54 protein-coding genes and 4 pseudogenes (1 of these 58 cut by a window edge) are annotated in these 57,671 nt (G+C 57.9%); 30 read left to right on the plus strand and 28 right to left on the minus strand.

Annotation, left to right across the window (positions count from 1 at the left end; all coding sequences use genetic code 11):
- The 4 genes in view from AC13RC_RS20565 to AC13RC_RS20580 are tightly spaced (at most 57 nt apart) and all read left to right on the plus strand, a layout consistent with a single transcriptional unit that may run on beyond the window.
- Positions 1-320, plus strand: the final stretch of a protein-coding gene (locus tag AC13RC_RS20565; RefSeq protein ID WP_488558290.1) for an alpha/beta hydrolase. It extends 601 nt beyond the left edge of the window; only the last 320 of its 921 coding nucleotides appear in the window; its start codon lies off the left edge, out of view; it ends in the stop codon at positions 318-320.
- Positions 321-337: 17 nt separating this feature from the next.
- Positions 338-865, plus strand: coding sequence for a dihydrofolate reductase family protein (locus AC13RC_RS20570; RefSeq protein WP_488558291.1), 528 nt, complete (start codon positions 338-340; stop codon positions 863-865).
- Between the two features lie 57 nt (positions 866-922).
- Positions 923-1,228, plus strand: coding sequence for a hypothetical protein (locus AC13RC_RS20575; protein WP_162748810.1), 306 nt, complete (start codon positions 923-925; stop codon positions 1,226-1,228).
- Positions 1,229-1,243: 15 nt separating this feature from the next.
- Positions 1,244-2,158: a sigma-70 family RNA polymerase sigma factor gene (locus tag AC13RC_RS20580; protein ID WP_488558292.1), complete on the plus strand. Its 915-nt coding sequence runs from the start codon at positions 1,244-1,246 to the stop codon at positions 2,156-2,158.
- A gap of 1,114 nt (positions 2,159-3,272) precedes the next feature.
- Here the strand turns inward: AC13RC_RS20580 and AC13RC_RS20585 are convergent.
- A complete protein-coding gene (locus AC13RC_RS20585) occupies positions 3,273-3,500 on the minus strand; it encodes a hypothetical protein (protein ID WP_113352317.1) in 228 nt (75 codons plus the stop codon).
- A 107-nt stretch (positions 3,501-3,607) separates the two neighbouring features.
- Here AC13RC_RS20585 and AC13RC_RS20590 point away from each other — a divergent pair.
- A pseudogene (locus AC13RC_RS20590) lies at positions 3,608-4,219 on the plus strand (DUF4143 domain-containing protein); the annotation flags it as partial.
- 916 nt (positions 4,220-5,135) lie between these two features.
- Here AC13RC_RS20590 and AC13RC_RS20595 read toward each other — a convergent pair.
- Entirely contained in the window at positions 5,136-5,576 is a 441-nt protein-coding gene (locus tag AC13RC_RS20595; protein WP_488558293.1) for a response regulator, read from the minus strand.
- A gap of 469 nt (positions 5,577-6,045) precedes the next feature.
- Here AC13RC_RS20595 and AC13RC_RS20600 point away from each other — a divergent pair, with 469 nt between their 5' ends.
- The 3 genes and pseudogenes from AC13RC_RS20600 to AC13RC_RS20610 all read left to right on the plus strand — a co-directional run.
- Positions 6,046-6,255 carry a cold-shock protein gene (locus AC13RC_RS20600; RefSeq protein ID WP_025662430.1) on the plus strand — a complete coding sequence of 70 codons (210 nt, stop codon included), beginning with the start codon at positions 6,046-6,048 and terminating at the stop codon, positions 6,253-6,255.
- A 287-nt stretch (positions 6,256-6,542) separates the two neighbouring features.
- Positions 6,543-6,818, plus strand: coding sequence for a hypothetical protein (locus AC13RC_RS20605; RefSeq protein WP_488558345.1), 276 nt, complete (start codon positions 6,543-6,545; stop codon positions 6,816-6,818).
- 435 nt (positions 6,819-7,253) lie between these two features.
- Positions 7,254-7,547: pseudogene (locus AC13RC_RS20610) on the plus strand (YkgJ family cysteine cluster protein); the annotation flags it as partial.
- Positions 7,548-8,267: 720 nt separating this feature from the next.
- On the opposite strand, the gene AC13RC_RS20615 reads toward AC13RC_RS20610, so the two are convergent.
- Complete coding sequence (locus AC13RC_RS20615; RefSeq protein WP_183813510.1) at positions 8,268-8,405, minus strand: hypothetical protein; 138 nt, start codon at positions 8,403-8,405, stop codon at positions 8,268-8,270.
- A 1,769-nt stretch (positions 8,406-10,174) separates the two neighbouring features.
- Here AC13RC_RS20615 and AC13RC_RS20620 point away from each other — a divergent pair.
- Positions 10,175-11,269, plus strand: coding sequence for a sensor histidine kinase (locus tag AC13RC_RS20620; RefSeq protein WP_488558346.1), 1,095 nt, complete (start codon positions 10,175-10,177; stop codon positions 11,267-11,269).
- 103 nt (positions 11,270-11,372) lie between these two features.
- Here the strand turns inward: AC13RC_RS20620 and AC13RC_RS20625 are convergent, their stop codons facing one another.
- Positions 11,373-12,383, minus strand: coding sequence for a sensor histidine kinase (locus tag AC13RC_RS20625; protein ID WP_488558294.1), 1,011 nt, complete (start codon positions 12,381-12,383; stop codon positions 11,373-11,375).
- 348 nt (positions 12,384-12,731) lie between these two features.
- Here AC13RC_RS20625 and AC13RC_RS20630 point away from each other — a divergent pair, with 348 nt between their 5' ends.
- Both AC13RC_RS20630 and AC13RC_RS20635 read left to right on the plus strand, forming a co-directional pair.
- Entirely contained in the window at positions 12,732-13,124 is a 393-nt protein-coding gene (locus AC13RC_RS20630) for a response regulator (protein WP_113352249.1), read from the plus strand.
- A gap of 460 nt (positions 13,125-13,584) precedes the next feature.
- Positions 13,585-13,866, plus strand: a complete 282-nt coding sequence (locus tag AC13RC_RS20635; RefSeq protein ID WP_488558347.1) for a DUF982 domain-containing protein — start codon at positions 13,585-13,587, stop codon at positions 13,864-13,866.
- A gap of 63 nt (positions 13,867-13,929) precedes the next feature.
- On the opposite strand, the gene AC13RC_RS20640 is transcribed toward AC13RC_RS20635, so the two are convergent.
- A complete protein-coding gene (locus AC13RC_RS20640) occupies positions 13,930-14,127 on the minus strand; it encodes a hypothetical protein (protein WP_162748807.1) in 198 nt (65 codons plus the stop codon).
- Positions 14,128-14,561: 434 nt separating this feature from the next.
- Between AC13RC_RS20640 and AC13RC_RS20645 the strand changes: the two genes are divergently transcribed.
- The 7 genes from AC13RC_RS20645 (at position 14,562) to AC13RC_RS20675 (ending at position 17,715) form a co-directional block, all read left to right on the plus strand.
- The gene (locus tag AC13RC_RS20645; RefSeq protein WP_113352246.1) at positions 14,562-14,771 is read left to right on the plus strand and encodes a cold-shock protein; all 210 of its coding nucleotides are present in this window, start codon (positions 14,562-14,564) and stop codon (positions 14,769-14,771) included.
- A 104-nt stretch (positions 14,772-14,875) separates the two neighbouring features.
- Positions 14,876-15,163: a cold-shock protein gene (locus AC13RC_RS20650; protein ID WP_488558295.1), complete on the plus strand. Its 288-nt coding sequence runs from the start codon at positions 14,876-14,878 to the stop codon at positions 15,161-15,163.
- A 14-nt stretch (positions 15,164-15,177) separates the two neighbouring features.
- Positions 15,178-15,420, plus strand: a complete 243-nt coding sequence (rpsU, locus tag AC13RC_RS20655) for a 30S ribosomal protein S21 (protein ID WP_113352244.1) — start codon at positions 15,178-15,180, stop codon at positions 15,418-15,420.
- 35 nt (positions 15,421-15,455) lie between these two features.
- Entirely contained in the window at positions 15,456-15,662 is a 207-nt protein-coding gene (locus AC13RC_RS20660; protein WP_113352243.1) for a hypothetical protein, read from the plus strand.
- Between the two features lie 383 nt (positions 15,663-16,045).
- Positions 16,046-16,420: a response regulator gene (locus AC13RC_RS20665; RefSeq protein ID WP_488558296.1), complete on the plus strand. Its 375-nt coding sequence runs from the start codon at positions 16,046-16,048 to the stop codon at positions 16,418-16,420.
- 104 nt (positions 16,421-16,524) lie between these two features.
- A complete protein-coding gene (locus AC13RC_RS20670) occupies positions 16,525-16,980 on the plus strand; it encodes a hypothetical protein (protein ID WP_488558297.1) in 456 nt (151 codons plus the stop codon).
- Positions 16,981-17,304: 324 nt separating this feature from the next.
- Positions 17,305-17,715 (plus strand): low affinity iron permease family protein, encoded by a 411-nt coding sequence (locus tag AC13RC_RS20675; protein ID WP_488558298.1) that lies wholly within the window; start codon positions 17,305-17,307, stop codon positions 17,713-17,715.
- 73 nt (positions 17,716-17,788) lie between these two features.
- Here the strand turns inward: AC13RC_RS20675 and AC13RC_RS20680 are convergent, their stop codons facing one another.
- From AC13RC_RS20680 to AC13RC_RS20705, 6 genes and pseudogenes are all read right to left on the minus strand, one after another.
- Positions 17,789-19,057, minus strand: a complete 1,269-nt coding sequence (locus AC13RC_RS20680; protein ID WP_113352240.1) for a DUF892 family protein — start codon at positions 19,055-19,057, stop codon at positions 17,789-17,791.
- Between the two features lie 242 nt (positions 19,058-19,299).
- On the minus strand, positions 19,300-19,494 hold the full coding sequence (locus AC13RC_RS20685; RefSeq protein WP_113390709.1) for a hypothetical protein: 195 nt from the start codon (positions 19,492-19,494) through the stop codon (positions 19,300-19,302).
- Between the two features lie 147 nt (positions 19,495-19,641).
- Positions 19,642-20,563, minus strand: a pseudogene (gene ligD / locus AC13RC_RS20690) (non-homologous end-joining DNA ligase); the annotation flags it as partial.
- A gap of 129 nt (positions 20,564-20,692) precedes the next feature.
- On the minus strand, positions 20,693-22,162 hold the full coding sequence (locus tag AC13RC_RS20695) for a prolyl oligopeptidase family serine peptidase (protein ID WP_488558299.1): 1,470 nt from the start codon (positions 22,160-22,162) through the stop codon (positions 20,693-20,695).
- 125 nt (positions 22,163-22,287) lie between these two features.
- Positions 22,288-22,512, minus strand: a complete 225-nt coding sequence (locus AC13RC_RS20700) for a hypothetical protein (RefSeq protein WP_488558353.1) — start codon at positions 22,510-22,512, stop codon at positions 22,288-22,290.
- A 232-nt stretch (positions 22,513-22,744) separates the two neighbouring features.
- Positions 22,745-22,966 (minus strand): annotated as a pseudogene (locus AC13RC_RS20705) (hypothetical protein); the annotation flags it as partial.
- A 40-nt stretch (positions 22,967-23,006) separates the two neighbouring features.
- On the opposite strand from AC13RC_RS20705, the gene AC13RC_RS20710 reads away from it, so the two are divergent.
- Both AC13RC_RS20710 and AC13RC_RS20715 read left to right on the plus strand, forming a co-directional pair.
- Entirely contained in the window at positions 23,007-23,663 is a 657-nt protein-coding gene (locus AC13RC_RS20710; RefSeq protein WP_145322882.1) for a TetR/AcrR family transcriptional regulator, read from the plus strand.
- 217 nt (positions 23,664-23,880) lie between these two features.
- Positions 23,881-24,114 (plus strand): hypothetical protein, encoded by a 234-nt coding sequence (locus tag AC13RC_RS20715; RefSeq protein ID WP_113352235.1) that lies wholly within the window; start codon positions 23,881-23,883, stop codon positions 24,112-24,114.
- 412 nt (positions 24,115-24,526) lie between these two features.
- On the opposite strand, the gene AC13RC_RS20720 is transcribed toward AC13RC_RS20715, so the two are convergent.
- Positions 24,527-24,829, minus strand: a complete 303-nt coding sequence (locus AC13RC_RS20720) for a hypothetical protein (RefSeq protein WP_488558300.1) — start codon at positions 24,827-24,829, stop codon at positions 24,527-24,529.
- A gap of 239 nt (positions 24,830-25,068) precedes the next feature.
- Between AC13RC_RS20720 and AC13RC_RS20725 the strand changes: the two genes are divergently transcribed.
- Positions 25,069-26,211, plus strand: coding sequence for a polysaccharide biosynthesis/export family protein (locus AC13RC_RS20725; protein WP_488558301.1), 1,143 nt, complete (start codon positions 25,069-25,071; stop codon positions 26,209-26,211).
- An 11-nt stretch (positions 26,212-26,222) separates the two neighbouring features.
- Here AC13RC_RS20725 and AC13RC_RS20730 read toward each other — a convergent pair whose 3' ends face one another.
- From AC13RC_RS20730 to tssA, 14 genes are all read right to left on the minus strand, one after another.
- Positions 26,223-27,134 (minus strand): protein kinase domain-containing protein, encoded by a 912-nt coding sequence (locus AC13RC_RS20730; RefSeq protein ID WP_488558302.1) that lies wholly within the window; start codon positions 27,132-27,134, stop codon positions 26,223-26,225.
- Positions 27,131-28,510: a type VI secretion system-associated protein TagF gene (gene tagF, locus AC13RC_RS20735; protein WP_488558303.1), complete on the minus strand. Its 1,380-nt coding sequence runs from the start codon at positions 28,508-28,510 to the stop codon at positions 27,131-27,133. The genes AC13RC_RS20730 and tagF overlap by 4 nt, the downstream gene beginning before the upstream one ends.
- A gap of 10 nt (positions 28,511-28,520) precedes the next feature.
- Positions 28,521-32,003 carry a type VI secretion system membrane subunit TssM gene (tssM, locus tag AC13RC_RS20740; protein ID WP_488558304.1) on the minus strand — a complete coding sequence of 1,161 codons (3,483 nt, stop codon included), beginning with the start codon at positions 32,001-32,003 and terminating at the stop codon, positions 28,521-28,523.
- The gene (gene tssL / locus AC13RC_RS20745; RefSeq protein ID WP_488558305.1) at positions 32,000-33,523 is read right to left on the minus strand and encodes a type VI secretion system protein TssL, long form; all 1,524 of its coding nucleotides are present in this window, start codon (positions 33,521-33,523) and stop codon (positions 32,000-32,002) included. The genes tssM and tssL overlap by 4 nt, the downstream gene beginning before the upstream one ends.
- Complete coding sequence (tssK, locus tag AC13RC_RS20750; protein ID WP_113352229.1) at positions 33,520-34,860, minus strand: type VI secretion system baseplate subunit TssK; 1,341 nt, start codon at positions 34,858-34,860, stop codon at positions 33,520-33,522. Before tssK ends, tssL begins: the two co-directional genes overlap by 4 nt.
- Entirely contained in the window at positions 34,857-36,050 is a 1,194-nt protein-coding gene (locus tag AC13RC_RS20755) for an FHA domain-containing protein (RefSeq protein WP_488558306.1), read from the minus strand. Before AC13RC_RS20755 ends, tssK begins: the two co-directional genes overlap by 4 nt.
- Positions 36,040-37,065, minus strand: a complete 1,026-nt coding sequence (tssG, locus tag AC13RC_RS20760) for a type VI secretion system baseplate subunit TssG (protein ID WP_488558307.1) — start codon at positions 37,063-37,065, stop codon at positions 36,040-36,042. Before tssG ends, AC13RC_RS20755 begins: the two co-directional genes overlap by 11 nt.
- A 21-nt stretch (positions 37,066-37,086) precedes the next feature.
- Positions 37,087-38,868: a type VI secretion system baseplate subunit TssF gene (gene tssF, locus AC13RC_RS20765; protein WP_488558308.1), complete on the minus strand. Its 1,782-nt coding sequence runs from the start codon at positions 38,866-38,868 to the stop codon at positions 37,087-37,089.
- Positions 38,861-39,370 (minus strand): type VI secretion system baseplate subunit TssE, encoded by a 510-nt coding sequence (gene tssE / locus AC13RC_RS20770; RefSeq protein ID WP_488558309.1) that lies wholly within the window; start codon positions 39,368-39,370, stop codon positions 38,861-38,863. The genes tssF and tssE overlap by 8 nt, the downstream gene beginning before the upstream one ends.
- Positions 39,363-40,187, minus strand: coding sequence for a type VI secretion system accessory protein TagJ (locus AC13RC_RS20775; protein ID WP_488558310.1), 825 nt, complete (start codon positions 40,185-40,187; stop codon positions 39,363-39,365). Before AC13RC_RS20775 ends, tssE begins: the two co-directional genes overlap by 8 nt.
- Positions 40,184-41,584: a type VI secretion system contractile sheath large subunit gene (gene tssC, locus AC13RC_RS20780; RefSeq protein WP_488558311.1), complete on the minus strand. Its 1,401-nt coding sequence runs from the start codon at positions 41,582-41,584 to the stop codon at positions 40,184-40,186. The genes AC13RC_RS20775 and tssC (AC13RC_RS20780) overlap by 4 nt, the downstream gene beginning before the upstream one ends.
- A gap of 47 nt (positions 41,585-41,631) precedes the next feature.
- Complete coding sequence (tssC, locus tag AC13RC_RS20785; protein ID WP_095437909.1) at positions 41,632-43,110, minus strand: type VI secretion system contractile sheath large subunit; 1,479 nt, start codon at positions 43,108-43,110, stop codon at positions 41,632-41,634.
- 110 nt (positions 43,111-43,220) lie between these two features.
- A complete protein-coding gene (tssB, locus tag AC13RC_RS20790) occupies positions 43,221-43,733 on the minus strand; it encodes a type VI secretion system contractile sheath small subunit (RefSeq protein WP_488558312.1) in 513 nt (170 codons plus the stop codon).
- Positions 43,734-43,837: 104 nt separating this feature from the next.
- Positions 43,838-44,878 (minus strand): type VI secretion system protein TssA, encoded by a 1,041-nt coding sequence (gene tssA, locus AC13RC_RS20795; RefSeq protein WP_488558348.1) that lies wholly within the window; start codon positions 44,876-44,878, stop codon positions 43,838-43,840.
- 229 nt (positions 44,879-45,107) lie between these two features.
- Here tssA and tssH point away from each other — a divergent pair, with 229 nt between their 5' ends.
- The 9 genes from tssH (at position 45,108) to AC13RC_RS20840 (ending at position 56,894) form a co-directional block, all read left to right on the plus strand.
- The gene (tssH, locus tag AC13RC_RS20800; protein WP_488558313.1) at positions 45,108-47,855 is read left to right on the plus strand and encodes a type VI secretion system ATPase TssH; all 2,748 of its coding nucleotides are present in this window, start codon (positions 45,108-45,110) and stop codon (positions 47,853-47,855) included.
- A 65-nt stretch (positions 47,856-47,920) separates the two neighbouring features.
- Positions 47,921-48,397, plus strand: a complete 477-nt coding sequence (locus AC13RC_RS20805; protein ID WP_069613675.1) for an Hcp family type VI secretion system effector — start codon at positions 47,921-47,923, stop codon at positions 48,395-48,397.
- 115 nt (positions 48,398-48,512) lie between these two features.
- Complete coding sequence (locus AC13RC_RS20810) at positions 48,513-49,061, plus strand: hypothetical protein (RefSeq protein ID WP_488558314.1); 549 nt, start codon at positions 48,513-48,515, stop codon at positions 49,059-49,061.
- A gap of 6 nt (positions 49,062-49,067) precedes the next feature.
- Positions 49,068-51,332, plus strand: a complete 2,265-nt coding sequence (tssI, locus tag AC13RC_RS20815) for a type VI secretion system tip protein TssI/VgrG (protein ID WP_488558315.1) — start codon at positions 49,068-49,070, stop codon at positions 51,330-51,332.
- 8 nt (positions 51,333-51,340) lie between these two features.
- On the plus strand, positions 51,341-52,453 hold the full coding sequence (locus tag AC13RC_RS20820; RefSeq protein WP_488558316.1) for a DUF2169 family type VI secretion system accessory protein: 1,113 nt from the start codon (positions 51,341-51,343) through the stop codon (positions 52,451-52,453).
- On the plus strand, positions 52,450-54,117 hold the full coding sequence (locus AC13RC_RS20825; protein WP_488558317.1) for a DUF4150 domain-containing protein: 1,668 nt from the start codon (positions 52,450-52,452) through the stop codon (positions 54,115-54,117). Before AC13RC_RS20820 ends, AC13RC_RS20825 begins: the two co-directional genes overlap by 4 nt.
- The gene (locus tag AC13RC_RS20830; RefSeq protein WP_488558318.1) at positions 54,117-55,181 is read left to right on the plus strand and encodes a hypothetical protein; all 1,065 of its coding nucleotides are present in this window, start codon (positions 54,117-54,119) and stop codon (positions 55,179-55,181) included. Before AC13RC_RS20825 ends, AC13RC_RS20830 begins: the two co-directional genes overlap by 1 nt.
- Before the next feature lie 56 nt (positions 55,182-55,237).
- Positions 55,238-56,311, plus strand: coding sequence for a hypothetical protein (locus tag AC13RC_RS20835; protein ID WP_488558319.1), 1,074 nt, complete (start codon positions 55,238-55,240; stop codon positions 56,309-56,311).
- A 193-nt stretch (positions 56,312-56,504) separates the two neighbouring features.
- Positions 56,505-56,894: a GAD-like domain-containing protein gene (locus AC13RC_RS20840; RefSeq protein WP_488558320.1), complete on the plus strand. Its 390-nt coding sequence runs from the start codon at positions 56,505-56,507 to the stop codon at positions 56,892-56,894.
- A gap of 47 nt (positions 56,895-56,941) precedes the next feature.
- Here AC13RC_RS20840 and AC13RC_RS20845 read toward each other — a convergent pair whose 3' ends face one another.
- Both AC13RC_RS20845 and AC13RC_RS20850 read right to left on the minus strand, forming a co-directional pair.
- Positions 56,942-57,157: a hypothetical protein gene (locus tag AC13RC_RS20845; protein WP_113390690.1), complete on the minus strand. Its 216-nt coding sequence runs from the start codon at positions 57,155-57,157 to the stop codon at positions 56,942-56,944.
- Between the two features lie 13 nt (positions 57,158-57,170).
- Entirely contained in the window at positions 57,171-57,476 is a 306-nt protein-coding gene (locus AC13RC_RS20850) for a ferredoxin reductase domain-containing protein (RefSeq protein WP_488558349.1), read from the minus strand.
- Between the last annotated feature and the right edge of the window lie 195 nt (positions 57,477-57,671).

Below are 57,671 nucleotides of genomic sequence, written 5' to 3' on the forward strand. Positions count from 1 at the left end.
AGTGGCTGGCGTCGAACTTTCTCGGAGACGGCGATCCCCGTGATCCTCTTGCAAGTCCACTCTACGCCGAGCTCAAGGGATTTCCGCCGATCTTCCTCCAGGCCGGAGGCGACGAGGCGTTGGTCGACGAAAGCCGCATGTTCGCCGAAAGGGCAGGGCAGGCAGGTGTCGAAGTCCGACTCGATGTGTTTCCCGACATGCTGCACAGCTTCCAGATGATGGCCGGCCGGGCTCCGGAAGCCGACGACGCCATCCAGCGCCTTGCCGACTGGGTCCAAGCGAAACTGGGCATCGATCCCATGGCAGGTGAAGGCGCCTGACGATGAGAAAACTGATCGTGGAAAGCTTCGTGGCCCTCGACGGCGTAGTCGATTCACCGATGAAATGGGCATCACGATTCTTTGACGAAGAATCGAAGCACCATGCATATCGCCAATTGGCCGACGCCGACTATTTCCTGCTGGGCCGCGTTGCGTATCAGGTATTTTCGGCAAGCTGGCCTTCGATCCAGGGCGACAAATATTTCGACCGCATCAACGGCCTGAAGAAGCTCGTCGCATCCAGGACGCTGCACGAGGTGACGTGGAACGCATCGTTGATCAAAGGCGATGTCGCCGAGACGTTGCACAAGCTCAAGGAGGAGGGCGGAGGGGCGATCGTGAAATACGGCGTCACCCAACTCGACCGTACACTTCTCGAAAGCAGGCTGGTCGACGAATACAAGCTTTGGCTGCTGCCGACGCGCGGAGGCTCGGGCAAACGCGCCTTTGACGATATAGACATGGCGGCGCAGCCCGATTTGGAGCTCACCGATGTTCGTCGGTTCGCGAATGGCGGCGTAATTCTCTCATACGTGCCCCATTAATCGTCACGTGGATTTTGCAAATGAGATGGCAACGCAGCGCCAGAAGGAGAATGCGCGATGAAACAAGTACTAGTGACCTATACGACCAAACCTGAATGGGCCGAGGAGAACGCGCGTCTGGTCAGCGACGTCTTTTCCGAACTTCATGAACGTGCGCCCGGGGGACTTGCTTACCTGGTCCTTCGCCGCGACGATGGAACCTTCCTGCACCTCTTCCGCCAAGAAAACGGAGCGCCGGCCCTTTCCGAACTCGAAGCGTTCCGCACCTTTCAGAAGAATGTCAGCGAGCGGTGTCGCGATCGGCCCGTGGCCACGGGCGTCGCCGTCGTCGGCTCGTATGGCGATGTCTCGAACGTGGATTGAGGTCTGGACCTGCCGATGACGCAACGGATTTCCGGCAATAATGACGAACGCAGTGGCATGGCGAGGGCGATCGAGGCTCTACGCCCAAAGCTTCACCGATATTGCGCGCGTATGGTCGGCTCCGCCATCGATGGCGAGGACGTCGTCCAGGATGTACTTCTCAAAACACTGGAGAGCCCCCCAGGCAGTCAGGTTCGTAGTGTCGAAAACTGGCTGTTTCGCGTCGCGCACAACGTCTCCATCGATTTTCTCCGCCGTCGCCAACGTGAGATGGCCATGCACTCCGAGGAAGAATTGGACATGATTGCCGACCGCTCTTCGTCGGCGGCTGATCGCATGGTGGCGGCCGCTGCCTTGAAGTCCTTTATGTATCTGCCGGTAGCTCAACGGGCATGTACTATCTTGATGGATGTACTCGGCTATTCTCAGCAGGAGATCGTAGATATTACAGGCATGACCATTCCCGCGGTCAAGGCCGCGTTGCATCGGGGAAGGGCCCGGATACGGGAGCTGGCTGATGCCCCTGATGAGGATGTGTCCCCACAACTGAGCCATGTCGAGTTGAGCCGTCTCGCCAAATATGTCGACCACTTCAATGGTCGCAATTTCGATGTGCTGCGTGAAATGCTAGCGGAGGACGTTCGGCTTGATTTCGTTGCCAAGACGAGATTGGATGGCCGTCGTCAGGTCTCTCGGTATTTCCATAACTATAGCGAGCTCCACGATTGGCATTTTGTGCCAGGACTCGTTGACGGACGGCCTGGGCTGCTGGTGTTCGATCTGAACAACGCCATTCCAAAGCCAGCCTATTTTATTTTGCTCGAATGGGTCGGAGATCAGATCAGTTTCATCCGCGATTTCAGGAGCGTCCGATATGTGGCGGAATCAGCCGAGATGATTCCCTTCGGTGCGCCGGGTGGTTCCTCTTGATCGCAGCGGATCAGCGACCCGTAGAAGCGCGAAACGACCCCAAAGTAGCGATTGTCAGGTATCGGTTGCCCCCAACGCCCTCCAGGATCAGATCGTAGGAACCACATTGCTCGGCGACTTCGAGGCCTACCGCAATCTCGTTCGCGCTAAGGCTGCGTAGGAATTCCGCGCTCGTGGCCGCCGTGACGAGACCACGGCTTTTCGGACCGATCGCCTTCTTCTGCAGTGCTACCGCCGCGGAGAGTTGAGGCCGCTTCAGAGCTTACGTCGTCGGAATTCTGGCGAGCCTCGCGGGCACGGCGACACGCTCTGCCAACCACCATCCATACCAGGCCACCATGCGATCACCTGGTCGGAAACCGGATCCTTCCGGGGCCGTCTGTACCACGTCGGACAAATCCCACCCGGGTCGATCGCCACCGGTACCTTCATAGACGGACGAGCAATCTTCGTTGCGGTGCTCAAAGACTTCGCGAGGAGAATTGCCGACTAGCGGGAAATATGCACGCGCGCTGCTCGCCGCTGAGGCCGTACGATGCGCGACCAGGGGCGTTCCCGAAGGCCGCGCCTGGCGGCAAGCTTTTCCCCGGTCTTCACCATCGTGCCGAAAGAATTGCGTGGTCCGGGGTGATAGGCCAATTCCTGCCTTCTCCATTGGCGTGACATTTGCGGCTTTGGTGTGAAAAAGCTCTCTGGCCCCAGGAGCGGTCTGGGAAAGCACCGTGGTTTGATAGGCTTGCAACAACGAGCGCGAATTGAGGTGGTCGGCAAAATGCATCGCCTTTCGTTTGGCTTGCGCAAACCGGCTCCGAGCCTTGCGTCTCGTGTCGGAACCTCAGGCCACGGTAAGGGCTTAACCGCTTTGGATTTCGGAGGTCGAACATGACTCCCGCACGATATTGCGCCATGCGCGACGTCGCTTGGACTTGGTCTGTAATCGACGTCAATACCGGCCAAGTTGTAGCTTACAGTAACGTTGTTCTTGCTGGGCTCAGCGAAGGTGTTGCCGAGGATATGGCGCAGCTACTCAACTTGGAATATACGGACAACGACGCTGATACCCTCGCATCTCCAAGGCCTCGTAAGATATAGGGCAGGCAGGCGCGCACCCAGGTTAGCCTTTCAGATTGGTTGCGGCCGTCATCCCCATTTCGAAGAGTTTTTCTTGATCGTGGACGCCCTGCTGATAAAGTTTGATTATGAAGGCTGCAATGTCCTCAGCCTTTCCGTCTTCGCGGCTGATTGCCAGTTCGGTGAGAATGGCATCAAATGCGCGTTGACAGGTGCCGAGCGCATCTGGATCCAGAGACACGTCTCTGGTGCGAGAGTATCTGTTGACCACCGTGCGCCATCTCCTGAACATACGCTTCAGAAATTGCTAGGAAGCTAGAGCTTTCTCGACCCGATCGCAAGCTGTTCATACGACGCTGGCCTCTGGCGGAGCATTAGGGACGGCTGGTCAACTACTCGCAGTTCAGCTCCAGCATCAATGTCTGCCATAAGACGGGACAGCGCTATGTGGCACTGTTGGAGCAGGTCTACCTCGTTTCGACATTGCAGCCTTGGTACACAAACACGCTGAAGCGGATCGCCAAGACGCCGAAGCTGCATTTTCTCGATGCCGGCCTTCTCGCCGCGGCGCGCGGGTTGACGTTCGATCGGACAAAGGCGGACCGCAGCGTATTCGGCGCGCTTCTGGAAAGCTTCGTGTTTGCCGAAATCCTGAAGCTCTCGGATGCGTCCGACTTACGCCTGACGCCATATCATTTTCGCGATCAACAGATGCATGAGGTGGACATCGTCCTGGAACGCGACGATGGCATGATCGTGGGAATCGAGGTTAAGCGGTCAGCGACGGTGAAGTCCAGTGACTTCGCCGGACCGCGGACCTTGGCCGAAGCGTGCAAGGACCGGTTTGCCTACGGTGTGGTGCTATACGACAGCACCGATTTCATGCCCTTCGGTGACAGGTTGGCCGCAACGAGCCGCAGGTTCGAATCTCTTCACGAGCATAAGCCTATCGCCGCACCTCGTGCTGGCCATAGAGCGATTTCAGTTTAGCCCGCTGGGGACTCGACATGTTTTGAGGGAAGTCGCTCCACGCCCAGAACATCGCAATCCTTTCCAGCTGACTCGGGTTAACAAATCCGTATTGAAATAAGCCGACTAGTCCGACAGCAAAACCTTCCCGGCTGTAGTCGGTGTCATCGAACCAGCTTTGTGCCGTAACGACGTCGAATATTCGATTTAGGATTTCAATTTCCCTTTGCGATAGTTTACCCAGCGCGAGACGTTTCAACCTTTCCATGATGGTTCCCGCGGCGAGCCTGTTCGAAGATCGATGCCCGCTCTGGATGAGCCCTCCGCTTGTCCTCGATGGGTGATGGCGGTTCTGTTTGGCGACGCCATCTAACGGACAGTTTGAAGGCGATGGGGCCGATCTCGCTCGATCCGCAGCGCTTTTAGGAGCGCCGCCGTTTCCAGCCGGCCAGCGACATCACCGCATGTGATCGGTCGAAAGACCGTTTGGGTTTTCTCGCTGATCGGACACTTGAATTTATGTGGACGACTGGCCATCGTCACGACCAAAGGTGTAGCGTGGAAAAGCCAACGCTCAGTATGGCAGCCGTAATAGCTAACAAGACGCTGGTTTGCACGAGCGCGGATAGCGACCGCCGCAACACGGTCGAAAAAAGAACATCAGTCATTTTAGCTCCTTTATTATAATTATTTTCTAAGGAAATTCCACAATAGCACGTTTCTTGAAATATTATCATAATATTTTTATTTATTTAATTTAGCGACAGCTTGCTGATCTGGCGGCATTCTTTGCGAGAGTTCCAAAGAGTTTCCATCGGCGTACCGAGGGTTCCGGTCCGAAACTTGACGCTTCAGGATCGCCGTTATGATCGGCGGCACCTAGTCCTCGCTTCGAAGCTCCTGATTGTTCTCAACCGCGATCCTTGATGCTAGCAACCTATGGGCCGACCGCGCTCATGGCGGCCTCGTTAAGAAGCGTGGTCAGTGCTGTGACGAGCTGAGCATGGACAAAAGGCTTTTGAAGAAGAACGCTGCCGGGAACGCCCTGGGCTGCCCAGTTCTTGGAGCTGTCGCCAGTCATATATATCACCGGCATGAGGGGCTGCAATTCCCGAGCCCGCCGAGCCAAATCCCAACCGTCTGTCTCTCCTGGCATCTTTATATCGGTTATCAAGGCGCGAAAGCGAGCCGAGTCCTGCTCCAAAGCGAGAATAGCCTCGTCCGCGTTCGATAGGGCGAGATTCTCAAAGCCGGCATCCCTCACGACATCTTCGAGATCCGCTTTTATAAGGAATTCATCCTCAGCGATAAGAACAAGCAGCTCGCGCCCGTCTCCGCTGATGATTTTCTGGGATTTCTTGGGGGAATCATCGACCATGAGCCAGTCCCGCATTATGCAGGCGGGAGCTCTTAGCCCCCAGCCGCCAGCGCCCACGGATTTGTCTGCTGGCGATGTGAAGAACATAGCGCGTCGCCATCATATGTCCACCCGCGCGTCTTCACAGGTCGTGAGGAATGGGACAGGGCTAGCAAGCAGCGAGCTGTTCTATTAAATCTTACGCCATTAACTCGTTGATGATCGGTGCGGCGAGCGATCGTCTGGTACCGAGTGGCTTGACATGGTCGGATACAACCGACAGGGGTAATGTGCATCTACCAAAAACTAAACGTTGACCGTGCACCCTTAACTCCGTATAGATGCGATATCGATCTTTTGCTTGCCGAGCTTTGTCTACCGCACGATTGGCACCGTGCTCTAAACGAACTTCTCTTTCAAAAATAGTCGGTTTTTACCTGCGTGGCATCCGCTCCGCAGTTCCTCGCTCTATGCTTTGAAAGGGTTCATCATGACCACTGGCACAGTAAAATGGTTCAATTCCACCAAGGGCTTCGGCTTCATTCAACCTGACAATGGCGGTGCTGACGCCTTCGTTCACATCTCGGCAGTCGAGCGCGCCGGGATGCGCGAACTCGTCGAAGGCCAGAAGATCGGCTTCGAGCTCGAGCGCGACATGAAGTCGGGCAAGATGTCGGCCACCAATCTGCAGGCTGCTTAATTGATATCTGCTTCCCTTTGACCACGGATGTACTGGCATTGCCGGAAGCACGCGATCATTTGAGGCCAGGCAGTTCGCCTGGCCTTTATCATTTAGGCCCATTGCCGACATAGAGGATCTTAATGACAGAGACGTACAGTAAATCTCGCCAGCAGGCGGAGATCGCCTTCGGTAATGTCCAGACAGAGTTCTTTGCCAGGAACAACGCGATGGAGGAGCTCCAGTCGGCAGCGCACGCACGCAATGCCAAGACTTTGCGCTTCGAGACTCATGCTTTAGGAGCGACCGTGACCACTGATACAAAAGAGCTGCAGGCGATCAACACGGCCTGGCAAATCGCGATCCAGGAGATTCTGCGGATGGTCATCCGTGACATGTACCGCACCGAAGGTGAAGCAGCGTTCAACACGCACATCAAACGCATCGAAGAAGCGGCCGTCGACAGCATCTATACGGATCTAAGGCTCCGCGGCACCGACGAATGGACGGAAGTGCTGGTCAAGGAACGAGCCAGTAACTTCGTGACGGCCCTTCTGACCTCCTTCACCTACGACCGGGCTTGATGAGGCGGCGCTAAATGGCTTCGGCTTTTTGATATTCGAGGAGAAAAAAATTATATCGACAGACCAAGAGAGATCGCTTCTAAGTTCCAAAGAAAAAGTCGAGGCCAACTCACGAGCCATTTTAGCATCCCTGACGCCGTCTCAGGTGCAAGCCCTGAAGCTCGCAAGAAATGGCGACCTGCATTCTGCGGATGGCAGGTCTTGGACTCATCTTAACGCCGCCGTCACCTACACAAGGTCGGATCGATTTGAAGAGCGTCCGAACAAAGTAAAGTCGGCCACGGCAACAACCGTTGAGCGGCTTACGAAACTTGACCTGCTCAGGGTTCTCGATGGAATGGATGGGGAAGCACATCCGCCACGCACGATCACGATGGCGGGAAAGCTCTGGCTTCTCAAGCACAAGTGACCCAGATAAATTCGCCCTACGAACTGATGGCAAGCGTACCATCTACCGCTGAGATCGACTGTCAGACCTGCGGAGCATGCTGCTCTTTTTCATCCGAATGGCCAAGGTTCACGACGGAAGCCGACGATGACCTGGCTTTGATACCCCATCACTATGTCGAAGCTGATCTGCGCGGCATGCGTTGCGAGGATTCGCGATGTTCGGCACTGTCGGGGGAGGTCGGGATCAACACTTCCTGTCTCGTGTACGAGGTGCGGCCAGACGTTTGTCGCGCTTGTGTTCCAGGTGACGAAGCATGCACGATAGCGCGCGCCAAATTCCGTTTCTCGCGTATGGTGGAAGACCCCCTGGTGCCCGTATGCGCGGCGGAACTGGCTCAAGCTCTCGTGGCCAACGCCAAGCGTGACAGTGGTGGTGTGCCTCATCGGAAAACAATGGGCTGCGGGCTCTCTAGGCCGTGGTAGCCGATCCGTTCAGAAGGCCTGACTTCATCAGCCGAAAAGCTAGGACGCTGCCTTTTTCATTTAATCCGCCGAGAAAGCGGATAATGTGGCGCGTCGTAAAGCGCCCGGATCTGATTGTGGTCGAAACGCGCCTCGTTTACTTCCAACGGAGGGCCTCGCTGCTGCGCGCCAGACATGTCATCGATCGCGAAGCGGAGCGCCTCGGCGGCCGTTTCGAAACGCCTATCACGAAGTCTGTTGTGTCCGCTATCGCTTTGCCCGCATATAGTACGGCTCCGTCCGTGGAGTCGAATCAGATCACATCGTTTTGCTCGGGGTTCGGTATGAGGGGTGACCTTCTGCCCGCGCGGTGTCGCGGATTTCGCGCTCGGTCTCTCGAAGCTCGCGCCTACGCCGCTGCATCCTCTTTCGAAGCTTCAGGAGCTTTTCGGCATTTGATCCTGCTTCGGCGCAGGGCGCGCGAAAGAGCTGTTCCGCGGATTGTCTAGGGGTATGATTTGTCATCCGTTCCTCGAATAATGAGTGCGATAGCGTGCCCGCTCGTGGTGGTATCGGCGTGGTGGCGCGCCGGCCTTGCTACTTCTTGTTCAGATTTCCCGGGTTGCCGCTTGCGAGCTTAACCTGGGCGCCAGATGGGGCTGGTGCCGCCACTGGTGTTTTGTCTTTCTTGGGCTTGCGGATCTCTCGGTTGCTGCGCATTTGGCCTTTGGCCATGGGTTTCTCCTTGGACTCCCGGTAAGTGTCGGCGCTGTTTGACTGCTCAGATTTGGTTCGGCTTTTCTTGTGACGCCGCCCTGCTACCGCGGGAGGACGTACTGCCCCGGTGGGCCGTCGGCGCGTGGGTTTCCCCAATGGTGCCGAAATCGGGAAATACCGTCATAGGCGCTAAAGGTAGGCTGTGCTGTATGCATCGGTCAACGGCAGTTTCCAGGAGCGCGCAAGGATGCGCGTACTCACGATATCCGGACGTACTCGTTCGAATCAGGTTTCGTGAAACGCATACCGAATATTCGTTGGAAGACATCGCATCCTCCTTTTTTTGGTAAGGCCGCCATTGAGACGGCGATTCCTAGGACACAGCTATCGACGTCCGCGACGCGCCTGTCTCGCCGTTTGGGCAGGCTCTGGTCATTTCCCGACTATTGCAAACGGAACTTCCCGCATGCAAGACCGCTGGGCTTGATATAAGCGCGATCAAAAACCGAGATCGATTATTTGAGAGGAGATCCAACGGGAGCACAGGGCTCTGGAACGACATCACAAGCAATGGTCGATATCCTGTATATACGCTCAATTTTTGATTTTACAATGGATACTGCGGAAATTGACGGCGCGCACCAAAGCCATGCGCTGTTCCCAGACCAGAAATGGTCGCCGCTCGGAAGGAATTGTCATTCCAAAGGTCGCTTAATGTAGCGCTCCTGTGCCTCGATTAAAGAAGGCTCGATTTGCGCTATAAGCTCACGCGCTTCACCAGGCGATGGTCTTCTCCTCAAGGGATGGTCGCGGTCGACACGGCGGCAGCTTTTCGGCAGCCGCCGTTTCCGAAAGATCATCTCGGCGAGAGCAGGCGGCAGCCCGCAAGCCCCGGCGCACGAAATAGCCTCAATCGACTGCGATCATGCTCCCCTCAGCATCGCTCTCAGCTCGATCGGAGGAAACAGCTATGCACGCTCAAGATCCTATCATTCCAGGGCCGCGACACACTCATAAGACAAGCGCGGAAGCGATAGGCCCCCCCGACTTAGCAACCTCCGATGAGGCATCCAGACAAGCTTACGAGCATGGAGGGGAGGCTGGCATGCGAGATACGCACGATGAAGAAAATCCATACCCAGAGGGGTGTGTGCTCGCGAGAGCTTTTGAGCACGGCTATCTCGATGGTCAAAAGGCGCGTCGATAGCGACGATTTATAAAACCAGCATCGCAAGTGCCTGATCTGAACGATCGCGCCTTCATCCCCATCGTTTAGATGAGACTTTGAACGGATAGCCTTGCGGGCAGGTACTGTTATCTTGGCTATCTTTCGGGGCGCCATGGAGGCTGCTTACGAGCCAAATGTTCCGTGATGAGCCAGAGACCAGTCGATTTGGGGGTGAGAATAAGAATAGTCCGAAATCGATGGGATGGAAGGCTCCCGGTCCGCCGGTGCTAGAATGGCATCGGCTAGGATGGACAAACCTGCGGCGTTCGAATGTGAGCTGAACCAGAAAACTCCCGAGCGTTCGTGTAGGTCCTTCAGGAGGCATTCAGCCCTGAATCCTGGCTTACGGTTGAAAAGATCACGCCAGGACATATCTTCAAAAGAGAATCGTACACCGTCGAGGCATTAAACCGACGGCATTTATTTTCGATTCATCGTACAGCGCGGTGGTTACGGCGCTGTCTTGGTTTTCCAAGTCCAACCTGCTTCCATTCCGAGCCGGTCGGCGCGCGGCACGCGGCTTTCAAAGTAAGGCCACTGCCGACGGAGGAGCGTGAATATGGAACGAGAGACAAATGCACCTGCGGGTTCGCCCTTCACCACCGACGAACGGAAGAAGGTGTCGTCGGTTTTGGCGATCAACAGCACGTTCGCTAAGCACCCCGGGATTTCAGCCCTTTCCGCCGAAGCTTGGCTCGCCGCAATTGTTGAAAATTCCGACGATGCAATCGTAAGCAAGACGATCAATGGAGTTATCACGAGTTGGAACAGAAGCGCCGAACGCCTTTTCGGATTTTCCGCCGCGGAGGCGGTGGGACGACACATCAGTATCATCATTCCAGATGACCGCCTGCATGAAGAAGACACTATCATAGATCACATTCGCAACGGCAGACGGATCGAACATTTCGAGACGGTGAGACAGCATAAGAACGGAACGTTGCTGGATATTTCGCTCACAATTTCGCCCGTCCGGGACAAGGAGGGCGTAATTGTCGGCGCTTCGAAGATCGCGCGCGATATTTCGGAGCGAAAGCGCATGGCGGAACGACAGCGGCTGATGCTGCGGGAGATGCATCATCGCATCAAAAATCTATTCGCCATCGTCAGTGCGTTGATTTCCGTCAGCGAACGGTCCGCCGAAACGGCAGGTTCATCTCTCGCCGACGATTTGCGCGCGCGGGTCGCGGCATTGGCCGCCGCTCAGAACTTTGTGTTGAGAGAATCCGAAGGTGGCTCTGGCGAGGATGCTTCAACAAGTCTTCTTGGTCTCATTGACGCGATCTTGTCGGCTCATCAGGACAAGGAGGGCGCTCGAATCGTTGTGAAAGGACAAGACGTTCGCGTGAACAACGCGATGCTCACGTCGTTTGCCCTGCTTCTGCACGAATTCGCTACGAACGCGATCAAATATGGTTCACTTTCGGTAAACCGGGGGCGCGTCGAAATCGAGGTTACTTGCAACGATAGCATCGTGCTGACGTGGACAGAAGTCGGTGGACCGCCCCCGCGCGTTTCCGAAGGCTCGGCGGGCTTCGGATCGGAGCTTGAGCGCATGACAATCGCGTCATTGAAGGGATGGATCCATCGAGAATGGCGTTCCGATGGGCTGCGCATCGTTGTTGAAATTCCTGATCGCCCTTCGAACGGTTAGCTGCAAATGCTGCCTGGCCGGAGTTTGGCAACGATAACCCGGCGTGAGTAGGAGCTGGGAAACCATCTTAAGAGCGGTCGGATCGTATTCCGCGACTCGGTCCTCAACCAAGCGACTGTAGCGGCATCCTCAAGCTAATGCGCAAGCCGTCCGACATCCAGTCTCGGGTGATCGAACCCTTGAGCGCTTTCAGTGCGACATTTTCCAATTGTGAGCCGAAACCGATCGTTCCGCTCGGCCCCTGAAGAGGGGGGCCGCCGGTTTCCGCCCAATACAAATCGAGGCCATCTTCGTCCCGAACCTCGACATTGACCTGGCCTTCCGGTGACGATAGCGCGCCGTACTTTATCGAATTCGTGACCAGTTCGTGAAGAACCAACGCGATCGATGTGAGCGCAACAGCCCCGACGGCAATGTCATTGCCCTTGACGATGATGCGCCCGCTCTCGGAGTCCTGGTGGGCCGCGAAAATGGCTTGAATGAGGGCAAAGAGGCTCGCCGAACCGCCGGATGGCGCCACACCGCCGTTGCCCAAAACGAGATTGTGGGCGGCGGACAGTGCTCTGATGCGCGCGCGCAGGTCATCGGCAAGCTCGCCAGCGTTCGTGGTTGTTCGTTCGCTCAAGGATACGAGCGAATGCACAATAGCGAAGAGGTTCTTCACCCTGTGGTTCATCTCGCGCAAAAGAAGATCTTGCCTCTCAATCAACCGCTTCCGCTCCGATATGTCCCTCACGATCTTGGAGGCGCCGACAATTACACCATCCTTGTCCCGGACGGGTGAAATCGTCAGCGAAATCTCAACAAGCGTCCCATCTTTGCGGCGCCTCACCGTCTCATAATGCTCAATCCGCTTGCCGGCCCGAATCGAGGCGATGATGGCCGCTTCCTCGTCCAGTCGATCGGGTGGCACGATAATGGTGATGGGAAGTCCGATTGCGTCGGCGGCGAGGAAACCGAACAACCGCTCGGCGCTCTTATTCCAACTCGTGATGACGCCGTCGACGGATTTGCTGATGATGGCGTCTTCGGAGCTTTCGACGATAGCGGCAAGCCAAGCGTCAGCCGATAGGGGCAGGGCGTGCGAATGAGCATCTTTGCGTTCCTGTGACAATTGCTTCTCCTGTCTCTTGCGCTGTCGCAGATTGCGAGAATCAATTCGCCTTTCCGTTCTCTCCGATGGACCGCCTTTCAACTCCTTGGATCGATCGGAGCAACCGCAGCAGTTTTTCCACTGTATAATGAATACTAGGCCGAGAAGTTTCAATGTTGATGATGTCTCTGGCGGCCGCGCCGGTGGAGTCTCCGGCTGGCGTGGCGATGATCCATTTTGAATGCGCAACCCAATAGCGTAGCACCCGGAACTTTTCTATTGATGAGATGTTGTTACGCCCAAAAGCGCCGTCACCTGCCGGACCAATGATGTCCGGCAAGCCGCACAACGAGCCTCGCTGGGACCTCCATGCAAATTCTAGTGGTTGAAGATGAAGCCCTGATCGCCCTTGATATGGAATACGTCCTGCGCTCGTCAGGCTATGACGTCGCAGGGCCGGTCGACAATCGCGAGGATGCGTCCCGGATGGGAGCCAACGTCGATATCGCCCTTGTCGATGTTCATCTCAGCGATGGTAAGACAGGTCCGTTACTAGCAGCAGATCTTGCTCAGGTGCACGGTGTCACGGTTATATTCGCAACAGCCAATCCGGAAATCGTCGCCGCCGATCCTCACGCCATCGGGGTGCTTGTGAAGCCTGTCTTTGCTTCCGATCTCCTTAACACCATAGAGTATGCCGTCGCCCTTCGCAACGGTGTGCCCGCCGCTGCGCCCGCCTGTCTGATACGGCATCGGCCATAGCCTTCTTGTCGCCGACCTCCGGCGAGGTCGACGCTTAGCCAGCCTAGGAACAAGCCGAAACATAGCCTGCCTGCCGGCTTAACCTGAGGAGAAAAGGTGATGCGCAATCAAATTCTCATGCCTCCAGCTGGCCTCAGCTTGACGCCCGCGAGACCGTATTCGCATCGGGCGGGGAGTAACAGGATTTTCGGATTTGGAAGCCTCCGCAGAGGTAGTCAGAAAGACTTGTGAGCGCGGAGACGACGCAGGCATGCGCTACATGGAGGATGAAGAGAACCCATATCCGGAAGGAAGCACACTCACCAAGGTCTTCGAGCATGGTTATCTTCATGGTCAAAAGGCGCGGCGACAGGACATGCTCGCCAGCTTGAACGGTCGGACCTTGAGACGTCAGAGAATTCCTTGAGATTCTTCGTCATGATTCATGGTATTCACGAGCGCCGCAGAGATTTTCTCCGCGATGCCGAGGAGGAAGCCGGTGGGCGCCGTCATCAATGTGGGATTTTCACTTATTTGGGAGACGCCAGTCCTCATTCACAGGGATGGCTTTTGTACCAGGGCCATAAACGGTCCAAGAGAGGCGCTGCGGTATCTGCAGAATGAGTTTGAGCGACATTCGGGCCCACGTTATTGGAACGCGGTATATTCCTGCCAGACCGCCCTTCGCTATCGCTCCGCTCCTGAAATTGCTCGCGAGTCTTTTATCTCCGCCTGTGACAATGCCAGGATCGATGCTAGCTAGGCCGGCTCCGTATGCGGCTTTCATTTAGATGCCGCGAAAGGTGTGCCGAAATGATGAGCGATCTTACGTCCGACCGCTGATAATGCGGCGCGCCGCATCTTTTTCGTTGAGAATAGCACAGAAGATGCGCGCCTCCTTCTCCGGCAACTTGTCGAGCTCCCAAGTCGTGGGCTTGGCCGTTTTGCCGGTAAACACATCATAGACGGTCCAGGAGAAGTCCGGCTCCTGGCGGAGGGCATATCGTTTGGTCGTTCGTGCCATCGCATCTTCGTGAAGGATGGCAACGGCCGAATTGGTCTTCGCGTTCATCGATCACGGCGACAATACCATGTCGAAGTGGAAAAGTCCGCGGCCCTGAGATTGAGCCAAATAAACCGCATTGAAGCGGTTGCCCCCTGCTACTTTCTTGATGGTGGCTAGAAGCCGCGCTTGGTCCTGACTTGTCATCATGGTGAAACTGTGGGAATGGCCTGTGCAGGCGCCTCCATCTGCGGAAATCATTTGCCTGCTTCCTGATTATTATTTTCCGCCATGACTTGTCATATCGGAAATAGAGCCTATGTTAGCCCTATCGACCATTGCTTGTGACGTCGCTCAAGAGCCTCGTGCTCTTCCTCGGATTCCCTCTCAACTAATCGATCTCATCCCGCAAGGTATCGCGGGAACAACAACGATTGCTTCGAAAGGAAATCGTTATGAACACTGGCACCGTTAAGTGGTTCAATTCCGCAAAAGGCTTCGGTTTTATTCAACCCGATAATGGCAGCACGGATGTTTTCGTGCATATTTCCGCCGTTGAACGCGCTGGAATGAACTCCCTCAATGATGGTCAGAAGATCCGCTACGACATCGTGCAGGACCGAAAGTCCGGCAAGAGCTCGGCCGACAATCTTCAGGCTGCTTGACATTGTCATTCTCTCTTGCTGACCACGGATGTACTGGCGGCGAATCTGAATGATGCTGAGAGGTCGGGGTAACGCCCGGCCTTTTATTTTTCCTGGAGAGGGACATGCAAAACCGGCAGTACCGGGTCGGCGACACCATCCTGTTGAAACGCGGTGTTCTTGGACCTTCAGGGCCATCGGGGCGCGGTCGAATTGTCTGCCGTCTGCCCGACTCCCAGGGCAGCGTGCAGTATCGCGTACGGTTGGATTCCGAGAATTTCGAACGGCGGATCCTTCAAATGGACATTGATGTCGCCGCATCGCCACCCTCGCTGCTGGAGAAGAGTTCCCCGCGAGAAGGAAAGCCGTCCAACTGGCTCAATTCACACGCGATTCGTATCAAGAAAAGCTAATCGAAGGAGCAATCTTGCTAGTAGATGTAAGGGACAACAACGTCGATCAGGCGCTTCGCGTTTTGAAGAAGAAGATGCAGCGCGAGGGCCTGTTTCGGGAAATGAAAGCGCGCCGCGCCTATGAAAAGCCGTCAGAAAAACGCGCCCGCGAGAAATCCGAGGCGATCCGCCGGAGCCGCAAGCTCGCCCGCAAGCAGGCCCAGCGCGAGGGGCTGCTTTCCGTCCGCAAGAAGAAAGCGGTCGCAAGTTCACGCTAACCGATTCTTTTCGCCGTCCCTCGTTAGGAGATGTCATGACCGTGACAAAAGAGAAGTTTTTCAAGCTGGCAAGGGTTTCGCCTCAGGATAAGATATCCGCGACCGATTTAGCGGCGAGGGAAATTACCGCTGCTGAAACCGCCAACCGCGAGAAAAAGACGGAAAAACTCCGTGCGCTCCGCCTGGCCCAGCCTGTCGTGGAACCCGTCAAGCAGTCGAAAAAGCGGCAAAAATTAGCTTAAACCTGCTTCCGCCGCTTCATTCAGACTCATGGGAACTGCGTACATGATCGCGCCGTGGCCCCACCGCTCCCCTTGGCGCGTGAGCCTATCGTGCCGCTCGGCATGATGTTCCACGAGCTGGCAACGAATGCGTTGACATACGGCGCGTTATCCGTTCCAGTCGACGCGTTGCATGTCGAATGATCGCTTGAGGAAGAGGCTGGGGCCGCTCGGATTTCTCATGCCTGTGGCGTGAAACGGGTGGCCCTGAGGTCGTGCCGCCAAAGCGGAGAGGATACGGCACCGGATCAATCGAAGGGATCTGTCGGCATCTCGGCGGAACGGTGGAACTTAACTTCAATCCAAAGGTTTGGCAGCCACTATCAAGCTCCCTGGAGATTCTAATGAGCGAACCTGAACGATGCGAGGTCGCGCACAGGATCGTTCTTGTGGTCGAGGACGAGTTCTTCATCGCGATGGAGCTGGAAAGCGTGCTGACCGGAGGGGGATTTGACGTTTTGGGTCCGGCGAGCTCGGTTGGGAAAGCCCTCGATCTGCTGAAGGGGCAGCGTCCGGATGCCGCCGTGCTGGACGTCACTCTCAATGGCGAGAAGGTCACGCCTGTCGCTCTCCTTTTAAGGTCCTGGGGCGTGCCGTTCGTCCTCGCCAGCGCGAGCGATGCGGCCGAACTTGCCCGGCATGATGTTTTCGCCAAGGTGCCCAATCTGGGGAAACCCACCGACATGAAACGCCTTGTCGAGGTTGTTCGGTCGCTTTGAGGTTCCGCTGGAGGATCGATAATCGCCGCCTTGTGCGGACGGTGGGATTGCCGCCGGGTGGAACCGACGACAGCGCGGGAAGTTTCCCCTTGAAGGAGACTGCCATGACTGAGAAAAAGAAGATCGTTGAAGTGAAGGTGAGGACCGACGAGGGCGAAGCGGTGCCGATGGGCATCATGAACGCCCGCCAAGCGACCAAACTTTCGGAGGGTCTTGATGTCGTGGTCTCCCCCTCGGATGGCGAGGCAGGTGCCGGCGATCATGAAGAGCTGAAACCTGTGGTCAGTCATGGCGCTGCGAATCCTGTGTTTCCGTCACCAACCGCCAACACAGAGGCTGACCGCGCCAAGGAAGCGCGGACCGTCGTGCGCGATGCTTTGGACAGTCTGGTTGCATCGGCGAATGAAGCGGGCTGGAGCACGCGCGAAATCGTTGTCGCGATCCTCGAGGCAGGAAGGTTCCTCGAAAAAGCAAATGCCGCCGATCCAGATCCCGCCGAAGATCCGGCCATCAGCGATATCACACGCGAGCAGATTGGTCACGGGGAGCAATATGACTAGAGGATCGGCTAACGCTCGCCTGTGCGATTCTGGATCAACTCTTGATAGAGTAGTTTGAACATCCGCGGCTGACAATCACTCGCGATACTTTACTTCGTTTGCGCAACGAAATGAAAGCTTCAGCCGCGTCGAAGCTCAGCGTCTCGGAAATATAGGGGAAGCGACGCATAGCGAAGTTATTAGGAGGCACGTTCATTGGTAACGACAATGATTTGGCTCTCCCCGCGGCCGATCGCCACCGATCGGATATGTGTATTTTGGTCGGCCATTGGAACGTACGTGATGTCATTCGCGTTATTGCTTGCCGGATAACGCGAGGTCAATATGAGCAAAAGCACTGCATCGAATTTCTTTTCCCAATTCGCGACAACGATTGCCGACTGGTCTGGTCGTCCAGCAACTTTCGTGCTCGCCGTAATACTTGTTCCGGCTTGGGCAATTACTGGCCCGATTTTTAACTATTCGGAGACGTGGCAGTTGGTGATCAACACTGGAACGACCATCATCACTTTCCTGATGGTCTTTGTTCTCCAGAACTCGCAAAACCGCGACGGAAAGGCACTTCAAGCTAAGCTCGATGAGTTGATCTTGACGTCACAGGCCCAGAACAAATTCGTAGGCATCGAGAAGCTTGACGAAGAATCCTTGCGGAGGATGAGCAAAACGCTGGCCGAAGAAGCTGACTGTATCGAAGAAGTCGCCGACGGAAAGACGAACGCGCGTCAACCGGTGTGATCTGTTGCTTTTCTCAACCTGGACGTTGAAAGCGATCATCGACGGAATCACTCCGCCGATGATCGATCCCATCCTATCGAATATTGGCCGGCATTCTTGCCGCCGACATCAGTGGCTGCGCGACCTGGTCAAGTAGTTGGCCGGCATTTTGTTCCTCTCCCAGTGATAACGTCAACAATTGGGCAATGCGCGGCTGAGCGAGCTGAAGGGCGAGGTTGCGGGCCGCGGTATAGGCGGCGATCTCGTAGTGCTCGACGCGCAGGGCGGCGCCAATAAGCGCAAGATCCGCCGGCGCGTCGTCCTTCTTTTTTCCCTCCGACATCACTTCCTCACCCTCTTCCACTAATCCCATCATCCCCTTGCAGGGCTTCGCCCTTGCGGATGATCCCAGGATGCGCAGACATTCGTTCAGGCGCTCCACCTGAGTTTCGGTCTCGGCCAGATGTTTTTCCAACAGAGTCTGCAGCTGTACTGAGCGTGCACTCTTCTGCATTTTGGGAAGCGCCTTCACCAACTGCTTCTCCGCATGCAAGAGATCTCGTAGTTCATCGAGAAGCACGGCTTCAATCGCCTCTGATGCTTCTGGCGGGGCGCTGCGGGCCGCGATTTTCGTGGCTTTGTCCGGGGCGCCTCTCAAGTCTTGAAAGGCCGGAGCTTCGACAAACTTCCACGGCTCGCCCTCGTTCCAGGGGCCGCGCGTGTCTACCTCGCCAAGATCGCCTTCCCCGGTCGAATCGTTGAAGAACTGATCAACCAGCCCGGCCGTGGGCGCAATCCTGCCGACGCTGAGCGGCGGCTTTCCCATGCTTTCGAGCGCAAGCTGGAATGCCCGCATGTGAGTGATTTCCCTGGTCATCAAGAATTGAAGAGCGTCCTTCGTTCCGGGATCGCGACAAAAATCGATCAGGCGCTCGTAGACGATCTTGGCGCGCGCTTCCGCGGCAATATTGCTTCGGAGGTCGACGTCGAGTTCGCCGGTGATCTTCAGATAATCGGCTGTCCACGGATTACCCATCGAGTTAAACAGGTTCACGCCACCACCTCCAGCGATAGCGATCAGAGGATCGGCTTCGGCTTCTTCGCGCACTGACTTCAGTGGCTTGAGGTGCATTCTTGCGAGCGTACCGACAATTTCAAGGTGGCTGAGCTCCTCGGTGCCGATGTCCATCAACAGGTCCTTGCGACCAGCGTCTTCGCAGTTAAGTCCTTGGATCGAGTACTGCATCGCTGCGGCCAGTTCGCCGTTTGCCCCTCCAAACTGCTCCAGCAGCATGTTTCCGAACTTCGGGTCCGGTTCGTCCACACGAACGGTATACATAAGCTTCTTGACATGATGATACACGGGGGGCGTCCTCCTTGGTTACCGCGCTCGAACACCAGCGGCTGAGGTTTGTTCCGGCTCTCATCAAAAATGGCTGGCCAATCAACCAGGCGAAAGCAATCCGCGCGAACCTCTCTTGGCCGCTAGGTTTAATTCCGCCCATGTTCGTTGACCGAACTCAGAAATAATTGTCGGTAAGCATGCCAGGTATGAGAGCCCGGGAAAAACGACTGGAAGTCACTATTTTGAGCGATTGAGAGTCTTTAGCCCGTTAGGTCGTGGTCGATCTCTCCCGGGCGAAATTCACACGGATAGATGAGTGCCCGCTCGACATCGGCTTTGCTCAAGAGTTTTTCGATGACGCCGATGGCTGAATTGTGGGTAGCGACCACCTCCGGCTTCGCGATCGTAAAGATCACCGTAACGTTGTACTCCTGAACGAGATGGTCCGCCACCATGGGGCCGCTTCTCCCGTCGCTCAAATGGACATCGATCAGAGCTATATCGGCAATTGCACCGAGGGCCTGCGCTTCATTGAAGCTTCTTGCGAGCCCGACAAGGGCATAACCGAGCGATGATATCGTATGCTCAAGATCCGCCGCGAGCTAGGAGGCGTGACGCAGGTTGCCGTCATCCGTCGATCCGCGAAACTCGGCGATGAGGGTCGGCTATACGAAGGCCAGGTTCTTTCCCTTGAGCGGCACGGCAAGTCGGCTAGTTTTCAGGGTGTCGAGTGTCTTCCTGAGGTAGGCGGCATCCTTAGCATCGAAGCCCGTTCCCACCCACCGACATAGATCCAGTCGCGTCCCTTGTGGCCGGCAACAAGAAGGCTTCCGATGCCCTCGCGGGCGGAGGCTGATTGCTCATAGCCGACGATCATTAAGCTTTTGCTTTGCACACATTTGATCTTTATCCAGTCCCCGGTTCGCCCGCAGCGATAGGGTCGATCCCAGTGTTTCGCGATCATACGCTCGAGCACCCTCGAACAGGCCTTGGCGAGAAGTGCCGCGCCATCGCCCTCGAATTCTTCGGAGAGCTGTATTGCGCCTGCGGCGCCATCGAGAGAATCCTCAGGCAGATGCCGGCGGACGGAAAGTTCCATTCCCGTGAGATCATGGCCGTTGAAATAAAGCGGATCGAAGGCAAAAATGACCGCTTCCGCCGGGGCTCGCTTGCCGCCGCGTCCGACGAGCGAGCGCTGCAACGCCCCAAAGTCCGAGTGCCCCTTGTTATCGAACACAATAGCCTCGCCATCGAGAATGGCGGTGTCGACATCCAGTTTCCGCGCGGAATTGGTGATAGCTGGAAAGTGATGGGTCCAATCGTGGCCTCCGCGTGTAATGACGCGCATACGTTTCCGCTCAATATGGACACATGGGCGATAGCCGTTTCACTTTAAACGCCCAGTCAGGGCCTTCCGGCGGATCCGTCTTCAAGAGAGCGAGACACGGCTCGATACGGTCCGACATTTAGCCAAAGGGAAGATTTGGGCTGGGCAGGGTCACGGCGTTGGGCGGGCTTCGACCGGGCGACCCAGGCGAGCCGTGTTGCAGGGCAACTCGGTCATGAGCGATCTTAAAAGTGAGTCTGGAAAACGGTCACTTTTTATTCATCGGGCATGAGTTTCGCGTTCGGCTCGGCCTTGTGTCGCGAAGCCTACGACTTCACCTGTCTAAACAGCCAATCTCTAGCAGCGTTGATGTAGAAAAACTTCCGCGCGGAACCCATGTGGTCGACACCCTTGAATGTGAGAAATGTAATGTTGCTGTCCTCATTCAGGTAACCGTTGATCTGATTGCTCAGTACTTTCTGATTATTGACAGGGAATATAAGTGCTGGATCGAGCTGCTCGGCTGGCCGAGTTACTTTGGCACCCGCGTTTCTCCATACTGGCACGCACTTCTCGTTCCAGGGTGTCGCCTTGTTGTCCTCGGTACCCGTGATAATCAGGACCTTCTGCTTGGCAAGCGCGACAACATCGCTAGGTCGCTGCTGGCCAGCGATTATGAGCCCGGCTGCAAAAGTCTCTGGATGTTTTGCCATCAGCCAGAGGGAACTCATCGCGCCCATCGACCATCCGGTGCAGTAGACCCTCTTTGGGTCGATCTTCAGCACCTTGTCTCTCCGGTCGTCTAAATTCGGGTTGCCGTAGTTCCATGTGTTGCTCAGCAGAGACTCGACCAGCCGATACGTATTTTCAACGTCGCAAGTGTGCTCCCAATAGTCGTTCATCGTGGTGCGCTCGTAGCGCGGCGTGATAACCACGCATTCATGTTTGTCTTGCTCCTCCGGTAAGGTCCATATGCTCGCGATGCACTGTTCAGTCAGCGTCTGAGCGCATGTGCCGTCGTAGCTCGTTCCCGAATGGGTGATAGCGAGGAGGAGAGGGTAGGCTTTGTTCTCGCCGCCTTTTTCCAGGAACGACTTCGGCAGATAGATACTATATTCGAGCCAAGCGGAACGCGTATCGTCCCACCACCAATGGTTCTGCTCCCAGGCGTCGACGCCGCGGATCACGACGCTGTTTCCGCGCCGGCCGGCATTGGTCCATACAGTTCCGGTTGCGGCGTAGACCGACCCGCCCACTGTTCTGACGTTCTTGGCCTGTGTCAGCGCGACCTTGTCGCTGTCTGCGGTTGGAAGGCTGAGGTCTGGGTTATGCTCGAATTCGGTGATAACGTACCGGCCGGCAACACTCTTTTGGTCAGGACGCAGCGCCGGCTCTGCATTGGTATAGATGGTGGCGATCGCCCTTGGTTTGGCGGGGGCGGTCGTAGCGTTTTTGTCGGGTTCCCGCGGCATTCCCGGGAAAAATCCTTCGGCGGCCGGGAAGACAGCAGTAGCGTATGTGTCAGTCGTCAAACTGGCTGAATCGATATCGACGTCATATTCAACCGCAATTCCATAAACCTGTTCGCCACCACCGGTGACTTCGCAGAGTGCATAAATGTTCCGAAGACCTGGACCCTTGTGGCTATTTGATCTCCCGAAGTCGTCTGGTGCGGCCGCCGCGAAGCCGTTTCCAACCTCTGCGCGGGCCTCCCTGCCTCCGAGACCTATTACGGAGGCGGCGCCGGCCAAGGCCGTCCCAATTGCAACAAAATCCCGTCTCGATAGATTGGCCATGAGAGTCTCCTCTTGATGTCAGGCTGGAGCGTCTTGGGAAACGCGGGCCGAGTTGTCGGTTTCGATGACATAGAAATAGATGAGCATGCCCACGAAAATCGCTCCCGTGAGAAGCGTGCTGGGGATCAGGTCGACTTTGTGGGCAAGCGCATCGCCCGCGCCTGGCCGCCAATGCGAATAAGGGCTAGTGTCGTCCAGTAGGGTATTGCCTCGCTTAGTTTGCCGTCCTGCCTCCAAAGGGTCGTTGCAAGCGCGACCAGGGCAAAGAGCACGACGGCGGTACCGATCGGCGTGAAACCAAGTCTGAATGATACTGCGTCTCCGCCGATCGTGCCCAGTACACCCGCCAACCATTGTAATCCAGTACATCGGGTTGACGCCTACCCACGTAGCTCCCGAACGCAGCCAATAGGCTCGATAAAGAAGCACGCTCACAACATAGAAACCTAGGACAACAGCCGCGGATATAGAGAAATCGATCTTGTGGTCGTGGAATGCGTCGCCGATAGTCGGAGCGCCGGTGCGAATTATGATGATTGCGGCCCAGAAGAAGAGCGCTGTTTTCCGGGGGCTCGCATGCTCGGCCATGAATACCAGAAGCAGAGCGCCGATGATCCAGGGAAGCCCGGTCACATGCCCAAGGCCAAGACCGTCGGACATAACATCCCCGGTGTTGGTTCCGAAGGTACTGGCTGGCACCAGCGTAAGCCAGTATCGGGCGTTAAGTTTGGGCAGTGTATGCATGACAGGCGCCGTCTCTTCGTCTGGACAACAGTGCAATTTATAGGTACTTGTAGGTACCATAATTATGGCGAACGTTCGACGGGTAACGAGGAGAGGCTTCTTGAGCGATGGCACCGACCAGCCTCCAACTCGTAAGAAACGAGGTCGCCCGCCAACGATGGCGCCAGAGGCGCGTCGCGCTCTCGTTGTCGATGCGGCCTACACGGTTTTTCTAGAAAACGGCTTTGCGGGGACGACCACCGAGATGGTCGCGTCCAAAGCGAGCATATCGAAGCGATCCATCTATGAGCACTTCGCGGGCAAGATCGAGCTGTTCGGGGCAGTAGTGTTGAACAACCGCCATCTGCTCATCGATCTGCCACGCCCATCCGACGAAGGCCTTCCGATGATCGACAAGCTTGTGAAGGTGTTCCGCCTCGATTTGGACAGCCGACGCGACCAGGAACGGGAAGCGCTGCTGAACCTCATCTTACGAGAGTCCGTCCTCTTTCCCGAGTTGGCGGACTATCTTTACGGGCAAAACATACTCCGGACGCGTGAAGACCTAATCGAATGGCTGGAGGCCGAGCGTGATCGTGGTGCCATAGAGCTGAATGATGTTGTGCTGTGCGCCGGCATGCTGATGGACATCGCCTTTGGAGCGCTGCTGCCCAGAAGGCGACAACAGGGCGACGAAGCAAGAGACCAGCGGAAGCAGGAGATTCGTCAGCGCTTTCAGATATTTCTCAGAGGCATCGCGCATTACGCCGAGCGCTAAGTGGGCTTACCGGCGATGACCGCTACGGAATGATCGGTAATAGGCTGGGAAGGGTCGGCATTATAGCCTAATCACGCGGGACGTGGTCAGACTGTTTTCGGCGTGGGATATCCGACGACGTGGCCGTGACGCCGGCGCGTCGAGCAACCTACTTGCACGATCTCAAAACGTCCTATTATATTCAACAGGCTGGTCTGCTCGATCTGGGAGACAAGGGATGATCCCACTGACGAAATTGAAGCCGAGCGCTTTCTATTGGGCGACGCGGAAAGACGATCGGGAGGAGGGAGCACAGATTGTTCAAGTGTCCACAATATTTGGTGAGGACCCAGAATATTGGACCGTTGCTTGTCTGGGCTCGGACGAGCATCGCATGCCTGCAGATTTCGAATTCATTGTCAGGATTGTTCCACCGGGTTCCAAACTCGCGATTGATTTGGCCGCGCAGTGATTACATTCGCATCTCTTTCGCCAGCCGCGACTTAGATCTCTTAGCCGCCGCGCGCATTTTTCCCAGCCCAACTCCCGGACCTTGTTTCCGGGGTTTTTTATATCGATAATAAACCTCCACCTGCGGCGGAGGGCTGGACGAGTTCTACACGGTAGTTGAGAGACCTCCTGCTTGAACCGCTGGGGTGGCCCAGACTTCGAACAAGGAGGTTTTATGGATGAGCAGACGCTCTCGCATGCGCTGCTTTCCCAGATCGGCACTAATCATGCTGTACACCATCGAATGGAAGAAGGTCGGGGTTTATCAACTATTATGAATCCTTCACCTTCATTCCGAATGTGCGAGGTGAGATCGGAAAGTGGCAAGAAAAAAATGACGCTGCACGGCAACATTGCCTCCTTCCGGAGCATCTTCATTCGAGATCGATACGCGCATCATCGTGTTCTCCCATATCGATGATAAAGGACATTATCATGCATTTCAGGGAGCTGGTGAACGGCCAAATGGTCGTGCGTTCGAATCTCATCATCTCCTTCAGCCGCAAAAAGCGATCGGCCAACGACATCTCTTGGTAGCAGGCGCTCTCAAGACCATAATGCGGGAAGGCGGGAATGATCAGTACTTCAGAGGTTGTGAATACACGCACGGCCATATTTGCCCGATTGGAAAATCCAATCGCGTAAACGGTTGGGCTGCCCGTCTCCTTGATCGACACATCGCATGATTTTCGAAATTCAATTCGCTCTGATGATTCGTATTTCAGGCGCTAAGCGGCCCGAATGAGGCTGTTCAGAGAGCCATCAAAGAGGTGCTGAACTCCTATTCGGTTGCCATTTGGACACAATGGTAAACAACCGAACTGTCACAATTCACTATTTGTTAGGTCCGGATATTGCCTCCCGCCTTCTGGTTGATATTTCTGCCTTGCTTCTAACATCCGAAGGAGATTCCGGAATGCGGAAATGGGCGGCGATTTTACCCGTGGTTGCACTCAGCGCCTGCGCGGGACCATCCGATGGACCGAGCGCCCTCAATATTCGCAACGCAAGGATGCCCGATACCCAGCGGAAGATTCCGGTCGTGCCGCTCTCGGAGGCTCCGATGGGTGCGCAGATCGTCGCATCGTCCCATGCGTACACGGATCAGGGATTGGCAAGCCTACGCTCGGGCGGCGTTTCGGATGCACGCCTGCGGCCGGGCGACGTGTTCGACGTAACGGTGCTGGATACCGGCGAGGACGGATTGCTGTCCGCCACCCAAAGCAAGTCCCTCAATCTCGGCCGCTTCACCGTCGATTCTCGCGGTTTCGTCACCATGCCATACGTCGGCAAGCAGCGCGTCATCGATTCCACGCCGGAAGGCCTGCAGTCGAAGATCGTCACCGCCCTCAAAGGCTCCTCGGTCAATCCTCAGGCTGTCGTGACGGTCGTCGACAAGCCGTCCAGCGCCGTAACAGTCGATGGCAAGGTGCGCTCCGCCGGCCGCTTCCCGTTGACAGCCCGTGGGGAGCGCGTGCTTGACGTTCTTGCGCTCGCCGGCGGCGCATCGTCCGCGCCGGCCAACACGACGGTGACGCTGACGCGCGGTTCGCAAAGAGCAAGCGCGCCTCTGGATCGCATCCTTCAGGATAGCAAGCAGAACGTGCGCCTCCTGCCTGGCGATCAGCTGTTCGTCAGTGGCTCTTTGCAGACGTTCACGGCGCTCGGCGCCTTCAAGAGCGTCGGCGAGTTCCCACTTGAGCCTGGCCAGACCACCTTGGCGCAGGCGCTCGCCCGTGCCGGCGGCCTGCTCGATGACCGCGCGGACTCCCGCAACTTCTATCTTTTCCGAAACCAGAAGAGCTACTCGCAGGTTGCGTCGGGCGCAGCCAAGAGTTCCAGCGCTCCGGCCGTTGTTTCGGTCAAGCCGGTCATCTACAGCGTCAATCTCAAGCAAGTCTCGAATTTCGTGCTGATGCAGCAGTTCAAGATGCAGGATGGCGACACGATCTTCGCCAGCAATGCGGACACGGTCGATTTTGCCAAGCTGTTGACCGTCTATCAGAAGAGCGCGCCGACAGCTGCGGCCCCGCTTCCAGGTAGTTCCTCCTCGAATTGACAGGGCTGAAACTAGATCGCCTCTATCAAGGCAAGGGCCGCCATAGCGTTTGGCGGCCTTTGGGAAGGCGCCGGGTCCGCCAGATGTCGGGCAGCGGCCTTGATTTGAGCGATTGATTCCTGGGCCTCGTCACAATGGTCCAGAAGCAGGTTGATGACGCATCCGGCCGAGTAAAGATCGGCGCTGATCTGCATGGCGGTATCGCCTGAAATCTCCGGCGCTGTGAAGCCAGGCGTCATCGCTTTGGCGATGTCGAGATCGCTGTATCGGCTTCCACATTCTACCGTTGTCCCGAAATCGGCGATTTTCAGCTGATTGAGATCACCATCTTGAAGCAGAAGATTGGCCGGCGAAATATCTCCGTGGACATAACCGGCGTGATGGATCGCGCTCAGTCCGGCGAGCATGGACTTCGCCGCGGCCCTGACATCCGCCTCCGACAGGGAAACTTCCGCCAATCGTTGAGACAAGGATGGCCCAATCCATTCCATAATGAGCGCCGGTCGCCCATCGGGCAGGCGGATGGCACACTGAGTAGTGGCAAGGTCGTTGCAGCGTAGCGACATGCCGATGCTCGCTTCCCGCAGCAGCAAGGCCTTGGCGGTTGCCTCATTCATCCGATCCGGCGGGATCGTTTTCATGGCATGAAAGGTGCCGAGATCGCGATGGCGCAACCGCCTGATTTCGGTCCGGTCGTTGCGGTGTACAATTGCTTCGACAAGAAAGGTATTTCCGATCATAGCCGTTTCACCCTCGGGAAGGGATGGCAGGCGTCGGTCCAATGCATCGCGCAATCGATCGATCAGAAGATCGCGCATCATCTTCGGTCGCTCGACATTGCCATCATGGGTGAGGAGATGCAGCAGCTCAGCAAAGCTGGCCGCGATCCTTTTAATGCCCTCGTCGTTGGTATCGCCACTCATGTCGCGCCGATGACAATTGCGCTGACATTTTCGCGGCAATTGGCGATGAGTGCTTCCTGGATCAGCGCCTCGGCCGCTTGTTCCAGCGGCGTCTCGATCAGGATTTCCGCGATGACGCGATCGGTCAGCGTGCGCGAAAGCGGACCGCTTGCAAGCAGGAGCCTGTCGCCGCGTTGAAGCTGGTCGCCAACGGTTTCCGAGACGAATTGATCCTTCAGCCCCAGAGCTCGGCCAAGTGTGCGCCGCAATCCTATGTCGATATGGTCATGGGTCAACAGCCGCATCATCCCGTCGCGAAGCAGATAGCAACGTGCATCTCCCGCCCATATCGCCACAAACTCGCCATCTAGCAAGGTCGCGGTCACGACGCTGGCGACGGGAGGCTCGCGTTCGGCGGTGGCAGCCTTGGCGCGTAGGATCGCATGGGCATGGTTGAGCTTGCTCTTGATATCCTGTACCAGCGGCTGCAGCGCTTCACGCTGCGAAATACCGGTAAGGATTCCCGTCGTTATTCTTGCCGCCTCGATGGCACTGATGCCATCGCCGACACCATCCGCTATCGCGAAGATATGCGGTGCGGCGCTTATAAGAAGCGCATCGGCATTCAATGAGAGACGCGTTCCGGCATGGCTGGCATGGCTGTACGCTATCGCAAAATCTGACGATTCAGTCTTCGCCGTTTGCGGCGCTTCGATTGCGGCAGCAGAGTATATATCCGGCTCGACGCTGACAGGGGTTTTCGGGGCTTCTACCGTGACGAGGTTGACGAAATCCTGTGCGGTGGGAGCGGCCGCGGTGCGGAACCCTTTGCCCTGGCGCGTGCCGGGATTGATACGCCACCAAAGCGAGCCCGGTGCGGGAGCATTGCTCATTGCGGCGGACTGCATCACGCTTGAGTGCTTGTCGATGAATGGCGGGCGAAGCCGCTTGATGCCCTCGACGAAACGGCTCATCGCGAAATCGGCCTTGTCGGAGGTCTCCGCCAGGGCTTCGGCAGCGGTAAACCAGCTATCGTCTTCGCACAGATCACGCAGCTGTCCGGAAAAGCGCTGCAATTGAGCGGCGATAATCAGAGGAAAACTTCGGCCGACGCGGTCACGGCTGGGCAGAAGGACGCCTGCGACAGCAGACGGCCCCCAGACGCCCTTGCCGACGACGAAGCGCCAGGCGGTCGTCGCATGAAACAGCCGGCGCCAATCCGATCCCAATGTCGCTTCCAGTGCGATCAGGCCATTGTGAACCCATTGGTCGAGTTCGCTCTGGAGACGCGAGCCGAGCGCGGCGGAAACGAAATCTCCATGCGTCGGCAATTTTCCGAAAAAGCCGACCGCATCTGCTTGCATCAGCGATTGGGTGCGGGCGAGCGGCTCGTTCATCGGCGGACCGTCAGAATTGCGCCGGGCAGCTGAAATCGGACAATGCCTGCAGCCGGAAGGGATTAAGCACCGAGCCGAATTGGACGTCGAATTCCGCCGTCTGGCCCTTGTCCTCAAATCGAGCCCGGAAAAGATCGGGGGCCTGGACCGTCACCTTGGCGGCATCGAACAGGCGGAAGGGCGACCAGTCGCCGGTCTGTGTGATGGCCGGTTGCAGATCTCCCGGGAAAAATCTGACATTGGACTGGTTCACTGCGCCAGCGGGTGGCCAGGTTATGGATTTTGGCACTATTTGTCCGTGATTATAAAGGACATGCTCGCCGACGATATCAACCATCACTGAATTGGCATTGTCCGACAACGAAACGGGCTTGATATTGATTGATATCGAGGGTTTCTCACTGCCGGCCGGAAAGAAGGCATGCTCGATCTTGCTGGCATTTTCGAACTGCGCGATTGCCTGGCTCGGAATGCTGTCGCCGCCGAAAGTACCACGCCAGCCCCAAGGCTGAGCGCTCGTGTCGACAAATGCATCCAGCCGGTTCTTGAAGAAAGACTGGAACAGGCCTTGCGGTCCGAACAATCGGATGAAGTCCGCCATGGCGATGTCCTGGCTGGATTTCCGGTCGAACGGATAGCGACCGGTTACGATGCGGGCGCAGAGATCGGCGCCTTCCGCAGCCCATAGATCGTTGATGCGGGCGCGGGCCGTCTTGACCGCCAGCGAGCCGATATCTGCGGCAACCGCCACCATCCATGCATCGGCCGGCGCCGGCAGCCCGCGGGCCTGCTGCAGCAAGTCCTGATTGGCATTGGCGAGTTGGCCGCCGGCGTCGAAGACACGTGCCACTTCCGCCGTCGAGTTCGCTGCGCGCGACAATTGGCCGTAGATATTCTGGAGGATCGGCTGGAGACTTTGGATCTGGGAGCGCGGCTTATCGTTGCCATTGGCGTTGCCGTCCTGGGATGCCGGTTGCGCATTGACGGCATTCGCCTCGAGCGCGGCCCGCAACGGACCGTAAGGATCGGGCGCGCTGACCGCGCCTGTGGTGGCGGCTGTCAGCGCCACGTCCGGCACGTCGTCGAGCGAGGCAATCTCGGCACTTACGTGAGGGCGCAGGTCGGTGGCGGCTGCTATGGATTTCAGCGCCATCTCCACTGGGCTTGGATTGGCCGCCAGGATGCGCGCCGTCTCGGTCGCATCGGCAAGATTGCTCGATGGGCGCACCTGAAGATCGGCCAGCAACGAAGACCATTGCTGCTGGAATGCGTCGAAATAGAGCTGCAGCGTCGCCTGGGAAATCGCGTCCGTGGTCATTGTCGAAGGAGCCGCGCCGCCGTCACCGCGGACCCATTGTTCCTTGAGCGCTTCGGAGGCTGCGGTCGCGACCATCGGCAGCACCACGTCACGATAACCTTTGCCCGTGAAAATTCCCGGAATGCCCTCCCGCAGCGCTGTCTTGGATTTGCGCTGGAAAATCTGGGCTCCGAGCGGCCCCAATGCGTCGGTAGGGAGCCAGGCATCAAGCTGGCGAGCCTGCCGGGAATGGATGAGGATATCATAGGCTCGGGCCGCAAGACTTTGCGAGTGGATCGTTTCCCGTGCCTTGGCAATCAGGGCATTGTCCAGCTCGATCGCGGGCAGGCTGCCCGCTGCCATGGCCTCTGCGTGAGCAGCCAGCGCCTTGCGCGTGGCCGAGCGTCCTTCGCCGGGGTAAAGTGCAGCAAACATGTCTTCCGATTGCTGCGCGACGAAATCCCTGTCGGACGGCCCCAATCCACCCAGCATGCCATACAACTTCAAAGCATCGAAGGTCTTCTGAACATCCGATGTCTGCTTGAGCTCGTTTTGAAGTGCCACGAGCATACGAGGCAGAAGCAGCGCGTTCAAGGCGCGCTGATAGGCTCCGCGCTGGCGGCTGGCGATCTTGTCACCTTGGTCCAGGCCGAAACTGGTCGGCCAGACGCGCGCCTCATCGAAGCCGCTGTTGACCGCACGCAGATTGTCGAGCGCCGGCAGGACCCGCAGAAAATCCGCGTCGGTGACATCGCGCACCTGAATACCGCTTGCGAGCTTCTCGTAATTGTCGATCCGCCGCTCTGCTGCCGCGATCGCGCGCGAGTTCTGAAAGTAGGTTGCCGTCCAGCCGGTGAAGACGATCGCAAGCGCGACGGCCGCCGCGCCATAAGCGATCCGTCTGATCATGGCTTGCCGGCCCGAAAGGCGCCTGTCGCGGGCGACCAGCGACGCCTCGCCGAAGATGACCTCCTTGAACAGACGCGACAGGAAATAGCTGCGTCGCGTGCGCGGAGTGTCCGTCACGCGGCTCTGCGTGCCCGAAGCAAAATAGACGCCGCGAACGAGAGGGGATTCGATGAGGCTGGAGGATGCACAGAGCTCGGTCAACAGCTCCTGCAGGCGCTCTCCCAATGAGGCAAGCTCCGCAGGAAAGCGGAAGATGCGACCGCGAACCTCGATATTCGGCTCCTGCTGCAGGCGTTCGATCAGCATGGCATCCACGCGCTGCTGCAGCAGCGCGAACTCTTCCATGAAACGCTCGGGCAGGTTCTCGCCCTTATAGCTTTCATCGAGATCGAAGGTCGTGCCCCAGACCTGCTCACGATCGGTTTTGGCAAGACCGTCGAAGAATTCGACAAAGCCGGTCAGAAGATCGGCCTTCGTCAGGACGACGTAGACGGGTACGCGCGCATGCAGGAACTCGTCGAGCTCCGACAGGCGTTTGCGAATGGAACGCACCTCTTCGAGCTGTGCCTCATGATCGCGGCTGAGAAGGTCGCCGATCGAGAGCGTGACGAGCGCGCCGTTGATCGGCTGCGAGCGGCGGTACTTGCGCAACAGCCCGAGAAAGCCTTCCCATCCGGCCTTGGACGCACCGTTCAGATCATCCTGCGTGGTATAGCGGCCAGCGGTGTCGATCAGGATCGCCTCGTCGGCGAACCACCAATTGCAGTTGCGGGTGCCGCCGGCGCCCTGCACGGAATTGCTGCCCATGGCATCGCCGAGCGGGAACTTCAACCCCGAATTGGTCAGCGCCGTCGTCTTTCCCGATCCCGGCGCGCCGAAGATGACATACCAGGGCAGTTCGTAGATATAGCCGAAACGCTTCTTGCTGATACGGCGCAGAAGCAGCAGGGCTTCCTTCAGGCGGCTATGGATTTCGCCGACTTCCGCCTGCTGGCTGGCGGCATCGTCGGCAATACCTTCCACGAGCGCCTTGTCCCTTTTGCGCGCGCGCATGGTCGTCACCAGCATGTAGATCAGCCAACCCGCTACGATCACGCCGATCGCGATCATCCGGGCGGTGCTGCTCGACAGCGGCTTGAAAGCACCATAGCCGGCCATGGAACCGTAGAACCAGATGACGACGCAGATCGCCACGACCCAGATCAGCGAGATGAAGCGCTGACCGAGAAGACCGGCATAGGCCGAGACATAGGAGCGAAGCGTGTAAAACGCGCCAAGCGGATTCATCGAACTCCTCCCGTCGTCGCGGATGTAGCCGGTGCATTAGCGCTCGGCGTTTGTGGTGTTGCCTGCGGATTGAGGGCTGCATCGCCAAGACGTTGTGTTGGGTCGGTCAGCACCAGGATCTCCGTCCGGCGGTTGGCTTCGCGGCCTTCCGCCGTGTCGTTGCTTGCGAGCGGATCGCTGTCGGCGCGCCCTTCCGTGAGAATGGCCTCCTTGCCGGTATAGGCGGCAAGAATATCGCCGACGGCGCGGGCGCGAGCCTCGGAAAGATGCCAGTTCGACGGGAACTGCGCCGTGCGGATCGGCACATTGTCGGTATAGCCGACGACGACGGCACGGAATTTTTCCGAAGCCAACGCTCCGCCGATGCGCTGGAGGAGATCGCGGAATTTAGCGCTGACTTCGGCGCTGCCCGTGTCGAACAGGCCGGAATTGTTGATGCGCACCAGTAGCCTGCCATTGGAATTCGACAGCGTGACCAGTTTGCGGTCGACTTCTGGCTGCAGGAAAGCGAGCAGATTGTCGAGCGGCGTCGGCTGCGGCTTGACCTGCGGCGGTATTTCCGGCTGCTTCTTCGCGGGAGGGGGCGTCTGTGCGACTTCTTTCGGCTTCGGCGCGTCGATCAGAACGCTCGGCGTATCGCGTGGCGGCAGGTTGGCCAGGCGCTCGAATGTGGCGTCGGAGGCGTTGTTGAGCGAAAGCGTGAAGAACATGTAGCCGAGCGCGAACAGAAGCGCGAGGACGGAAAGGATCGTCCAAAGCGCGACAGCCGTGCGCAGCGGCTTGTGGCGCGCCGAAACGCCGCGCCAGTGCGGCGACAGCTCGCGTTCGAAAACACCATACTGACCAAGCAACGTCTTGTAGAGACTGTCGCGGATACGCCCGAGTTCCAGCGATCCGCGCGGCGAAACGCGCGTGCGGCCTTCGAAGGCGAGCGACAGGCAGAGATAGATGAGAAGCAGCAGGTCCTTGTTGGTGCCCGGGCTCTGCTGGAAATGGTCCAGGAGATCGAAAACCCGGTCGCCGCCGGTCACGTCCATGTGGAAGGTCGAGACGAGGCCGGATCGCGCCCAGCCGGCGCGTACGCCCCAAGGCTTGCTCAGAACCACGTCGTCAATGGTCGCGCAGATGACATAATGCGCCGCGCGTGCTCGTTCCGGGCTGATGCGCGCACCCGCGAGATCGCGCTCATAGCGCCCAACCGCATCGATCGTCACCTGCCTGAGCTCGGCAATGTCGGGCTGTTCCTCGGTGTTGCGCAGGCTGTGAGCGAGATTGAGCAATGGTGCGGCCGAGCGCACGATGGTTGGAACATCATCACCGCCAAAGCGAAAGCCGCGGATCAGCGCATCGACGGACCAGCCGCCGGCTGCATTGCCCGATTTGTCGTTCGGCTGCTTATCCAGCTCCTCGTCGAGAATATCGGCCACCTTGCGGGCTGCTTCGTTCTTGCGCGCGCCGTCCTCCGTCAGCTCGATGATCGTCGGCAGTTCGTGCCAGGGTGTTGAGCGTGGTGTGTTCATTCTCTGAGAGCCCACAGTTCCATCTCCAGACCAGGGAAGTCGCCCGCGAGATGCAGCGCGATCGCGCCGGAGGTATCAAGCTGTTTCCAAAGCGGATTCTTCGTATCGAGTTCGAAGTAGATCGTGCCGGACCGGTATGGCAGCTGCCGCGGCAGCACGGGAAGGGGCCTGACGGGAATGCCGGGTAGTGCGACATTGACAAGTTCGGCGATCCGCTCCACAGGGCCGATCTTGATCTGCGCGGGCAGCTTGCGTCTGACATCCTCGGCCGACATCTCGGCGCGAACGGCAAGCACAAAGCCCGCATCCTTGAGCAGCGAGCGGTCGTTGATGGTGCCGACGCGCACGTCGTGACGCCGTTCGATAAGTTCGATCGCAACGGCGGCCTGCTCGAGCACCGCGGAAAGCGAGGCGCGCAGATCGTTGAACACAGCGGCAAACGTCGCCTTCAGATCGTCATGGCGATAGGGCGGAAAATCGGTCGCCCGCTTGCGATCGGTTGTGAAGGTGGCGAGTTCGCCGGCTAGCTGGATGCATTCCTCGTAGAAGATGATCGGATGCATCCGCGAAGCATTCGCCGCGATATGCCGCAGCATCGGATCGGCACGATTGAGAATATGCAGCAGAAAATAATCGCCGACCTCGGCGGTTCCACGCACCGTCGGGTCACCAATGCGCTCGGCGATCGCTTCAGCGCGATGCCGCACGATTCCGAGCAATTCGGTAATGAGCTCATTCAAACGCGCTTCGGCCGCGCAATTCAGCGACGGGGCGATATAATCCGGATCGAGAATGACCGAACGGTCGGAGCGAACCTCGATGATGCGTGCAAGGCCGATCAAGTCGTATCCAGCGAGTTCGTCGCCGGTCTTCAGGTAGCGCAGGTTCAGGCGGCCGACATCGATCGGCGCCATGAAGTCGGTTTCCACATTCGCATCCGGCGCCTCATATTGCGAGGCTGTTATGCGCACGCTGTTGCGCATGGCGCTGCCGTTCATGGCGACGTCGGCTCTTCCAGGCTGACGGCTGGGCAGGGCCAGATAGACGATAGCGTTCTTCGTTGAATCGTCGAGTTCCAAGGGGGGCGGCAGATCCGCATCAACAGGCGCTTCGAAGGGCGTGCCATCGGGCAGGATGCCGCGCAGGTTCGACAAAGCAAACTGGCCGATCGCGAGCGCGCTGCGATCGATGCCGATCTCGGCGATGCCCCAGGGGTAAGGTGCGAGCCCCCGCGCGGTCGTTCGGACCAACCTCTCCGTCCAGCGGTCGGCTTGCTGGAAATGCTGCACGCGAAGGAACATACCCTCGCTCCAAGCCACGCGATTTTCGTTCTTCATCGGGTGTTGCCCGTCCTCTCTGCCAAACTGGCGGTATCGTCTTCGTCGCGGCCATGGGCGTGGGCGCTGAACGCCTCGGCCAGCAGGTCGCGGACCGAGATGCTTCTGCCGCCTCTTTCGAACTGCGCGCGGTAAGCCTTCCAGTAATCGCCGTTGCCGCGCCAAAGAGCCTTGCGCTGGGAGGCATCGACATGCGCCTCGATCATGCGGGGCTCGAACATCCGATTGGCTTCGCGAACAAGGTTTTCAAGACCGGCGTTAAGCGTGGATTGCCTCGAAATGAGCGATCGAAGGCGGTCGGCCAATTGCTCCGTCCGTTCGCGACTGAACAATGACGTGGACGCACCGGCCCGGCTGTCCTCAATTCCGAAGATGGAGGCTTCGTCGTCGAGTGTCTGCTCCAGCGTCGAAACGAGCGCTTCGAGCTGCCGCAGCGGATCGAATTGCAGCGCAAAACTCGCATCGTCTAGGCCTTGATCCGTATTGTCGGCGGCGCGCATATCATTGGCCGGAATGATCGTCTTTGCAGATTCGACCGTCTCAGAACCGGAATCGCGGGCAACGGCAACGGAGACATGGGTTGCCGCGCCATGTTCCAGCTGGCTGCCCAGCTCGAAGTCCGAATTCCAATCATCCGGAAGTATCGGTTTGATGCCGTTGACATCGGGCGGGCCGTTCCAGCCGATGTCGACATTCCTACTTGGCGACTTGCCATTTTTCGACGATTGCGCCAGCGCGGCGATCCAGTCGTCGCCATTGCGCTGCCCGAGTACGCCGGTTGCCGTGCCGCCGCCGGGCGCAATATCGGCAAGGATCGACGAGATCGTCAACCTTTCGTCGCTGAGGCGCAGATCCGCTGTCGGATCGTCGATCTCGCGATCAGCTTCCCCAGTAATGACGACGGTGAACGCGACGTCGCCGAATGCGATTTTGGATTTATCCGTAAGTCTCGCCGTCTCGCCTTCGAAAATGGTCGCGCCGTCCACACGAGTGCCATTGGCGCTCTGGTCCCGCACGAAAAAGCCGGCGCGATCGCGTTCGATCGCGCAATGAATTTTCGAAATCAGCCGCTTTGGATCGGAAACCTGCCAATCGCAATCGGGCGATCGGCCGAGCGTGCGTTTGCCCCGCTCGAAGAACCACCCCTTGCTGGAACCTTCTCCGGCTGTCTGCCGCAGTTCAAGCCGCATGGAGGCCTCCGTGATCGGATTGGCGCTTCACCTTGCGTGGCTCGGCGACAATGGCATCGCCACTGTCTCTATCCGCCGCCGCGACGCGCGCCCAGCTATTCCATCCGAGCCTCGGCGGATCATCGACGTCGCCAAGCCTGCAAAATGGGATGTGTTCCTTCTTCAGAACCACCTGAATGTCAAAATCGAGCGACGGATCCACATAAAGGCGCGTCAGGGCAAACAGCGCATTTATATGGGCGCTGCCCGGAGAAAGAGACCGGTAATCCTCATAATCGACCGGGCCGATCACGACGCGGAAACTGCCGCCGAAATCGTGGACTGCCGCGCCCGCGGTCGAGTTCACGCCAAGCTGCACATCCTGCGGCTGCCCCATGCGGCTGCGCTCGCCCTCGGGAATGGAAAGCCATCTGCCTTTGAATAATTCGATCGCAATCGGCAGGCCGCTGAACTCCTGCAGCATGGCCTGCAGATTGACCGCATTGCGGTTTCTGGCCGAAAAAAATCCGGAAAATCGGAGGATCAGTTCGTCATCGGGGCGGACCTGCTCCCTCAGCCGGGCGGTACCGAAACCCGTTAGTGCGAACAGGGTCTTGATAAAGGCGTTTCCGTTTCTGTCCCGGCTCCATCGCAATCCGCGCGCAAGACGATATTTCTCGCAGGCATCGACGAAAAGCTCCGCAAGGCGGCTCGTAAAGAGATCAAAAAAGCTTGAAAGGCCATGAGCTCGATTGCGCTCTTCGCGCATGACTAGCTCATTGTAACTCGGCGGCATGGCACCGAGTGGCCCGAGCAGACCGGCCATGCTTGCCTTGATCGATCCCGCTCCGCCCTTTCGCTTGAAGTCGCTCATGGCAAGCGGCACCGGCGAAACGCCAACGGGTGAGGACACCGTCAAATGATCGCCGGCCGCGTGCTGGGCGATACGAAACGCCGTCGATGGCTCGAAACGACCGGGGTCGCGTTCGAGCAGCGCGGCAAGCATTTCGCTATCACTTGGCCGGAACTGGTCCATCGCTTGCGTTCATCTCCCTCGTCACAATAGCGGCCGCTCGGCGGCGCGCGCCGGCCAGACGGCGATTGGTTTCGATTGCCCCTTCATCGAGATGGAAAGGCGAGTGAAGCTGTTGATCGAGGTGTAAAGCCCGAAAAACCGGTCGAGGACACTGCCGAAGAGATAGGCCGAAGGCCTGTCGATGGCGGCCGGATCAAACTCCAGGGTGATATCGGTGCCCGTCACCATCCCGCCGCCGCCAAGCCGCGTCATCGAGCTTTTGGCGTCGACCCGCACAAGAGCATCCGCGAGCAGTCTGGTTTCGCGGCTGTCCCTGAAAGCATAGAGCGCAAGAATATCCTTCAGCGCGGCGCCATCATTGTCGAATATGGAAAGATGATTGAGCTGGAGATGCGACATGAGCCGCCAGTTGCGCCCTTGCTGCTCGTTCATTCGCACGGAAGGCGTAGGTGCCATCAAGGCTTCGACTGAGCCGACTGCCTCGCTGCCGGAAGCCAGCTGCAGATAGGGATGACCGCCGCCAAAGGGCAATTGCTCCGGCAGTTCGCGGTTAAGGCACAGCGCGTCGATGCTGGCGATCTTGTCAAGCGGACCGCTTGCCCGGCGAGCGCGGTCTACGAACGCGATTTCCATGTCCGAGGTATGGTCATCGGCGTCAAAGCGGCGCGTGCATTGCCAAAAGAGCGTAGAGGCTCCGCCCTTCAGGCTGCGACCGAAGAAGGGTTGGCACTCTTCCTCGTCCCCAGTGCGCGCCGACACGACCACCTTCTCGATCGCATAGATCTCCCGCGTCTTCTGCCGTCTGGCATCGGGAAGCACGCGATATTCGGTGCGCGCACCGTCGAGCGCGATCGGTTCGCAACTCTGGCGAAACAAGTTTACGATCGGAGTGGCATTCAGGACGAAATCCCGGGCGGAGATGGCGCGCTCCAGCTTTACGCTGCTTTCATCGAGATAAATGAAGATTTCCAGCGTTTCGCCACGCCAGGCCTTCAGGCCGACGATATCGATGAAGAGGAATTTCTGCGGCAAGGCGAAGAATTCCGTCAGCAGACGATAACCGGTGAAGCTTGAGTTGGGATAGGGCAGGATTGCCTCGTCCGGCTCGAAGCCGACTTGGCGGAGCGCAGCCGCCGGCAGCGTGACCGGCGCTCGATCATCGGCGTGGTGGGCAAGCGCGATGCCGAGCGTGTGATTGACGAGAAGCTCGTAAATGGCGACGGCCTGCTGCCAGGACGAACCGATATGAAGCCGCAGCCTGTCCACGCCGATCTCACTGAGCGGCTTGTTGGCATCCCGTGCTCGGATCGACAGGCGAAGACAACCGGCCGCACCTGCATGAGGGGAGGGCGGCGCGCTGATCGGGTGGCCAGTCAGCGAAGCCGAGACGATCTCGATCGGCGCGACCAGCGTATCCTGTGTCGTGCGGAAGCGGCAGCTCTCGCCGCCAATCGGCTCCGCGAAGATTTCGGTGTGACGCGGCAGGGTTTGCACCGATGTTAGCGTGCTGCTTGGCGTGAAGCGCACGATGCTCATCGAGGGCAATGGCGCGAGATAGTGCGGATAAAGAGTTTCCAGCAACCCATCCGTCAGTTCCGGAAACTCGTCGTCGAGCTTCTGGCGCACGCGGGCGGCGGAATAGGCAAAGCTCTGGATCAGCCGTTCGACATGCGGATCGTCCGCAACCTCGCCCGTCAGGCGTAGACGACCAGCGATTTTAGGGAAAGCGTCGGCAAAACGTGCCGCACGCCGACGGATCGCGGCCAGCTCGTCGTTGTAACGCTGCAGGAAGCCGTCAGCCATTATTGGCCTCTAACAGGAAGCGCTGAGTGGAGGGGTCGATCGTCGATTCAAAGCTGATCGGCGGCATACCCTCATGCACGCGGAAGGTCGCGTGGATGCGCAGCCGCAAGGCTCGTTCGCCATTTCCACGGCTCTTGAGGATACTCACCTGCACATCGGAAAGCCGCGTTTCGAACAGGGCGATGCGCCGTTCGATCAGGCGTGCGAGACGGCTCTTGGCTTCATCGGTGACGAGATTTGCCGAGACCATGCCATCGACGCCGAAGGACACCAGCGCATCGCCGAGTTCATCGTAAATGGAGGGCGGAGCAGTCGGCCGGCGGCGCGTGTTGAGTAGAGCTTCGAGATCGCGGCGAATGCATTCGCGCAGTTCGCGCAGTTGCTCGGCCGCCGTCAGCGGTGGATCCTGCAGGCGATCGGGGTCCCCGTCGATCAGTCGATCGATGATCGACCTCGCGACGATCCTTTCCCGCGGCCTGTAGCGCTCCAACGGATCAGCCATGGGCAGCGCGCCTCGTCCCGGCAGAGTTTGCAGCAACTTCCAGCGACTTCAGATCATGGAAGGAAACCAGATCGTCGCCCGCCAGGAAGCACTTTTGGCCGCGGCCGGTCGTAATGCCCGTCGGCTCGTCGACCCATTCGGTCTCGCGGCCCAGCAGCAGCTTGGCGCCTGTCGTGCCGTGATAGATCGCCGGCAGCAGCACGGGCGCGCTAGCGCCGTCCACGAGCTCAAGCTCGGCCCTGCGGAAAGCGAGATCGCGGGGGCGGGCAATCGGCTCAATGCGAAGCGCGGCAATCCTGGAAAAGTCGATCCACAGATAGGAGCCGCCGGTCATGATGACCTCAAGAGCATGCGGGATCCGATCGTCTAGATCGCGAAGGTCCGAAACGAGTTGACCATTCCAGCGCATCGGCCGTTCACCCCTGATCGCCTCAAGGGACTGCAGTGCCGCGGCCGTATCCGAAGAATGGTCGCGATGGGAGATCGCCGCCTTCATGGCCGCCTGATCGAGCGCCGTCGGGCCGTTCGGGAATTCCGGCACCGCCGCTTCCTCGAACCAGGCCGAACGTGCAGCCATCGCACGAAGCTGGTTGCGCAGCATGGCGAATCCCATCATGTCTTCCGGCGCGAATGTTGTCGCGACATTGCACTGCGCATCGGCTCGCGCGTAATCACCGGCAAGGATCAGAAGATCGATAAGAATATGCCTGCCATCCTTGTCCGTCGGCGCTGCCTTTACATGTGCCTTCGCCTGCTCAATTGCGTCGTCGAGCGCGTTTTCGCTAAGAGCTTCGGCGATCCTGGCGGAGAGCGTCATGCGGACATCCTTTGCGTGTTCGCGGAGCGGGAGAATGCATAGGTCGCATTTGCCGTCTCCGCGATGAGGTGAAAACTTGTCGAGACGTCGTCGAGCTGAAAATGCGGCTGCAGCCGTACCGTGCAGGCGAACATGCCCGGCTTGCCGGGAATTTCATCGACGCTGATGCCGGCCGAGCGCAACGGGAAACGCGTGCGCAGCGACAGGTCGGCGTCGTCGTTGCCAAGCGTGTAGGTTGACAGCCAATCGTTCAGCTTGCGTTCGATAGAGGCGCTATCGGCGAGCTTGCCGATGTCATCGCGCATGATGACCTTGAGATAGTGCGAGAAGCGCGAGGCGCACAGCACATACTGCAGCATCGCAGCGATGCGGGCATTTTGCCGGGCGTGCTCGCTCGAATAATGCGGCGGCGCATGCAGGGACTGATTGGAATTGAAGATCGCCGACGATGAGAGATATGTCGTAGCTACAGGGACGATGCCGAGCTCGCACAACTGCTGCTCCTGTCCACTGGTCAGACGTATTTCGACGGGAGCCTGTTGCGACAACCCGTTGCTTTCGATGCCGAGATCATAGGGAGCGAGCTCCTCCGCGCTCAGCATGCCGCCATCGATGGCATCCTGCGTCACGCCGCGAATATCGGCGAACCAGCCGGTTTCGATGAAATTGCGGATGACGATCATCGCGAAAGCGAAGGCACCATTGCCCCAAAGCAAGGTGCTGCCATCGGCTGCGATGCTTTCGCGGAAAGGGAACCGATCGTCTCGCTCGCGCGAAAACGCCTCATAGGGCGCGCGCATCAGGATCCGTGGGGCGACCAATCCGAGGAAACGGGAATCCTCGCGCGCGCGAAGCCCATTCCAGCGGATGCGGGTGGGATCATAGGCCAGCCAGGAAAAATCCTGGACGCGATTGAGCTCGTTAAAATCCTGCAGGCCGATGGCCTGTGGTGCGGCGGCGGCTACGAACGGGCAGAAGGCAGCGGCGGCGGCCATGCCGATCTGCGTGAGCGCGCCGACCGTATCGCCGCCGACCCGATCTTGTGGAGAAAGCTCGTAGTCGCCGATCAACAGACCGAACGGCTCTCCACCGGGCATGCCGAATTCGCGACTGTAGATCAGCTCGAAGAGATGGCTCTGGTCGAATTCCGTCGTCCGCTCCAGATGCCGCGTCAGCTGAGCCCAGCTGACGCTGAGGATCTTGACCTTCACCTCTTCCGATCGGCCGGTGTGACGCATGAGCATGGCAAGTCCGCGCCACCGCGCTTCCATTGCCTGGAAGTCCGGATGGTGCAAGATGGCATTGACCTGCTTGTTGAGCGCATCGTCGATCATGGCGATCACGCGATGCACCTGACGCGGCCAGGCTGCTCTCGGTTCCGTCGTTGTCACGGTCATGGCGCTGACTGAAGGCGCGCGGCGAGGAGATCGCCGCGCCGCCCCTCCTAATTCTTGCTCGGAATGCGCGCGACCATGCGAAGCGACGTGGTCAGCTCTTCCATCTGCAGCCAGGGGCGCATCCAGGCGACGGCGTTGTAGGAGCCCGGCTTGCCCGGAACTTCCTGGACGGTCACCTTGGCATCGCGCAGCGGATATTTGGCGCGAGATTCCTCGCCTGCATCGTCGTTCGCGTTGACGTAGTTGGCGATCCAGCGGTTCAGCCAGTTCTCGCAGTCCTGCGCTTCCATGAAGGAGCCGATCTTGTCGCGGCCCATGACCTTCAGATAATGGGCGAAGCGCGAGGTGGCCATCATGTAGGGCAGGCGCGCGGAAACCGCGGCATTGGCCGTTGCTTCAGGCTTGTCGTAAACCTTCGGCTTGTGAGTCGTCTGCGCGCCGAAGAACACGGCGTAATCGGTGTTCTTGTAGTGGCAGAGCGGCAGGAAGCCCAGTTTGCCGAGCTCGGCGTCGCGACGGTCGGTGATGCCGACTTCGGTCGGGCACTTGAGGTCGAGGTCGCCATCGTCGCTCGAGAAGATGTGCATCGGCAGGTTTTCGACCTTGCCGCCGTTTTCCGCGCCGCGGATCGCGGTGCACCAGCCGCTCTGGGCAAAGGCGTCCGTCAGCCGCGTCCCCATCACGTAGGCTGCATTCATCCAGCAGTAGGAATTGTGCTCGAGCTCGCCGGTCTTCGAATGATCGGTTTCATCGAAAGCGAAGTCGTCGATCGGATTGGTCTTCGGGCCATAGGGCATGCGGGCAAGCACGCGGGGGAGGGCGAGTGTCACGAAGCGCGAATCCTCGCTCTCGCGCAGGCTGCGCCACTTGGCATATTCGACCGTTTCGAAGATCTTTTCCAGGTCACGCGGACGGGCGAGTTCGCGATAGTCATCGAAGCCGAACATGCGCGGGCTTGCGGCCGAAATGAACGGCGCGAAAGCGGCGGCTGCGATCGACGAAATCGCCTGCAGCGTCTGCACGTCATCGAAGGAATTGTCGAATTCGTAATCGCCGATAAGGGCGCCCATGGGCTCACCGCCCGGCGTGCCGAATTCGTCTTCGTAGATCGACTTGAAGAGCCGCGACTGATCGAACTCTACCGCCTTTGCGAGATCCTTGGAAACATCCCGCTTGGAAGCGTTCAGCACACGGATTTTCAGGTTGACGCTGGTCTCGCTGTTCTTGACGAGATATTGCAGGCCGCGCCAGCTGCCTTCCAGCTTGGTGAATTCAGGCGATTGCATGATCGCGGCAAGCTGACGGGAGATTTTCCGGTCGAGCTCGGCGATTGCCTTGTTGAGCGTTACCGTCAGGTTGCGGTCATAGGTGACGGTGCCCTTGAGTGCCTGATCGGTCAGCGTCCTCAGGAGATCCTGGGCACGATCGGGCTCTGTCTGCCTGGTGGCCGCCACGATCTGCGACAGCAGATTTTCCTCGGGCGCGAACTCGGCCTCTTTGGTCTTCAATTGGCTTTCAGCGCTCATTTTTCGATCCTTGCGGAAATGCGGGCGATATCGATGCAGCTTCAAATATGTCGTTATCGGCCGCTTGAAACGAAACTGGGCGATCGGCGTTGGCTGATCGCCGACGACGATCAGCTTGCGGCGGGCTTTTCGGCCAATCCGAGCTCGGACATCAGCTTGGAAAGATCAGCCTTGTTCTGGAGCACGTCTTCAAGCAGCCGCTCCAGCTCTTCCGAACGGTCGGCCTTGCTCATGAGGTCGCGGAGCTGGTTGCGCGCATCGAGGAGGGCCTTGAGCGCCGGGACCTGACTGACGATGGAACCCGGCTCGAAATCCCGCATGCTCTCGAATTTCAGCGAGACGGGAAGCTGCGAACCGTCGCCTTCCAGCGTGTTTTCGACAGAGACGTTCAGGCCGGGCGTCATGCGGCGCATGACATCGTCGAAATTATCTCGATCGATCTGAACGAATTTGCGCTCGCCGAACGGTTTCAGCGGTTGGGTCGGGTTGCCCGAGAAGTCGCCGAGAACGCCGACGACGAAAGGCAATTCCTTGACGACCATCGCACCTTCGGTCTCCACCTCATACTTGATGTGGACCCTGGGCTTGCGCACTCGCTCGAGCTTTTCGTGAACACTCGCCATAAAGTTTCTCCTTCCATGCCAGCGGCAAATTCGCTCTACAGATGTGGCGCAACTCGACTTTGGAAAGGGCCGGTTGCAAAAAGTTAAGAAGACGGTTGTATTTCTCACCCATTCTTATTCGATTTCAGCTGAATGCCCGCCGCCGTCAGCACGGCATTGCGAGCCTGCTGCTCCGGCAGCAATTCCGCCAATAGTTCGGAAAAATCCATGCGGCCGCGCCTGACCATCGTCTCGATCGACATCGAGATTGGAGAGTGGGGTTCAGTGCGGCGGAAGTAGCGCGCCACGGCAAGCAGCAGCTCGAAGGCCTCCTCGCGCGAGCCGATCTGTTCAGCACTCAGCGCGCGCGGACGTGTTTGCGCCTGCTCGCCGTCCTCCGGCTGCGGTTCCATCGGAGCCACGGCCTCAGGCGATTCGATGCCGGCGAGAGAGCGAAGCGCCAAGGCCGCCTCCTGCAAAACATTATGCGTATTGGAACTCGGCGGCGCCATCTGCCCGCAGCGCTCGTTCAGGACGGATACGAGCCGGTCGAAGGCGGCAATGCAGCCATTGACCGTTTCAAGATGCGAACTCATCGCCGCCGTGCCTGCATCGAGAACTGCCTGACTTAACTCGTCACGCCGCTTCACTTCGTTGGGCCGTTGCGACAGCTGAAAGTCCCAGAGGGAAAATTGGCCGAATTTCGCGCCAGGAATGAGCGGCGACAACCTGATCGCTTGGATGATGGTTCCTTCGCCGCCGATGCCATTGAGGCCCGAAAGCGGGGCAAGTCGTTCCTCGATATCGTCGACGCCGACGGAATGAAATTTCTCCCAATGCTTGTCCAAAAGCGACGCGATTGCATGATAGACGTCCCGCAACCCTTCGAAACCGCGCAGACGTAATTCCGCTTCAGCCAACCATGCTAATACTTCGAGGTCCTTACTTTTTGAAGAAATAATCTGCAATCCGAGATTGCTGACATCTGTCCAAAGAGGCGAAATGCTAATATTTTCGCCCGGAGATATACCTCGTTCCGCCGCGCGAGCCTGGTTTCTTGCATCCTTTATTCTGTAGTATATTTCGCGCGTAGAAGTATTATTGCGAATATTTTCTCCGCAAGGCGCGTTTTCTTCAAATGGATTTTCTATGTCGCGAACGTTCAGCAGGGAATTAACTCCATATCATGAACTACATCGTTAGAGGGCGTGATAGTTAGATCGATATATTCCTTTGTCAACCATGTCTATTCTGCAACAGATTTATGACGATTCCATTTTTGACCACATGAAAAATTTTTTGTAGTCCATCTGGACGTATGGAAATAACCGCCCTAGTTGTTGCCGCGATTTGGAGCATGTGGTTGAAATGTAACCTGAGGGAGGAAACTTCTAGGTGTCGAACATCGATCTCAATCGTCTGATCAGAACGCTTGAGCCAGCATTGCGCGTCGGTCTCGAGGCTGCAGCATCGCTTGCAGCACGTGATCGCCATGCGAATGTCGATGTCGCACATTGGATATTGTCGTTGCTGGATGTATCCGAAGTTAGCTCTTTGTTTGAAGAGCTTAGCGTTTCTTCCGCGGCGCTCCGCGCCGAGCTTGATAGCGCCGTCGCCGACCTGCCGAGAGGCGATGGTGCCGCACTGGTGCTCTCTCAAAATTTGCTCGCTCTGATGCGCGAGGCATGGCTTGTCGCGTCGCTCCAATGTGGGCGGGGCCACATCAGGCTCGCCGATCTTCTGACCGCGTTGAGCGACGACCAGTCGCTGCGAATCATGGCGCGGGGCATGGCGCCTTCGCTGCGTGGCCTTGATCGCAACGCGCTGGAAAAAAAGTTGAACGCGTCTCCCGCTTCCGATGGCGCATCGGCATTGCCAGAGAATTCCGAAACCGTTGCCGTCTCCGGCGAGAATGAATTCCTGCGCCTGTACACGCGGGATATGACGGCGGATGCAAGGCTTGGCCGTATAGATCCGGTTGTCGGACGTGATCGCGAGCTGCGCCAGGTGATCGATATCCTGATGCGCCGCCGCCAGAACAATCCGATGCTGGTCGGCGAAGCGGGTGTCGGCAAGACGGCCGTTGCCGAGGCGCTGGCACTGGAAATTGCGTCCGGCAACGTGCCTGATATGCTGAAGCCGGTACGGATTCTTCTTCTCGACCTCAGCCTGCTGCAGGCCGGCGCCGGCGTCAAAGGCGAGTTCGAGCGCCGCTTGCACGGCGTTGTCGCGGCCGTGCGGGCCTCCGTGGAACCGATCATCCTTTTCATCGATGAGGCGCATGGCCTGATTGGTGCCGGCGGACAGGCCGGGCAGGGGGATGCCGCCAATATTCTAAAGCCGGCGCTAGCGCGCGGCGAGCTCAGGACGATCGCAGCGACGACTTGGAGTGAATATAAGCGCTATATCGAGAAGGATGCGGCGCTGACCCGACGCTTCCAGGTCGTTCAGGTGCTTGAGCCCGACGAAGAAACGGCAATCCGCATGTTGCGTGGCGTCGTCGGCAGCTTCAAGGCTCATCACAAGGTACGTATTCGCGACGAGGCGCTCGCGGCAGCCGTCCGCCTCTCGGCGCGCTATATCCCGGCGCGGCAATTGCCCGACAAGGCAATCAGCCTCATCGATACCGCGGCGGCAGCCGTCTCGCTGGCCCGGCAGACCGTTCCCGAGGCGCTCAAGGAATTGCGTAACGAGCAGCAGATGCTGGAGGTTGAAGCCGCCGCGCTTTCAGCCGAGCCGCCGAGCCCGGATATCGTCGAGCGTCTTGCGATCATCGAACGCGAAAAGGTCGAGGTGGTAGGTGAGATCGAACGGCTACAGGCCAAGCTCGACGCCGAAATCAGGCTATCGGCCGAGGCCGATCGCATCGAAGCCGCGCTCGGCGGTCCTGATGATCAGCAGGTAGAAGAGGGCATTCGGCAGCGCGGCGGCAACGTCGCTCTTTTCCCGCCCAATGGCTCATCCGTCGAGGTCGCTCGCGCGGCTCTCATACAGGCCGAGCGCAGCCTTGCCGACGTTGCCGGAGAGGCGCCTCTGGTTCCCCGCGTGGTCGACAAGGAAGTGATAGCCGGGATCGTCGCGCGCTGGACCGGCATTCCCGTTGGCAAACTGCTGTCTGATCAGGTCGAGACCGTCAAGACGCTCGATGCAAGGCTGAAGGAGCGGGTGCTCGGACAGGATAACGCGATCGCACGGATTTCGGCCGCGATGCGGTCCGCCCGGGCCGGACTTTCCGACCCACGTCGTCCGCCCGCCGTCTTCCTGCTCGTCGGCATGTCGGGAACCGGCAAGACCGAGACGGCGCTTTCGCTGGCCGATCTTCTTTATGGCGGCAGCCAGTATCTGACGACCATCAACATGTCCGAGTTCAAGGAGGAGCACAAGGTTTCGCTGCTGCTCGGATCTCCCCCCGGTTATGTCGGCTATGGCGAGGGCGGCGTCCTGACCGAGGCCGTCCGCCGTCGTCCCTATGGCGTGCTGCTACTGGATGAGATCGACAAGGCGCATCCGGGCGTCCAGGAAGTATTTTACCAGGTTTTCGACAAGGGAACGCTGCGCGACGGCGAAGGCCGCGACATCGATTTCAAGAACACCACCATCGTGATGACCGCCAATACCGGCTCGGAATTGCTGGCGGCTCTGGCGGCAGACCCGGAAACTATGCCTGAGGGCGAGGCGCTGGAAGCGCTACTGCTTCCCGAATTGCAGAAACACTTCAAGCCGGCCTTTATCGGCCGCACGACCGTTCTGCCCTTCATGCCGCTGAACGGCGAGACGCTGAGCGGGATCGTCGACATTCAGATCGGCCGCATCCGTGATCGCGTCGCCGCCTCGTACGGCACAAGCGTTTCGCTCGCCCCCGAAGCCCGCGAGGCGCTGGTTGGCCGCGCCAAGGCGAGCGAGATGGGCGCGCGTGCCATCGAAACCATGATTGGCCGCGATCTTCTGCCTGAGCTTTCGACCTTCTTCCTCGATGCGGTTGCGCAGGGGCGCAAGGTTGGCGGCATCACCATCAGCTTTCACGATCACCGCTTTCTCGTCGAGGAGGATCCGGTGGGCGACCACGAATTCGCTGGCCCCGAGGAAGGCGGCACGGCGAATAAAGCAGCCCCGGACGAACACAGCGCCCGGATGCGGCATTAGACGGAAGGGTAACCCCGCCCTGCAGCGACAGGGCGAATTCAAATCTCAACAGGAGAGTTCAGAGCATGCCGATTTATCTGCAGATCGACGGAATTCAGGGTGATGCAACCCACGAGCAGCACAAGAAGTGGATGGACATCGAAGTCATCCACTGGAATGTCTCGCGCAACATGAAGACGTCAGCCGGCTCGGCTGCGAACCGCGAAGCTTCCGAGCCGACCGTTTCGGAAGTTATCCTGACCAAGGTCAGCGATTCCTCGTCGACGAAGCTGTTCCAGGAAGCATGCTCGGGCCGCACCGGCAAGCAGGCCGTGATCCATCTGGTAACGACCGGCAACCCGGGCGATACCTACATCGAGTACACGCTTACCAACACGCTGATCGCCAGCTACTCGGTCGATTCCAATGGCGACCGCCCGGTCGAGACGATCAAGCTCAACTTCACCAAGATGGAAGTGAAGTACACGCCTTACGACGACTCGCAGACGCCGCAGTCGCCGATGATCGCATCCTACGACCTGGCAACGACCAAGGCTGCCTAACATCAGTATCGTTTTCCGGCGCGCTGGCATCAGCGCGCCGGAAGCGCGTCCGCTGCCAGATCGTGCTTTGGCGCGATCGGCATGTTTCGGCAAACGTCCCTCAAAAGAGGTCGCCATGGTAGATTTTTCCGTTTCGTCAGCGGCACTGCAAATGGAGCCCGTGAAGCAGGCCGATCTTCCGCCCGTGAAGCGTGCAGGCCGCGGGCCGTCCTACGACTACTTTTCCTATCAAAGCGGCCCGCGCGAATTCGCGGCGCGTGGTCAGGCGATGGGAGCCGCCGCATCGCTTTTCCGGATGTTCTCCGAAAAAGCCAACGAGATGTCGCTGACGCATTGGCTCCAGCGATGGCTGCGTAACAACGAGGCGCACATCATTCGCGAGATGGATACCAACCATCATTCGGTGTTCGTTGCGCAATTCAATTATTCCGTCACCGACGGCGAAACACGGGTCCTAATGGCGCGCGGCGCCTATCTGCTTGGCACAGTGCCGAAGCGTGCCGATATCGGCAAGATCCTGACCCCCCAGGTGCTGTATGGCCCCGGCATGCATGAGGCCCTGCCGAACGGCACTTTGTTCCAGATCGTCTATCTCGTCGGCGGCCGCAAGCAGCAGATTGGCAGCGCCGGCACTCTAAGCTCGGCAAGCCCATTGGTAGGATAAGTGCAGATGAACGATCAGCCCTCGGCCAATGATTTCATCCAGGCGACCCGAAACCTCAGGGTTTCCTCACCACTTGGAACGGACCAACTCCTGCCGGAGCGAGTGATGATCACGGAAGGCGTTTCGTCACTTTTCGACATCCGACTCTCGGTACGCGCTAAACGCGAAGTCATCAAGCCGGAGGAACTGATCGGTCGCCTGATCGATATCTCCTTGGAAGTCCAGCAGGATGAAGACGGTGGGGATGGCGTTCGCCGCCCGTTCAACGGCCTGGTCACCGCACTTCAGGAAGGACCGCCAATTACGCGCGGCCTGCGTTCCTACTCGATGGTGATTAAGCCGCAGATGTGGCTGCTATCGCAGCGATCGGATTGCCGCATCTGGATGGACAAGACCAGCATCGATATCGTCGAAACGCTGTTTTCCGAACACGGGATTCCCGCCCCGGATGTTTCCGGTGTCGTGACGCCACCGCCATCGCAGCATTATTCCGTGCAGTGGAACGAAACGGATCTAGATTATCTGACCCGCCGCTTTGAGGAAGACGGCCTCTTCTACTGGTTTTCACATGAAGAGGGCAGCCATCGGCTGCATGTCGCCGACGGCGCCAATTCGTGGGCCGGGCCGTCTCCATCGGCGCAGGGGGAGGGCCGGGTGCGCCTTGCTCAAGGCTCGACAGACCGCAACCACATCAGCGATTGGGCGAAGCATTACGCCTATGTTCCAGGCCAGCGCGCCGGCGCCGACTGGAATTTCGAAACGCCGCAAATGGTGCCGGGCACGACCACGCCGTCATTGGTGCAGATGCCGGGCGCGATGAAAAGCGAGCTTTACGAATATCCGGCCCGCATTTCATCCGTTGCGGAAGCCGAGAGGGCGCAGAAGCTGCGCATGCAGGCGAGCGAGGCAGACCATAATCGCGTCGTCGGGCGTTCGACCTCCCGCATATTGGAGGCGGGCCGCCGCTTCACGCCCTATGAAGTGGCCCATCCCGAGCATGTCTACGAAGAACATGTCATCGTGCGCGCGACGCATTTCGCGGTCGATCCGTCCTACGAAACCAACATGGATCAGCCGGAATATACCAACGAATTCGAAGCCGTGCCGTCGCGCGTCGCAATGACGCCGCATCGCACAACCGAACGGCCGCGCATCCGCGGCACGCAGGTCGCAATCGTCGCCGGTCCTCCCGGCGAGGAAATCCATCCCGATCAATATGGCCGCATCAAACTCTGGTATCCCTGGGATCGCCGCGCCAAGAAGGATGGATCAGACACCTGCTGGGTGCGCGTCGCCCAGAGCTGGGCCGGCGGCACCTGGGGCGGCCAGGTCATTCCCCGCATCGGCATGGAAGTCATGGTCGCCTTCATCGATGGCGATCCGGACCGGCCGCTGGTGACGGGCGTGGTGCCGAACCCGAGCAACGGCGTGCCCTACGACCTTCCCGCCAACAAGACCCGCATGGTCCTGCGCTCCAATACGCATAAGGGCACCGGCTTCAACGAGATGACCTTCGAGGACGATGCCGGCCGCGAAAACATGTTCTTCCACGCCCAGAAGGACCAGACGACGCGCGTGCGCAACGACCGCACCAAACGCGTCGACCGTCACGAAGTCGCCTCCATCGGCGGCAATCGCGCGGTTGAGGTGAGCGGCAACCAGAAGCACGAAATCGGTGGATCGGTGAATACGGTGGTGGGCGGTACGGGGCCGATGGCGATGGCGCTGATGGGTGCGGTGCAGGGACTTTCGGGGCAGACGGCCGGATTGCTTTCTCAGGCGGGTCAGATCGCAGGCGGGGGTGGTGAAGGACTTGCCGCATTCGCTGGTACCATTGCCTCCTCCGCCTTGGGCTTCCTCGGATTAGGAGGGCTTGGTAGCCGCGAAGGTGTGGTCTCGGGGCCTAATCCAAGGGCTGATGCCGGCACGGACCTTGCCGGATCTGGAACTGGAGTAGGAGACGCCGCTGGCGGCCTCTTTCCGCTTCCGGGCATCATGAACACGGTTGTCGGCTCCTTCAAGTCCGACACGATCGGCATAGCGCGAGCCGAACAAATCGGCATGAGCAAGGTGACGAATGTCGGCCAGACCTCGTTGGAGAGCGTGGGCAAATTCAAGAAAATTGCGGTCGGCGAGGAATTCGTCATCGAATGCGGCGACTCCAAGTTCATCATGAAATCCAATGGCGAAGTTATAATTCTTGGGAAGACATTCAATTTCGTGGCCACTGGTCATTTCCAAATGCGTGGCAAGCCGATCGATTTGAACTGAGGCATCTCATGGAATTGATCAATCGGCTGCCTTTTCCGGCGATGGCGTTCCGTCAATTCGATAAGGACGGGAAGCTTGATTGTGTCGTGGCTGTTCGCGGCACGTTCCTTCATAATCAGGGCCAGCCGCTGGAAATCATGCGGGAGCAGGAAGAGTTCCAGTGGGAAGATGCTTATGATGGCGATCCCCACAAGGGCGTCTTGCTGCGACAAACCGATTTGACGCCGGAAAAGTCAGGTACGGACGTCACCTTCCTTGGCAACGCCTATGCACCCGAAGGTCGGCCTTCGACAAATTGGACGGTTTCGCTGCGTGTCGGCCATCTCGAAAAGAAGCTGCGCGTCTATGGTGAGCGCTTCTGGAAACCGGTTGTTCGCGACGCTTGGGCCGGATTCTCCGCGAAAAAACCGAAGCGCGTGCTCAAGGACTGGAGGCTTTCCGAGACGACGCCTGTGAGTGTTTTGCCGATGACATGGTCGAAAGCCTATGGCGGCGAGGTGCCGGGCACAGGTGATCCGGACGCCGATATTCCAGCCGACGTCGAAGTATATAATCCTTTAGGCTGCGGCATCGTCAATCTTGATATGGAGCCGGGCTCCGCTCCAGTGCGAGCGCCGCAGATCATGATCGATAACGACGAGCAACTGGATTGGCGTGCTGCCGCAAAGCCGGAAGGATTCGGCCCGATCTCCCCCTGGTGGCGTTTTCGCCAAAAGCATTCCGGGACTTACGACGAGCATTGGCTAAACGAGCGTCATCCATTGCTGCCTGATGATTTCGATCCTCTGTTTTGGCAGTGCGCCCATCCCGACCTGATCGCGACGCCGCATCTGCTCGGAGATGAGGACTATCGGCTCGAAAATCTGCATGCCGATTTGTCGTGGGCGACGGGCCAATTGCCGGGTCTGACCTTCGGCGTTCATTGCATGCGCGAGGATATCGGCGAATGGCATGTCCTAAAACTAGATGGCGTTCATTTCGATTGGCGCTCGGACGACCGCGTGTTGCTGACCTGGAGGGTGCGGTTTCCCCTTCCGGAAGCGGCGGATGCTAGGCTTACGTTGACACGGGTCAAATTGGGGGGCGTTTCGTCAAATGCTCAAGCCGAGGTGCTGGCATGAGCATATCGCGCGGCGATTATATCGGCGAACCTGGCTACCCCGATCCCTGGACTACGAAGCAGCCACGCGAGGGTCTCCGCGATATCGATGAAGCGCGGATCGTGTCGCTTTCGCCTGATGTATGCTTGACGCCCGTCGGCTCTTCGGTGGTGCCGATCCCTTATCCGGTCGTGGATTATTGCGGCCATGACCGCGATTACACGCCGTCGGTGCGCTTCACCGGCAAGAAAGCCATGGTGATGCGCTCCTGTACAACCCATGTGCATGGTGACGCCCCCGGAACCAGAAAAGGTGTGAAATCGGGCACAGTCGAAAGTATTTGCGAGCCGATTGGCCACGCCGCGCAGGTACGTGCGGAAGGGTCGAATGTCATCCGTCACCTCGATCGCTTCTGGATGAACAACAAGAATACGCAGGGAGAGGCTATCTTTGTACGTGATATGGCAACGTACCAGGCTCCTGCGATTGGTGATCCCGTACCCGGTTCATTGCGTAGCCAGCCCATACTTCTAGCGCAAGCGAACACGGGTACGATGACGGACGCGGGAGGAGGCCTGTTTTCTCCGGGGGCAACCACCGCCGGAGGGCAAACCAGAGCGCCTGCCCCTTCTATTCCCAATTCTCAATTGCCCTCGGCCGGGCAAGCGGCGCGCGGATTGCTGCTGCGACGCCTTGGTATCTACGGAATTGCAGCCGAAGAGCTCATTCGGGAGTTGAATCTTCCTTCGGAGCAGAAGGCAGCGGAAAACCGAGCGCTTGGGGTCATACTTTCTCCGGCTGGTGCTTCCATAATGACGCGAGACAAATTGCTGGGTGGTCGTCAACCAGTGACATTCGGCAATATCCTGGATGCCAATACGTGGGATTTCTCAGGTAAATACGGTTTGGTTATCAATGACGATGACAGGGTTCCACTTGCAAACGATATTCTATCATCGATAGCAGGCAAACCAATGGACGTGCGCACCATGTCCGACGCCCAGGTTAAAGGTCTGCTTTCGCCTTTCCAGGGTTTGTCTGAGGAGGAGGTCGAGCAGAAGCTTAAGGATATGGCCGAGGCGCGACGCCAAGAGGAACAGGAAAAGAAGGAGAAACCAAATCCGAATCCTGAACCCGAACCTGTTCCTGTTCCACTACCCGACAATGTTCGAATTAAAGAGCGCGATAAATATCGAAAGAAGTGTCAAGTCGACACCTATAGGGTAATGGAACCGATATGCCGGCAGTATGGAATGCAGGCGCATCACATCGTTCCCGATTGGACTTTGCGCTATGGAACGCGCGAAGAGGGAAGGATTGGTTTAAAGCGTATCAAAAATATGCCAGGGTTTTGGGATGGCCAAAGCATTTGTGTAGTAGGGCAAGCTCGGGTGAGCGGATCTGAACACAATGAAGCCCACTTCGCAGATAAAGCAATCGAAGATTTGGGAAAAACGTCAAACCCACCCTTCACGGCGACGGTTGACGATGTCAAAGATGCGTCGATAGATGCGATGACGACGGTTCGGCCAGATTGTGCGAAGGAGATTTTAGCAGCCGTAAATAAAGAGTTTGCGGGCGTTAATTCCGAGCAGCTCCTGCGGGCTAAACAGTACCCCCCTCTACCCCAACCGACACTTGATGCGCTGTCTTCTGGTGCCATTTCAGGAGCGAATTCAAAATAATGAGCGAGAAGCTAAAGATCGAATTTACCCGCGCTTGCGCTCGGTCCGAAAATGTCGTGATTGTCAACGCAGTGCAAGAGATATCAGACACTTATGATCCTGATTGCCGAATTTACCGCTTTGAGCATGACGGTAAAGTTGGCGAACAATGGTATTATGACAACTTTAATTTCCACATGCAGGACATAACGTTGTTCCGCAATCCGGATATCGATGCAGCGACTGATTATCTGACCTACATGTCTTCGGAGGGCGACGTATACCACGCGTGGCGAGAAGGTAATTTTCGCGAGAAAATAAAAGGAGCTGGGACTTGGGTCGATGACGCTAAGGGCTACGGTCGCATGTTTGCTATCTCGCAGATAGGAAATAGGCTTTATGCAGCGGGGGATGGCGGGCAATTCTACATGCGCTATGGGCGAGACGACTGGCGTTTTGTGACGGAGAGCTTGCTTTTTGATCCTGTGAAGTACCGAGAGCAACGCAAAAATCGTCCCAAGACAGATGATCCGGATTATCTGTCCTGGTTGATGGAATCTAAGAAAAGCAAGCCGCGCAACGTTTTATTTAATGGTATCAAAGGTATCGACGAAGACGCGATCTATTTATGTGGAGAAGAGGGTATCAAGCCAATCCTCTGCTTCTGGGACGGCGATACGCTGCATGAACTGAATACCCAACTTTCCGAGGCAGCTCTCACCGGAATATACATAGAAAACTCCGACAGTATCTGGATCTGTGGTCGAGAAGGTGTGTTGCTGCACGGTAGCTATGCTCGCGGCTTTACGCCGGTTTCATTGCGACCGCAGCATAATCTTTTTCATATGATTACACCCTATCGAGGCAAATTGGTCTTGCCATCGAGCACCCGTCCAGGTGGACTCTTCGAGTTCGATCCAAAAACCTCCGATCTGAAGAGATTTTCACCCGCATTGCCGAAACTGCGTGGCGACTACATTTTTTATGCTGGTGCGGTCGCGGACGTTCTTTGGGTCGTTGGTCAGAAGGACATTTTTCGCTTCGATGGAGCCGAGTGGGAACGGATCGAGCATCCGGATCTCTAGCGCATTTGCCAGGAATGAAGGCGCCACGGAGATATGTCCGAAAGACGAGCAACAGCATGATAACATTATCACGAGCGTGCGCAGCATCGGACAACGTAGTTTCCGTTATAACGGTGGTAGGGAATTCCGAGATCTACCAACCTGACGCGCGCGCCTACCAGTACCGCCATCGGGCCGATCTTGGCGAATATTGGTACTACGAAAATTTCCCGCTCAGCGTTCAGGATGTCGTCTATTTTACTGACCACAATTCATCTCAGTCTTATTTCGCTCTATTGTCGGCGGAAGGTGATGTTTATCACTTCGCTTCGCCGGAAAGAATTCAGGAGCGGATCGTCGGCGCAGGCACAACGGCGGATGATTCCAAGTTTTACGGCAAGACTTTGAAAATCTCCCAGATTGGCGAGCGGCTTTATGCTTGCGGCGCAGGCGGGCAGGTTTACGTGCGTCACGGCCGCGATGACTGGAAACTGCTGACTGACAGAGTACTCTATGATCGCGTTGCTGACGAAAGCAATTTGGCAAATGAAGAGCCGGAGGCGATGACGCCTGCGTGGTTTGAATGGGTACAGAAACGAGCACTAAATCCAGTGGCCCGCCAGGTAGTCTTCTACGATATAAAAGGCCTTTCTGAAGACGCCATCTATGCGTGTGGGACTGAGCGAACAAAGCCCATTCTTTGCTTCTGGGACGGTCGCGAGCTTCATGAACTTAACGTTCCGCTGACTGAAGCCGCGCTGACGGGCATTCATATTGAAAACGCCGAGAGCGTTTGGATTTGCGGTCGTGAGGGCGTTATTCTACACGGAAGCCGCAATCGCGGTTTCGCTCCTGTAAATGCGGATACACGACTGAACCTGTTTCATTCAATTACACCCTATCGTGGTAAGCTCGTCTTGCCTGCAAGCGTTAGGCCAGGCGGCCTTTACGAGCTTGATCCAAGCAGTGGCGAATTTCGCCGATTCCAGCCGCCCCTGCCTCGCCTCAGCAGCCGCGATGATCCTGCATCCATTGACAATGGGCCATTCTTCGCACAATCCGCTGGAGATGTTTTATGGGTAGTTGCGTCAAAGGATATTTTCCGATTTGACGGTCAGGCTTGGGAGCGGATCAAGCATCCGGACATCTAATTGTTGCCTCGATAGGCCTGAAAGTCGCAAGAACGAGAACCGGCTACCAACGCCGAATAGACATTGGCGCGAGCAATTTAGCGAGGTCATATGTCAGCCGTCGAATTTCTTGCAACGCGAGGAGAGCCGCGACAGGCGAAGCGGATTTTGGAAGCAGGGGCCAATAAGGCCCCACGACAGGCTTCCGGCGGATTTGATAGCTTTCTGGGCGAAGCACGTTGTCGGGTATTACGCAGACCGTAATTATTGGTTGTGCATGCCGTTCATGTTTGACGATTTTCTCGCAGTTATATTAGCCGAAGCGCCAAACCTACAAAGTAAGGATTTCGCCGCTTTTGGATATTCGAGCCTGGGAACGATCGATCTCTGGAACAGGAACGGGCGTCATTTCACCCTCTCGCTGGATGTTGGGCTGTTGATGGATTTGACCAGTCGCAAGGAAACCGATCCGCTGCCACATGATCTGAAGTGCTCCCCGAATTTGGGCCAGCGGGCGCTGGAATTTTCCGGGGTTAGGGCTCAAGCCGGCGGGGGTGACGATCCGTCCGCCGGAGGCCCTCGAAACGCAGGCGCACATGCGTGAATTTTCCTGCCGCTCGGCTTCGGAAAAGAACGCATCTCTATGGTCGATCACGCCATCTGTTTCCACGATCTTGACGGCACAGTGCCCATATTCTCCATCGGGAATCGAAAACCCATGCCGACGCCCGCCTCCAGCCATACGTCTAACATCGATTGATCGGCCCGAACCCGAACAGGAGCACCGAGCTCCGCGACTTCGACATGGAAGGCGTGCTCTGCAAAGCGACCATTATCGCCGAAGACCTCGCAGCGCAGCCGGCTCATGGAGCGGCCACCTTTATGCCGAGCCTGGCGCGCCGCTTCCAGGAGGGCCGCGCGGGCCGCAGATATGGGCCTCGTCATCTGGTGGCAGGGCCGCGAATTCGGCATCGAGATCCGGTATTTCGCCGTCATCTTCAGCAAAAACCTGCAGCCGCTCGTCAAGCAGTGCGGCAAACTCGTCGAGAAAAGCCATCTGGTTGCGGGTCTTCGCGGCATAGGCCAGCCGGAGCGTCTTCGCCCGTGAGGCGAGTACTTTTGCCATGCCGTAGATCGGGGTAATCCCGATACCGCCGGCAATCAGGGGTAGCGGGAGGCGTGCCAGGAAAGCTCGAAGCGGTTTTCGGGTTCGGTCAGTTCTATGTCGTCACCCGATGGCTTGGATCCAGGATTATTCGCCTCAAAAGCCGCGCACCGTCCTGTCGTCTCTGGTGATGACCAGGCGGCCAAGGAAGAGCTAAGGCTCGACTAGAGTCGGCGGAATTTTGGCCTCGCACGTCCGTGATCGATCTCATGATTG

Source organism: Martinezella sp. CNPSo 3890 (genome assembly GCF_057784455.1).

Bases quoted from the DNA above. Each gene is read 5' to 3' on its own strand.
- AC13RC_RS20845 (WP_113390690.1), bottom strand. From the start codon at position 57,157: ATGAGCCGGCTGCGCTGCGAGGTCTTCGGCGATAATGGTCGCTTTGCA.
- AC13RC_RS20615 (WP_183813510.1), bottom strand. From the start codon at position 8,405: ATGGCCAAAGGCCAAATGCGCAGCAACCGAGAGATCCGCAAGCCCAAG.
- AC13RC_RS20685 (WP_113390709.1), bottom strand. From the start codon at position 19,494: ATGGTGGCGGACCATCTCGTTCAGGAGTACAACGTTACGGTGATCTTT.
- AC13RC_RS20825 (WP_488558317.1), top strand. From the start codon at position 52,450: ATGAGCATATCGCGCGGCGATTATATCGGCGAACCTGGCTACCCCGAT.
- AC13RC_RS20650 (WP_488558295.1), top strand. From the start codon at position 14,876: ATGCAAAACCGGCAGTACCGGGTCGGCGACACCATCCTGTTGAAACGC.
- AC13RC_RS20775 (WP_488558310.1), bottom strand. From the start codon at position 40,187: ATGACGCTCTCCGCCAGGATCGCCGAAGCTCTTAGCGAAAACGCGCTC.
- AC13RC_RS20675 (WP_488558298.1), top strand. From the start codon at position 17,305: ATGAGCAAAAGCACTGCATCGAATTTCTTTTCCCAATTCGCGACAACG.
- tssK (WP_113352229.1), bottom strand. From the start codon at position 34,860: ATGAAGAACGAAAATCGCGTGGCTTGGAGCGAGGGTATGTTCCTTCGC.
- tssM (WP_488558304.1), bottom strand. From the start codon at position 32,003: ATGAATCCGCTTGGCGCGTTTTACACGCTTCGCTCCTATGTCTCGGCC.
- tssB (WP_488558312.1), bottom strand. From the start codon at position 43,733: ATGGCGAGTGTTCACGAAAAGCTCGAGCGAGTGCGCAAGCCCAGGGTC.
- AC13RC_RS20730 (WP_488558302.1), bottom strand. From the start codon at position 27,134: ATGAGTGGCGATACCAACGACGAGGGCATTAAAAGGATCGCGGCCAGC.
- AC13RC_RS20820 (WP_488558316.1), top strand. From the start codon at position 51,341: ATGGAATTGATCAATCGGCTGCCTTTTCCGGCGATGGCGTTCCGTCAA.
- AC13RC_RS20835 (WP_488558319.1), top strand. From the start codon at position 55,238: ATGATAACATTATCACGAGCGTGCGCAGCATCGGACAACGTAGTTTCC.
- AC13RC_RS20640 (WP_162748807.1), bottom strand. From the start codon at position 14,127: ATGGCACGAACGACCAAACGATATGCCCTCCGCCAGGAGCCGGACTTC.
- tssG (WP_488558307.1), bottom strand. From the start codon at position 37,065: ATGGACCAGTTCCGGCCAAGTGATAGCGAAATGCTTGCCGCGCTGCTC.
- AC13RC_RS20645 (WP_113352246.1), top strand. From the start codon at position 14,562: ATGAACACTGGCACCGTTAAGTGGTTCAATTCCGCAAAAGGCTTCGGT.
- tagF (WP_488558303.1), bottom strand. From the start codon at position 28,510: ATGAACGAGCCGCTCGCCCGCACCCAATCGCTGATGCAAGCAGATGCG.
- AC13RC_RS20755 (WP_488558306.1), bottom strand. From the start codon at position 36,050: ATGCGGCTTGAACTGCGGCAGACAGCCGGAGAAGGTTCCAGCAAGGGG.
- AC13RC_RS20600 (WP_025662430.1), top strand. From the start codon at position 6,046: ATGACCACTGGCACAGTAAAATGGTTCAATTCCACCAAGGGCTTCGGC.
- AC13RC_RS20810 (WP_488558314.1), top strand. From the start codon at position 48,513: ATGGTAGATTTTTCCGTTTCGTCAGCGGCACTGCAAATGGAGCCCGTG.
- AC13RC_RS20665 (WP_488558296.1), top strand. From the start codon at position 16,046: ATGAGCGAACCTGAACGATGCGAGGTCGCGCACAGGATCGTTCTTGTG.
- AC13RC_RS20635 (WP_488558347.1), top strand. From the start codon at position 13,585: ATGCCGAGGAGGAAGCCGGTGGGCGCCGTCATCAATGTGGGATTTTCA.
- AC13RC_RS20660 (WP_113352243.1), top strand. From the start codon at position 15,456: ATGACCGTGACAAAAGAGAAGTTTTTCAAGCTGGCAAGGGTTTCGCCT.
- AC13RC_RS20725 (WP_488558301.1), top strand. From the start codon at position 25,069: ATGCGGAAATGGGCGGCGATTTTACCCGTGGTTGCACTCAGCGCCTGC.
- tssL (WP_488558305.1), bottom strand. From the start codon at position 33,523: ATGAACACACCACGCTCAACACCCTGGCACGAACTGCCGACGATCATC.
- tssF (WP_488558308.1), bottom strand. From the start codon at position 38,868: ATGGCTGACGGCTTCCTGCAGCGTTACAACGACGAGCTGGCCGCGATC.
- tssC (WP_488558311.1), bottom strand. From the start codon at position 41,584: ATGACCGTGACAACGACGGAACCGAGAGCAGCCTGGCCGCGTCAGGTG.
- AC13RC_RS20715 (WP_113352235.1), top strand. From the start codon at position 23,881: ATGATCCCACTGACGAAATTGAAGCCGAGCGCTTTCTATTGGGCGACG.
- AC13RC_RS20575 (WP_162748810.1), top strand. From the start codon at position 923: ATGAAACAAGTACTAGTGACCTATACGACCAAACCTGAATGGGCCGAG.
- AC13RC_RS20595 (WP_488558293.1), bottom strand. From the start codon at position 5,576: ATGGTCGATGATTCCCCCAAGAAATCCCAGAAAATCATCAGCGGAGAC.
- AC13RC_RS20695 (WP_488558299.1), bottom strand. From the start codon at position 22,162: ATGGCCAATCTATCGAGACGGGATTTTGTTGCAATTGGGACGGCCTTG.
- AC13RC_RS20630 (WP_113352249.1), top strand. From the start codon at position 12,732: ATGCAAATTCTAGTGGTTGAAGATGAAGCCCTGATCGCCCTTGATATG.
- AC13RC_RS20580 (WP_488558292.1), top strand. From the start codon at position 1,244: ATGACGCAACGGATTTCCGGCAATAATGACGAACGCAGTGGCATGGCG.
- AC13RC_RS20670 (WP_488558297.1), top strand. From the start codon at position 16,525: ATGACTGAGAAAAAGAAGATCGTTGAAGTGAAGGTGAGGACCGACGAG.
- AC13RC_RS20805 (WP_069613675.1), top strand. From the start codon at position 47,921: ATGCCGATTTATCTGCAGATCGACGGAATTCAGGGTGATGCAACCCAC.
- AC13RC_RS20620 (WP_488558346.1), top strand. From the start codon at position 10,175: ATGGAACGAGAGACAAATGCACCTGCGGGTTCGCCCTTCACCACCGAC.
- tssI (WP_488558315.1), top strand. From the start codon at position 49,068: ATGAACGATCAGCCCTCGGCCAATGATTTCATCCAGGCGACCCGAAAC.
- AC13RC_RS20830 (WP_488558318.1), top strand. From the start codon at position 54,117: ATGAGCGAGAAGCTAAAGATCGAATTTACCCGCGCTTGCGCTCGGTCC.
- tssC (WP_095437909.1), bottom strand. From the start codon at position 43,110: ATGAGCGCTGAAAGCCAATTGAAGACCAAAGAGGCCGAGTTCGCGCCC.
- tssE (WP_488558309.1), bottom strand. From the start codon at position 39,370: ATGGCTGATCCGTTGGAGCGCTACAGGCCGCGGGAAAGGATCGTCGCG.